Source organism: Ornithinibacillus gellani (genome assembly GCF_003730295.1).
Lineage (GTDB): Bacteria > Bacillota > Bacilli > Bacillales > Amphibacillaceae > Ornithinibacillus_A > Ornithinibacillus_A gellani.
In genome coordinates this window covers 1-57,671 of sequence record NZ_QTSZ01000029.1, presented here as the reverse complement: position 1 = coordinate 57,671, position 57,671 = coordinate 1, and the positions used below count along the sequence as shown (strand labels likewise).

The 57,671-nt window shown below is 39.6% G+C and carries 55 protein-coding genes, 1 other RNA gene, 2 pseudogenes and 1 riboswitch (1 of these 59 running past the window's edge); of the genes and pseudogenes, 52 read left to right on the top strand and 6 right to left on the bottom strand.

From position 1 onward, the window contains the following. The 6 genes from DX933_RS08475 to DX933_RS08450 form a co-directional block, all read left to right on the top strand. Positions 1-1,151: the 3' portion of a phosphoglycerate kinase gene (locus DX933_RS08475; RefSeq protein ID WP_123316013.1), read on the top strand. The gene continues 34 nt to the left of window position 1, outside the view; the window shows 1,151 of its 1,185 coding nt (coding positions 35-1,185); its start codon lies beyond the left edge, outside the window; the stop codon is at positions 1,149-1,151. A gap of 30 nt (positions 1,152-1,181) precedes the next feature. Then, complete coding sequence (gene tpiA / locus DX933_RS08470; protein ID WP_123316012.1) at positions 1,182-1,940, top strand: triose-phosphate isomerase; 759 nt, start codon at positions 1,182-1,184, stop codon at positions 1,938-1,940. Continuing rightward, a complete protein-coding gene (gene gpmI, locus DX933_RS08465; RefSeq protein ID WP_123316011.1) occupies positions 1,937-3,472 on the top strand; it encodes a 2,3-bisphosphoglycerate-independent phosphoglycerate mutase in 1,536 nt (511 codons plus the stop codon). The genes tpiA and gpmI overlap by 4 nt, the downstream gene beginning before the upstream one ends. Before the next feature lie 38 nt (positions 3,473-3,510). Further along, a complete protein-coding gene (gene eno / locus DX933_RS08460; protein ID WP_123316010.1) occupies positions 3,511-4,797 on the top strand; it encodes a phosphopyruvate hydratase in 1,287 nt (428 codons plus the stop codon). Positions 4,798-4,943: 146 nt separating this feature from the next. Next, positions 4,944-5,528, top strand: a complete 585-nt coding sequence (locus tag DX933_RS08455) for a hypothetical protein (RefSeq protein ID WP_123316009.1) — start codon at positions 4,944-4,946, stop codon at positions 5,526-5,528. 61 nt (positions 5,529-5,589) lie between these two features. Beyond that, complete coding sequence (locus DX933_RS08450) at positions 5,590-6,165, top strand: nitroreductase family protein (protein ID WP_123316008.1); 576 nt, start codon at positions 5,590-5,592, stop codon at positions 6,163-6,165. Positions 6,166-6,303: 138 nt separating this feature from the next. Here DX933_RS08450 and ptsP read toward each other — a convergent pair whose 3' ends face one another. After that, positions 6,304-8,013: a phosphoenolpyruvate--protein phosphotransferase gene (gene ptsP / locus DX933_RS08445; protein ID WP_123316007.1), complete on the bottom strand. Its 1,710-nt coding sequence runs from the start codon at positions 8,011-8,013 to the stop codon at positions 6,304-6,306. Positions 8,014-8,144: 131 nt separating this feature from the next. Beyond that, a complete protein-coding gene (locus DX933_RS08440; protein WP_123316006.1) occupies positions 8,145-9,056 on the bottom strand; it encodes an alpha/beta hydrolase in 912 nt (303 codons plus the stop codon). Positions 9,057-9,452: 396 nt separating this feature from the next. Here DX933_RS08440 and secG point away from each other — a divergent pair, with 396 nt between their 5' ends. From secG to DX933_RS08310, 26 genes and pseudogenes are all read left to right on the top strand, one after another. Then, positions 9,453-9,689, top strand: coding sequence for a preprotein translocase subunit SecG (gene secG / locus DX933_RS08435; RefSeq protein WP_123316005.1), 237 nt, complete (start codon positions 9,453-9,455; stop codon positions 9,687-9,689). A gap of 114 nt (positions 9,690-9,803) precedes the next feature. Continuing rightward, on the top strand, positions 9,804-10,550 hold the full coding sequence (locus DX933_RS08430; RefSeq protein ID WP_123316004.1) for an alpha/beta hydrolase: 747 nt from the start codon (positions 9,804-9,806) through the stop codon (positions 10,548-10,550). A 62-nt stretch (positions 10,551-10,612) separates the two neighbouring features. After that, complete coding sequence (gene rnr / locus DX933_RS08425) at positions 10,613-12,901, top strand: ribonuclease R (RefSeq protein WP_123316305.1); 2,289 nt, start codon at positions 10,613-10,615, stop codon at positions 12,899-12,901. A 391-nt stretch (positions 12,902-13,292) separates the two neighbouring features. Further along, positions 13,293-14,036, top strand: coding sequence for a metal ABC transporter ATP-binding protein (locus DX933_RS08420; protein WP_123316003.1), 744 nt, complete (start codon positions 13,293-13,295; stop codon positions 14,034-14,036). Then, positions 14,036-14,896: a metal ABC transporter permease gene (locus DX933_RS08415; protein ID WP_123316002.1), complete on the top strand. Its 861-nt coding sequence runs from the start codon at positions 14,036-14,038 to the stop codon at positions 14,894-14,896. The genes DX933_RS08420 and DX933_RS08415 overlap by 1 nt, the downstream gene beginning before the upstream one ends. Positions 14,897-14,930: 34 nt before the next feature. Then, positions 14,931-15,875: a metal ABC transporter solute-binding protein, Zn/Mn family gene (locus tag DX933_RS08410; RefSeq protein ID WP_190279464.1), complete on the top strand. Its 945-nt coding sequence runs from the start codon at positions 14,931-14,933 to the stop codon at positions 15,873-15,875. A 166-nt stretch (positions 15,876-16,041) separates the two neighbouring features. Continuing rightward, positions 16,042-16,509 (top strand): SsrA-binding protein SmpB, encoded by a 468-nt coding sequence (gene smpB, locus DX933_RS08405; protein WP_123316000.1) that lies wholly within the window; start codon positions 16,042-16,044, stop codon positions 16,507-16,509. A 135-nt stretch (positions 16,510-16,644) separates the two neighbouring features. Further along, positions 16,645-17,005: a transfer-messenger RNA gene (ssrA, locus tag DX933_RS08400) on the top strand. Between the two features lie 234 nt (positions 17,006-17,239). Further along, positions 17,240-17,704: pseudogene (locus DX933_RS08395) on the top strand (class I SAM-dependent methyltransferase); the annotation flags it as partial. 90 nt (positions 17,705-17,794) lie between these two features. Next, on the top strand, positions 17,795-18,106 hold the full coding sequence (locus tag DX933_RS18420) for a hypothetical protein (RefSeq protein ID WP_190279462.1): 312 nt from the start codon (positions 17,795-17,797) through the stop codon (positions 18,104-18,106). 423 nt (positions 18,107-18,529) lie between these two features. Further along, positions 18,530-19,057, top strand: a complete 528-nt coding sequence (locus DX933_RS08385; RefSeq protein WP_123315998.1) for a lipoprotein — start codon at positions 18,530-18,532, stop codon at positions 19,055-19,057. Between the two features lie 226 nt (positions 19,058-19,283). Continuing rightward, positions 19,284-21,044 carry an ABC transporter ATP-binding protein gene (locus DX933_RS08380; RefSeq protein ID WP_190279461.1) on the top strand — a complete coding sequence of 587 codons (1,761 nt, stop codon included), beginning with the start codon at positions 19,284-19,286 and terminating at the stop codon, positions 21,042-21,044. 37 nt (positions 21,045-21,081) lie between these two features. Next, positions 21,082-22,830: an ABC transporter ATP-binding protein gene (locus DX933_RS08375; RefSeq protein ID WP_123315996.1), complete on the top strand. Its 1,749-nt coding sequence runs from the start codon at positions 21,082-21,084 to the stop codon at positions 22,828-22,830. A gap of 44 nt (positions 22,831-22,874) precedes the next feature. Beyond that, entirely contained in the window at positions 22,875-23,216 is a 342-nt protein-coding gene (locus DX933_RS08370; RefSeq protein WP_123315995.1) for a thioredoxin family protein, read from the top strand. A gap of 277 nt (positions 23,217-23,493) precedes the next feature. Then, positions 23,494-23,689, top strand: a riboswitch (cobalamin riboswitch). Positions 23,690-23,844: 155 nt separating this feature from the next. Then, positions 23,845-24,840: an ABC transporter substrate-binding protein gene (locus tag DX933_RS08365; RefSeq protein ID WP_123315994.1), complete on the top strand. Its 996-nt coding sequence runs from the start codon at positions 23,845-23,847 to the stop codon at positions 24,838-24,840. Continuing rightward, entirely contained in the window at positions 24,803-25,864 is a 1,062-nt protein-coding gene (locus DX933_RS08360; protein ID WP_123315993.1) for a FecCD family ABC transporter permease, read from the top strand. The genes DX933_RS08365 and DX933_RS08360 overlap by 38 nt, the downstream gene beginning before the upstream one ends. A gap of 1 nt (position 25,865) precedes the next feature. Continuing rightward, positions 25,866-27,332 carry an adenosylcobinamide amidohydrolase gene (locus DX933_RS08355; RefSeq protein ID WP_123315992.1) on the top strand — a complete coding sequence of 489 codons (1,467 nt, stop codon included), beginning with the start codon at positions 25,866-25,868 and terminating at the stop codon, positions 27,330-27,332. After that, positions 27,329-28,309, top strand: a complete 981-nt coding sequence (gene cbiB, locus DX933_RS08350; protein WP_123315991.1) for an adenosylcobinamide-phosphate synthase CbiB — start codon at positions 27,329-27,331, stop codon at positions 28,307-28,309. Before DX933_RS08355 ends, cbiB begins: the two co-directional genes overlap by 4 nt. Then, complete coding sequence (gene cobD / locus DX933_RS08345) at positions 28,266-29,345, top strand: threonine-phosphate decarboxylase CobD (RefSeq protein ID WP_123315990.1); 1,080 nt, start codon at positions 28,266-28,268, stop codon at positions 29,343-29,345. Before cbiB ends, cobD begins: the two co-directional genes overlap by 44 nt. Continuing rightward, positions 29,327-29,902 carry a bifunctional adenosylcobinamide kinase/adenosylcobinamide-phosphate guanylyltransferase gene (locus DX933_RS08340; protein WP_123315989.1) on the top strand — a complete coding sequence of 192 codons (576 nt, stop codon included), beginning with the start codon at positions 29,327-29,329 and terminating at the stop codon, positions 29,900-29,902. The genes cobD and DX933_RS08340 overlap by 19 nt, the downstream gene beginning before the upstream one ends. Positions 29,903-29,907: 5 nt before the next feature. Continuing rightward, entirely contained in the window at positions 29,908-30,747 is an 840-nt protein-coding gene (locus tag DX933_RS08335) for a cobyric acid synthase (protein ID WP_123315988.1), read from the top strand. Next, positions 30,744-31,541: an adenosylcobinamide-GDP ribazoletransferase gene (gene cobS, locus DX933_RS08330; RefSeq protein WP_223805921.1), complete on the top strand. Its 798-nt coding sequence runs from the start codon at positions 30,744-30,746 to the stop codon at positions 31,539-31,541. Before DX933_RS08335 ends, cobS begins: the two co-directional genes overlap by 4 nt. Then, complete coding sequence (locus DX933_RS08325) at positions 31,499-32,143, top strand: histidine phosphatase family protein (RefSeq protein WP_123315986.1); 645 nt, start codon at positions 31,499-31,501, stop codon at positions 32,141-32,143. Before cobS ends, DX933_RS08325 begins: the two co-directional genes overlap by 43 nt. Further along, positions 32,095-32,526 (top strand): bifunctional adenosylcobinamide kinase/adenosylcobinamide-phosphate guanylyltransferase, encoded by a 432-nt coding sequence (locus tag DX933_RS08320; RefSeq protein WP_123315985.1) that lies wholly within the window; start codon positions 32,095-32,097, stop codon positions 32,524-32,526. Before DX933_RS08325 ends, DX933_RS08320 begins: the two co-directional genes overlap by 49 nt. 4 nt (positions 32,527-32,530) lie before the next feature. Then, complete coding sequence (locus DX933_RS08315) at positions 32,531-32,998, top strand: ECF transporter S component (protein ID WP_223805920.1); 468 nt, start codon at positions 32,531-32,533, stop codon at positions 32,996-32,998. A 71-nt stretch (positions 32,999-33,069) separates the two neighbouring features. Continuing rightward, positions 33,070-33,786 carry an ATP-binding protein gene (locus DX933_RS08310; protein WP_123315983.1) on the top strand — a complete coding sequence of 239 codons (717 nt, stop codon included), beginning with the start codon at positions 33,070-33,072 and terminating at the stop codon, positions 33,784-33,786. A 161-nt stretch (positions 33,787-33,947) separates the two neighbouring features. On the opposite strand, the gene DX933_RS08305 is transcribed toward DX933_RS08310, so the two are convergent. Further along, positions 33,948-34,691: a class I SAM-dependent methyltransferase gene (locus DX933_RS08305; protein WP_123315982.1), complete on the bottom strand. Its 744-nt coding sequence runs from the start codon at positions 34,689-34,691 to the stop codon at positions 33,948-33,950. Between the two features lie 169 nt (positions 34,692-34,860). Here DX933_RS08305 and DX933_RS08300 point away from each other — a divergent pair, with 169 nt between their 5' ends. The 4 genes from DX933_RS08300 to DX933_RS08290 all read left to right on the top strand — a co-directional run bounded on the left by DX933_RS08300 (position 34,861) and on the right by DX933_RS08290 (position 37,949). Then, positions 34,861-35,271 carry an RNA polymerase sigma factor gene (locus DX933_RS08300; RefSeq protein WP_317843090.1) on the top strand — a complete coding sequence of 137 codons (411 nt, stop codon included), beginning with the start codon at positions 34,861-34,863 and terminating at the stop codon, positions 35,269-35,271. Beyond that, positions 35,237-35,419 (top strand): sigma factor-like helix-turn-helix DNA-binding protein, encoded by a 183-nt coding sequence (locus tag DX933_RS18890; protein ID WP_397316198.1) that lies wholly within the window; start codon positions 35,237-35,239, stop codon positions 35,417-35,419. The genes DX933_RS08300 and DX933_RS18890 overlap by 35 nt, the downstream gene beginning before the upstream one ends. Continuing rightward, entirely contained in the window at positions 35,391-35,630 is a 240-nt protein-coding gene (locus DX933_RS08295) for a hypothetical protein (protein ID WP_123315981.1), read from the top strand. The genes DX933_RS18890 and DX933_RS08295 overlap by 29 nt, the downstream gene beginning before the upstream one ends. Before the next feature lie 75 nt (positions 35,631-35,705). Continuing rightward, on the top strand, positions 35,706-37,949 hold the full coding sequence (locus DX933_RS08290) for a carboxypeptidase-like regulatory domain-containing protein (protein ID WP_123315980.1): 2,244 nt from the start codon (positions 35,706-35,708) through the stop codon (positions 37,947-37,949). Between the two features lie 316 nt (positions 37,950-38,265). Here DX933_RS08290 and DX933_RS08285 read toward each other — a convergent pair whose 3' ends face one another. Further along, positions 38,266-39,918: a catalase gene (locus DX933_RS08285; protein ID WP_123315979.1), complete on the bottom strand. Its 1,653-nt coding sequence runs from the start codon at positions 39,916-39,918 to the stop codon at positions 38,266-38,268. Between the two features lie 142 nt (positions 39,919-40,060). Between DX933_RS08285 and DX933_RS08280 the strand changes: the two genes are divergently transcribed. Further along, complete coding sequence (locus DX933_RS08280; RefSeq protein WP_123315978.1) at positions 40,061-41,119, top strand: M42 family metallopeptidase; 1,059 nt, start codon at positions 40,061-40,063, stop codon at positions 41,117-41,119. A 75-nt stretch (positions 41,120-41,194) separates the two neighbouring features. On the opposite strand, the gene trhA is transcribed toward DX933_RS08280, so the two are convergent. Continuing rightward, on the bottom strand, positions 41,195-41,842 hold the full coding sequence (trhA, locus tag DX933_RS08275; RefSeq protein ID WP_123315977.1) for a PAQR family membrane homeostasis protein TrhA: 648 nt from the start codon (positions 41,840-41,842) through the stop codon (positions 41,195-41,197). Between the two features lie 133 nt (positions 41,843-41,975). On the opposite strand from trhA, the gene DX933_RS08270 reads away from it, so the two are divergent. The 15 genes from DX933_RS08270 to DX933_RS08200 all read left to right on the top strand — a co-directional run bounded on the left by DX933_RS08270 (position 41,976) and on the right by DX933_RS08200 (position 57,013). After that, on the top strand, positions 41,976-42,551 hold the full coding sequence (locus DX933_RS08270; RefSeq protein WP_123315976.1) for a DUF1836 domain-containing protein: 576 nt from the start codon (positions 41,976-41,978) through the stop codon (positions 42,549-42,551). 214 nt (positions 42,552-42,765) lie between these two features. After that, positions 42,766-43,593: an undecaprenyl-diphosphate phosphatase gene (locus DX933_RS08260; RefSeq protein ID WP_123316304.1), complete on the top strand. Its 828-nt coding sequence runs from the start codon at positions 42,766-42,768 to the stop codon at positions 43,591-43,593. 114 nt (positions 43,594-43,707) lie between these two features. Beyond that, on the top strand, positions 43,708-44,061 hold the full coding sequence (locus DX933_RS08255; RefSeq protein ID WP_123315974.1) for a lmo0954 family membrane protein: 354 nt from the start codon (positions 43,708-43,710) through the stop codon (positions 44,059-44,061). A gap of 20 nt (positions 44,062-44,081) precedes the next feature. Then, a complete protein-coding gene (locus DX933_RS08250) occupies positions 44,082-44,717 on the top strand; it encodes a PspA/IM30 family protein (RefSeq protein ID WP_123315973.1) in 636 nt (211 codons plus the stop codon). A gap of 103 nt (positions 44,718-44,820) precedes the next feature. Then, positions 44,821-45,552 carry a cell wall-active antibiotics response protein LiaF gene (gene liaF, locus DX933_RS08245; protein ID WP_123315972.1) on the top strand — a complete coding sequence of 244 codons (732 nt, stop codon included), beginning with the start codon at positions 44,821-44,823 and terminating at the stop codon, positions 45,550-45,552. Next, the gene (locus tag DX933_RS08240) at positions 45,549-46,589 is read left to right on the top strand and encodes a sensor histidine kinase (RefSeq protein ID WP_123315971.1); all 1,041 of its coding nucleotides are present in this window, start codon (positions 45,549-45,551) and stop codon (positions 46,587-46,589) included. The genes liaF and DX933_RS08240 overlap by 4 nt, the downstream gene beginning before the upstream one ends. Continuing rightward, entirely contained in the window at positions 46,586-47,218 is a 633-nt protein-coding gene (locus DX933_RS08235; protein ID WP_123315970.1) for a response regulator, read from the top strand. The genes DX933_RS08240 and DX933_RS08235 overlap by 4 nt, the downstream gene beginning before the upstream one ends. A 356-nt stretch (positions 47,219-47,574) precedes the next feature. Next, positions 47,575-48,849 carry a C40 family peptidase gene (locus tag DX933_RS08230; protein ID WP_123315969.1) on the top strand — a complete coding sequence of 425 codons (1,275 nt, stop codon included), beginning with the start codon at positions 47,575-47,577 and terminating at the stop codon, positions 48,847-48,849. A gap of 336 nt (positions 48,850-49,185) precedes the next feature. Beyond that, positions 49,186-49,764, top strand: a complete 579-nt coding sequence (locus DX933_RS08225; RefSeq protein WP_123315968.1) for a nitroreductase family protein — start codon at positions 49,186-49,188, stop codon at positions 49,762-49,764. Positions 49,765-49,858: 94 nt separating this feature from the next. Then, the gene (locus DX933_RS08220) at positions 49,859-50,914 is read left to right on the top strand and encodes an AAA family ATPase (RefSeq protein ID WP_123315967.1); all 1,056 of its coding nucleotides are present in this window, start codon (positions 49,859-49,861) and stop codon (positions 50,912-50,914) included. Then, positions 50,911-52,134, top strand: a complete 1,224-nt coding sequence (locus tag DX933_RS08215) for a DUF58 domain-containing protein (RefSeq protein WP_123315966.1) — start codon at positions 50,911-50,913, stop codon at positions 52,132-52,134. The genes DX933_RS08220 and DX933_RS08215 overlap by 4 nt, the downstream gene beginning before the upstream one ends. After that, positions 52,115-53,293, top strand: a complete 1,179-nt coding sequence (locus DX933_RS08210) for a DUF4129 domain-containing protein (RefSeq protein ID WP_123315965.1) — start codon at positions 52,115-52,117, stop codon at positions 53,291-53,293. Before DX933_RS08215 ends, DX933_RS08210 begins: the two co-directional genes overlap by 20 nt. A 179-nt stretch (positions 53,294-53,472) precedes the next feature. Continuing rightward, positions 53,473-55,416 (top strand): aconitate hydratase, encoded by a 1,944-nt coding sequence (locus DX933_RS08205; protein ID WP_123315964.1) that lies wholly within the window; start codon positions 53,473-53,475, stop codon positions 55,414-55,416. An 11-nt stretch (positions 55,417-55,427) separates the two neighbouring features. Next, positions 55,428-55,604, top strand: coding sequence for a hypothetical protein (locus DX933_RS18415; RefSeq protein ID WP_190279458.1), 177 nt, complete (start codon positions 55,428-55,430; stop codon positions 55,602-55,604). A gap of 101 nt (positions 55,605-55,705) precedes the next feature. Then, a complete protein-coding gene (locus tag DX933_RS08200; RefSeq protein WP_223805919.1) occupies positions 55,706-57,013 on the top strand; it encodes an alpha/beta hydrolase family protein in 1,308 nt (435 codons plus the stop codon). A gap of 206 nt (positions 57,014-57,219) precedes the next feature. Here DX933_RS08200 and DX933_RS08195 read toward each other — a convergent pair. Continuing rightward, positions 57,220-57,671 (bottom strand): annotated as a pseudogene (locus tag DX933_RS08195) (peptidase S8); the annotation flags it as partial.

Sequence of the window (57,671 nt, the reverse complement as noted above, 5' to 3'; positions counted from 1 at the left end):
AAGGAAAAAAAGTATTTTGCAGGGTTGATTTTAACGTTCCTATGAAGGACGGAAATGTGACGGATGATACACGAATTAAAGCTGCTCTACCAACCATTACGTATTTGATAGAACAAGGTGCAAAGGTAATCCTTGCTAGTCATCTTGGTCGACCGAAAGGACAAGTAGTAGATGAATTACGACTGGATCCTGTAGCGAAACGCCTGAGTGAATTACTTGGTGCTGAAGTGATTAAAACAGATGCTGTATACGGCCCAGAAGTGGATGAAGCAATTGCCGGCATGCAAGATGGTAATGTGTTATTGATTGAAAATGTTCGCTTCGAACCTGGTGAAACGAAGAATGATGCTGAGTTAGCCCAAGCATTTGCAGCAATGGCTGAGCTCTATGTCAATGATGCATTTGGAGCGGCTCACCGTGCGCATGCATCAACAACTGGGGTGGCAAAATTATTGCCAGCAGCTGCAGGTTTTCTCATGGAAAAAGAGTTGAAAGTATTGGGTAAAGCATTAGAAAATCCTGAGCGACCATTTACAGCAATTATTGGCGGTGCCAAAGTAAAAGACAAAATCGATGTCATTGATAACCTGTTGGATAAAGTAGATCACTTACTAATCGGTGGTGGACTTGCTTATACATTCATCAAGGCACTCGGTCATGAAATTGGAAAATCTTTATTGGAAGAAGATAAAATGGAATTGGCAAAAGAATTTATGCAAAAAGCGAAGGACAAAAATGTTAATTTGGTGTTGCCGGTTGACGCGGTTGTTGCGGATGATTTCTCGGAAACTGCCAATACAAAAATTGTATCAATAGACGAAATCCCTTCCGATTGGGAAGCGCTGGATATTGGTACGGAAACACGTGCTAAATTTGCTGATATTATCCAATCATCCAAGCTTGTCATTTGGAATGGCCCAATGGGTGTATTTGAAATGAATGCATTTGCTGGTGGAACGATGGCAGTTGCCGAAGCATTAGCCGAGACAGAAGGTTATACTGTAATCGGTGGTGGAGATTCTGCTGCAGCAGTAGAGCAATTTGGTTTTGCTGAAGCAATGGATCATGTATCTACTGGTGGAGGCGCATCCTTAGAATTTATGGAAGGAAAAGTTCTCCCTGGAGTCGATGCATTGGATGATAAGGAATAATCTTAATGGTAATGGAGAGGGGTTGTATTCATGCGTAAGAAAGTAATTGCAGGTAATTGGAAAATGAATAAAGTGGGTAGCGAAGCTGTACAATTTGTTCAGCAGACTGCCGAACAAGTGAAGCCAAGTGAACAGGTGGATGCAATTGTTTGTGCACCATTCCCGTATTTGGCTCAGCTGGTGGAAAAAGCAAAAGGCACTACGATTAAAATCAGTGCTCAAAATATGCATTACGAAGAAAATGGTGCATTTACAGGTGAGGTTAGCCCTGTCATGCTAGCAGATATTGGTGTTAGCCATGTCGTTATTGGCCATTCAGAGCGCCGTGAATATTATGGAGAAACAGATGAAACGGTTAATAAAAAGGTGCACGCAGCATTTGCTCATCAGCTAACTCCAATCGTTTGTGTTGGAGAAACGTTAGAACAGCGTGAGGCTGGAGAAACAAAATCTCATGTCCAACAACAGGTAGAAAAAGGTCTAGCTGGTCTATCTCATGACCAAGTCAGTAAAACCATTATTGCCTATGAACCGATTTGGGCAATTGGAACTGGTAAAACTGCTTCAAGCGAGGATGCAAATGAAGTGTGTGCACATATTCGTAAAGTAGTTGCCGATAGCTTCTCATCTGAAACTGCTGAACAGGTAATTATTCAATATGGTGGAAGTGTGAAGCCGGATAATGTAGATGAATTGCTGGCACAATCAGATATTGATGGTGCACTTGTAGGTGGCGCAAGCTTAGAGCCTGCATCATTCTTGAAGCTCGTGGAGGCGGGAGCAAAATGAGTAAGGACAAACTAGCAGCCTTAATCATCTTAGATGGCTTTGGAATCCGGGATGAAGTAAAAGGCAATGCAGTCAAACAGGCAAATAAACCAAATTTTGATCGTTATTTTTCGACCTACCCGCATAACCAGTTAACTGCAAGTGGTAATGCGGTCGGTCTACCAGAAGGTCAGATGGGTAATTCCGAGGTTGGTCATTTGAATATTGGCGCTGGTCGAATTGTCTATCAAAGCTTAACTCGAGTTAATTTATCCATTGAAAACGGTGAGTTCTTTGAAAAGGATGCATTCCTGCAAGCTATTCGCCGTGCCAAGGAAAATAAAAAAGCCTTGCATCTGATGGGCTTGCTATCAGATGGTGGTGTTCATAGTCATATTAATCATCTGTTTGCACTGTTAAAACTCGCTAAGGATGAAGGTTTAGATCAAGTGTTTGTGCACGCCTTTTTAGATGGACGTGATGTAGGTCCACAAACTGCTAAAAATTATATTGAGCAGACAGAAACGAAAATGAAAGAACTAGGTGTCGGCCAAATCGCAACAATTTCCGGTAGATATTATTCCATGGACCGTGACAAGCGCTGGGATCGTGTGAAAAAATCATACGATGCAATGGTGTATAGGGAAGGCCCTTCTTATCCAAATCCAACAGATGTGATTGAAGATTCGTATAAGAATGGTATTTACGATGAATTTGTAATTCCTTCTGTAATACTTGATGAACAAGGACAGCCAGTTGCAAAAGTATCTGATGGCGATTCCATGATATTTTATAATTTCCGACCAGACCGTGCGATTCAAATATCCCGTACCTTTACAAATGAAAATTTTGATGAGTTTGATCGAGGATCTGCTGTACCAAAGGATATCGACTTTGTCATGCTCACCCATTTTAGTGAAACGGTGAATGGCTATGTTGCCTATGAACCGGAGAACTTGGATAACACAATTGGCGAAGTACTTGCAGCCAATAATTTAAATCAATTGCGTATTGCTGAAACGGAAAAATACCCACATGTCACTTTCTTTATGAGTGGTGGCCGTGAGGAAAAGTTCCCTGGAGAGACAAGAATCTTAATTGATTCTCCCAAAGTTGCGACCTATGATTTACAACCAGAAATGAGTGCATATGAAGTGACTGATTCCTTGTTGGAAGAGTTGGATAAAGGAACGCAGCAAGCGATTATTCTTAACTTCGCTAACCCGGATATGGTAGGTCACTCAGGCAAGCTTCAACCAACGATTGATGCAATTGAAGCAGTTGACGAATGCCTGGGAAAGATAGTTGATAAGATTCTGGAGCTTGGTGGTACTGCGATTATTACAGCTGACCATGGTAATTCAGATGAAGTAATTACATTGGATGATGCACCAATGACAGCACATACTACCAATCCAGTTCCAGTTATCGTTACAAAAAATGATGTTGAGCTTCGAGATGGTGGTATTTTAGCAGATTTGGCACCAACCTTACTTGATTTGCTTGATGTGGAAAAACCAGCAGAAATGACAGGGGAATCCCTGATCAAATAATTTTAAATATCAAATTCGAAATTAAAGGAGAGATTTCCATGCCATACATTACAGATGTTTACGCACGTGAAGTTTTAGACTCAAGAGGTAACCCAACAATTGAGGTAGAAGTTTATACGGAATCAGGCGCATTTGGTTCATCCATCGTGCCAAGTGGTGCATCTACAGGAGAATATGAAGCTGTAGAACTCCGAGATGATGACAAAAGCCGTTATTTAGGTAAAGGTGTTTTGCAGGCTGTTAAAAATGTAAATGAAACCATCGCACCAGAATTAATTGGAATTGATGTTACGCGTCAAAATATTATTGACCACTTGATGATTGAATTAGATGGCACAGATAACAAAGGCAAGCTAGGTGCAAACGCAATTTTGGGTGTTTCCATGGCTGTTGCACATGCGGCTGCAAATTATCTTGAAATCCCATTGTATAATTACCTTGGAGGATTTAACGCAAAAGTATTGCCAACTCCAATGATGAACATTCTAAATGGTGGAGAGCATGCGGATAATAACGTGGATATCCAAGAATTTATGATTATGCCTGTTGCTGCTGAAACATTTGCAGAAGCATTGCGTACTGGAGCGGAAATTTTCCATGCATTGAAGAATGTATTGCATGAAAAAGGCCTAAACACTGCAGTTGGTGATGAAGGCGGATTTGCACCAAACCTTGGCTCAAACGAAGAAGCATTACAAACAATTGTAGAAGCAATTGAGGCAGCAGGTTACAAGCCTGGTGAAGAAATTATGCTTGCAATGGATGTTGCTTCCTCTGAAATTTATGAAGATGGCAAATACAACCTAAAAGGAGAAGGCGTTGTTCGTACTTCTGCAGAAATGGTTGACTGGTATGAGGAAATGGTTAATAAATACCCAATTATCTCCATTGAAGATGGACTAGATGAAAATGACTGGGATGGCCATAAGCTATTGACTGAGCGCATTGGTAACCGTGTCCAGCTTGTTGGTGATGACCTATTCGTTACGAACACAGAAAAGCTTGCAAAAGGTATTGAGCAAGGTGTTAGTAATTCCATCTTAGTAAAAGTAAACCAAATTGGTACTTTGACAGAAACATTTGAAGCAATTGAAATGGCAAAACGTGCTGGCTATACTGCAGTCATCTCTCACCGTTCAGGTGAAACAGAAGATGCAACCATTGCAGATATTGCTGTTGCAACAAATGCTGGTCAAATTAAGACAGGTGCACCTTCTCGTACAGACCGTGTTGCGAAATATAACCAGTTGCTTCGCATTGAAGATGAGCTGGCTGGTATGGGCGAATATGCAGGACGTACCGCTTTTTACAACCTCAATAAATAATGGGTACTTTTCAGCCTCCCGAGCAAGATATAATACTTGCTCGGGATTTTTTTGTAGCTAATGCTAGAATATTCTTATATATATACGTGGACATATGATATATTTGTATCAAGCATTCATTAATAGTTGATGTTGGAGGTGTACCGTTGAAAGCAGGTATAACTGGATTGGTTCGTGATATATTTATTATTTGTGTGTTTTTTTTATGCATGTTTTATGGGTTTATGGAAGTAGTTCATTTTAATTTTATAGCAAGTTGTTTTGTCCTTCTGTTCGTAAGTACGCTGGCAATAGTCATTAGTAGATACATAGATCATCAGCTGCAGGATTATCGATTTGCTATGCCAGCTCGTCTACTTACGATTGTGGCTATTCTCGTTTTCTTTAGCTATCAAATCTTCACACCCTATTTTTATTCAACAAGTAGTCTTGAAACAGAAGCGAAGGATCAAATAGAATATCTTTCACTTTTGCAGGATGACACTTTAGATCAGGCCGAACAGAATATAATTATGGAGCATACTTTCACAGCAGATATGGTACAAACATTTGCAATGATGAAACAGGTACCCCGGTTGGATTGGACAGAGCCAGTACTGGAACAGGTAAATCGAAAAATGAATCAATTTGATGTCACCATTCATGTGAATCATTCAGATGAAAAGTTCATTATTACGTTTAAAAGGGAAGCAGGAGTTTTTAAGGTGGATGGTTGGTTAACGATGCCTTAATGCCATTAACCTGCAATCCATTAAAACTGCTTCATTGAAAATACAAAATGGGGGAAATTTGATGGCAATACGAGAAACAATTAAGGCAAGACGATCCATCCATTCATTTAAAAAAGATGTGGTCGATACGGCTGTTCTAAAGGAAATCTTTACATATGGTTCGTATGCACCCTCCCATTATATGAAGGAGCCATGGCGGATTAAGCTGTATCAGGAGAAAGGAAAACAACACTTGGTCGATGCTATATTGACAAGCTATCAGCGACTCGGTATGATTCCCAAAAATCAGCATGCCAAAACGGTCCGGATGCTTGATTCGATGGGGCAGTTTTTACTGGATATCCCGCATCATGCCGTCATTTATTTACCAATTGAACCAGATCCTGTTCGCTATGAGGAGGAGTATGCGGCTGTTTGTGCTTTTATTCAAAATGCGCAATTAGCTGCATGGGAATTTGGGGTAGGTATGCTATGGACCATCACGCCTTATATGCATGATCCGGAGTTTGTAGCAGAGATAGGCTTGTCCAAGCAGGAAAAGATCGCAGCAGTATTACAAATTGGCTATCCAGCTAAGATTCCTCGTGATAAAGGTAGAACACCTATTGAAGAAAAGCTGGAACTGATCAATGAATAAGTAGGGAAGTTCTTGATACCTATCAAAATCTTACAGCCAGTTAATCTGTGATAAAATGAAGAAAGGAGTTCCAGTAGAAAAATTTACTGGAACTCCTTTTGCTGTGTTTCACTGGGTTTTGTCCCAGTCTTATCGATTTTATTCTGTTAATTCTTTCATAAATGCAACGACTTCCTCTGCGGTGGACATTGCCAATAGCTTGTCCTTGTTTGCGGCGATTTTTTCTTTAGATAAATCGCGAATTTGCGTTCTTGCAGGTAAAATGGAAGTTGCGCTCATGCTGAATTCATCTAAGCCAAGACCAAGTAAGATTGGAATGGCGATTGGATCTCCTGCCATTTCCCCACACATGCCAGCCCATTTACCTTCACTATGAGCTGCCTCAATAACATTGTTAACAAGGGTTAGAATTGCTGGGTGATATGGCTGATACAGGTAAGAAACCCGTTCATTCATGCGATCGGCTGCCATCGTATATTGAATTAAATCATTTGTTCCAATACTAAAGAAGTCTACTTCCTTCGCAAATTGCTTAGCCAATACAGCAGTTGATGGTATTTCCACCATAATTCCAACTTCAATTGAATCGGATATTGTATGGCCTTCGTTTTTTAGAGCTTCTTTTTCATCTAGAAGGATTGCTTTCGCTTGACGGAATTCCTCTAGTGTTGCAATCATTGGGAACATAATTTTTAAATTACCATGTGCACTTGCACGAAGTAACGCACGAAGCTGTGGTCGGAATACATTTTCATTCTCCAGACAGAATCGAATTGCCCGGAAGCCTAAAAATGGATTCATTTCCTTTGGTAAATCTAAATAGCTAAGCTCTTTATCGCCACCAACATCAAGCGTACGAACGACAACTGGCTTATCTCCCATTTGCTCCAGGACAGATTTATATGCTTCATATTGTTCTTCCTCAGTTGGAAGCTGGCTCTTGCCCATATATAGGAATTCCGTACGGTATAACCCAACTGCTTCTCCGCCGTTATTAATCACACCTTGAACATCTTCTGGTGTACCGATATTTCCACCAAGTTCTACATGCTGCCCGTCCTTGGAAGTGGTTGCTTCGTCTTTCAGCTTTGCCCATTCTTCTTTCTGTTTAGCAAAGTTCGTTTGTTTGTCACGATACGTGTTGATCTCTTCTTCAGATGGATTAATCAGTACTACACCATCTAAGCCATCCACAATAATCATGTCACCATTCTCAACCTTAGCTGTAATATCTTTGGTACCTACGATGGCAGGGATTTCAAGTGAACGTGCCATAATAGCGGAATGGGAAGTTCTGCCACCAATATCTGTAGCAAAACCTTTTACAAATTCACGATTTAATTGTGCTGTATCAGATGGTGTTAAATCATTTGCAATGATAATGACTTCTTCATTAATCAATGCAGGATTTGGAAAGACTGCACCAAGCAAATGAGCTAATACACGCTCTGTAACGTCTTTAATATCTGCTGCACGTTCACGCATATATGCATTGTCCATATTTTTAAACATGTCAATGAACATGGCTGCAATCTCCTGTAAGGATTCCTCAGCAGATTTTTTATCATATTCAATTTTTTCCTTGATTGGATTGATGAGCTCTGGATCATCTAAAACGAGCAGGTGAGCAGAGAAGATTTCGGCATGCTCTTCACCCATCTCTTTTTTTGCATGCTCACGAATTTTTTCAAGCTCTGACTTGGAAACTGTTAATGCATCCTCGAGTCGTTGAACTTCTTTTGCTGTATCTTCAATTGTTTTTTTATCGAAGGACAAGTCCGGTAGTTCCAATCGATATGCTTTTGCAATAGCAACTCCGGAAGAAGCTGCAATTCCTTGTAATGTCATATTACATAACCCTCCAGCCTTCATATTTTTACTATATATTCATTTTATACCGAGTGATTGCAAAGTATCAAGGAAACCAACAATATGTAAACGTTTTAATTTAAAAAACAGGAATAAAATAGTTTAAATTGCTATTTTACTTGAAAAAGCAACCAATTTTTGAGGATATGGTATACTTCATTCCGATTTTTTTCATTTAGCATTTCATGACGTCCATTTTCAAACAGCATCGTCGTGACATTCGTTAATCCTGCCTCTGTTAATTGATGTGCAGTTTTCCAAACACCTTTCCCATAGCTGCCAACAGGGTCTGCATTTCCACTGATTAGCAGTACTGGTAAATCATTGCGGATGGCGCGGTTGTTCTTGTTATCATGTACCTGATGTAACAAGCCCATTAAATCATAGAAAAAGCGGGCAGTTGGTACATAACCAGATAATGGATCATTAGCGAATTGTTGCACCATTCCCGCATCAGTTGTGAGCCAGTCAAATTTGCTGCGGCGATGTTTAATTCGTTTATTATTCATTCCCAAGGAGAGCCAGTTCATCAGAGCAGATGGTTCTGTCGGAGAGAGGATACTGGATAGTGCCTTGCCTAGTCTTGCTTCTGTTTTCGTATAATAGCCTGTGCCAGATAGAATCAATGCATCAATATTATCACTATAGGTTTGAATATAGTTTCTTGCAAAAAACGATCCCATACTATGCCCCAATAATACAACAGGTATATTTGGATGCTCTTTTTTAATGTAGCTGGTAAGCCGATGCAGGTCGCTGGTCGTTTTTTCAAAGCCCTGTTCTGCAGAAAAGTATCCAAGCCTCCCTTGTCTTAGCCCCGTTTGACCGTGTCCTCGATGATCATTCCCATAAACAGTGATGCCATAATCAGTCAAATAAGTGGCAAAAGCATCATACCTCCCAATATGCTCGACCATTCCATGAGACAATTGCAGGATTAATTTTGGAGGGGTTTTACTGTCCCAACGTTGTACATAGATTGCTTCTCCGTCTTTAGCTTCCATCCAAAATGCAGTTTGCATGCATTCTCCTCCTCGTGTCATAATATTTAAAACATGATTTATTTATTCACTTCTAATGATGCAGAGATAGCTATAAACAGCTTTTTCCATAGAACCATTGGATACAAGTTTTAGCGTTGTTTTATTTACGGTCTGCGTCCTGAACAAATTATCACAGAACTATCCTTAGATAAATTATAGAAAACTTAAAGCAAAATGGCGACTGATAACGTGTATGAACTTGGAAGGAATATGTATTTGTGACAAATTTCTTGATGATGAAAGGCAGGATTCTTTCCTTTTTTTCTGAAAATGCATTTATTTATCAAGTTGTTGATAAAAATAAGCTTGCCATCTAATTGCTAATTATGCTAAAGTAATACATAGATATTCGTCCGCAGGGGGTGCAGGGATTACATGGCTCTTACAATCGTTAATACGCTATTGGTAATTGATGCAATCATTATGATTGTCTTAGTAGTACTACAAAGTGGTAAAAGTGAAGGTCTATCAGGTGCAATTTCTGGTGGGGCCGAGCAATTATTTGGTAAGCAAAAGGCACGTGGGATTGACTTAGTGCTTCACCGCGGGACTGTAATTACCGGAACTTTATTGTTCGTTTTAGCATTTTTAAGTGCATATGTATTACAATAGAAGTAAACTCTTATCCCATGCTTTATGAGATAAGGGTTTTTTGTTTTGATTATTTATGAAATAATTTGGATATACCATGGGATGAACGAATGAAAGAAAGGAATCGAAAATAAGATGAAAATTATTCAACCAAAACCATTTACATTTGAAGCGGGACCGAAAGCAGTTTTGTTATTACATGGATTTACTGGCCATTCAGCAGATGTTAGGATGCTTGGTCGGTTTCTAGAGAAAAAGGGATATACTTCACATGCTCCTATTTATCGTGGGCATGGGCTTCCGCCAGAAGCGTTAATCAAAGCGAATCCTGAACAATGGTGGGCAGATGTACAAGCTGCTTATCAGCATTTACAGGATTTAGGGTATGAAGAGATTGCTGTTGCTGGTTTATCATTAGGTGGTGTGCTTGGACTGAAGCTGGCTTATTCAACCAAGGTGAAAGGTGTTATTCCAATGTGTGCTCCGATGTATTTTGATAATCAAACGCAGCTAACGGCTGGATTTAAGGAATTTTCAAAGGAATATAAACAGCTGGAACGAAAGTCCGAGGAAGAAATTACTGAAGAAATGGATAGCCTGATGGAGGCATCCACACCATTGTTTGAACAGCTGAAACAGTTTATTTTGGATGTGAAAGGGAATTTAGATACGATTTACACACCAACGCTTGTCATACAGGCAAGTAAGGATCAAATGATTAATCCAGAGAGTGCTAATTATATATATGAGCATGTAGAAGCGGTGGATAAGGATATTCACTGGTATGAAGAGTCTGGACATGTTATTACCCTTGATCAGGAAAAAGAAAAGCTACATGAGGACATATTCATGTTTCTAGAATCCCTTGATTGGGAAGCATGATAATAATGGTTAAAAGCGTAAAGACTATGAACGGAAAGAAGGTGTAAATGATGGAGAACCAGATGAAAGAAAGATTATTATCCTATATTCAAGCAAATAGTGCGGGCCCGCTTTCCGTAAATGAATTGGAAGCTGGACTTGAAATTGACAGCTCCGTTGCATTTAAAGAATTGGTGAAGGCATTGAATGCACTGGAGGATACAGGAGAGATTGTACGTACCCGTAAAAATCGATTTGGAATTCCGGAAAAAATGAATTTAATTCGTGGGAAAATCCAAATGCATAAAAAAGGGTTTGCCTTTTTAATTCCAGATGATGGTGACCAATCAGATGTATATATTCATCCAACTGATTTAGCCTCCGCGATGAATAATGATAAGGTGCTTGTTCGTCTTGAGAAACCTTTTGAGGAAGGGAATAGGCCTGAAGGGACCGTTATTCGTATTCTAGAGCGAAGTGTGTCACAGGTTGTCGGTACCTTTGAAAAAAACGGTGCTTTCGGGTTTGTCATTGCAGATGATAAACGAATCCCGAATGACATTTTTATCGCCAAGGAAAATATGAATGGTGCGGTGGATGGACATAAAGTCATCGCGCATATCACGAAATATCCAGAGGATCGTATGCTTGCGGAAGGGGAAATTACCCAAATCCTTGGTCATAAAAATGATCCAGGAATCGACATTATTTCGATTATTTATAAGCATGGGATTCCCATTGATTTTCCAGAGGCAGTGCTGGAACAAGCAGGGGCAGCGCCTGACGCAATTGCTGAATCCGATTTGGATGGCAGACGCGATTTACGTGAGGAAACCATCGTAACCATTGATGGTGCAGATGCAAAAGATTTAGATGATGCTGTTTCGGTGAAGAAATTGGAAAACGGCAATTATAAGCTTGGTGTATATATTGCAGATGTCAGTCACTATATTCCAGAGGATTCACCAATGGATAAGGAAGCGTATGAACGAGGAACAAGTGTTTACTTGGTTGACCGTGTTATCCCAATGATTCCGCACCGGTTATCAAATGGGATATGTTCTTTAAATCCACAAGTTGACCGGCTTACACTCGGTTGTGAGATGGAAATAGACACCAATGGACAAGTGGTGGCACATGAGATTTTCCCTAGTGTTATTCGAACAACGGAACGAATGACCTATGCTTCTGTAAATGCAATTTTAGTAGAGCAGGATGAAGAAGAGCGCAGTCAATATGAATCGCTTGTACCCATGTTTGAAAACATGGAGGCATTAGCGAGCATTCTAAGAAGAAAACGAATGAATCGTGGTGCAATTGATTTTGATTTTAAAGAGGCCCAGGTGCTTGTGGATGAGGATGGAAAAGCAGTTGACGTTGTTATTCGAGAGCGAAATGTTGCAGAAAAGCTAATCGAAGAATTTATGCTTGCAGCAAACGAGACGGTAGCAGAACATTTTCATTGGCTGGATGTACCGTTTATTCACCGAATTCACGAAGATCCTGATGAAGGAAAGCTGCAGCAGTTTTTCGAGTTTTTAGCTGGGGTTGGTCATGGGATCAAAGGTAGTATTAATCATATTCATCCTCAAATGCTGCAAAATGTGCTCCAGGAAATAGAAGGAGAACCTGAGGAAATGATTGTTTCCAAGCTGATGCTCAGATCGATGAAACAAGCAAAATATGATCCACATAGTATTGGACATTTTGGCTTGGCAACAGAATTTTACACGCATTTTACGTCTCCAATACGTCGGTATCCAGACCTCATTGTGCATCGTTTAATTCGTACGTATTTGTTTGACAAGCGCATGGACAAGCAAACCGTTCAGCATTGGAAAAGTTTGATGCCTGAAATAGCGAGACATACTTCTGAAATGGAACGAAGAGCGGTTGATGCGGAACGTGATACAGACGATTTGAAAAAAGCAGAATTTATGCAGGATAAAATTGGTGAGGAATTCACTGGTATTATTAGCTCTGTAACCAGTTTTGGTATGTTTGTCGAATTGGAAAATACGGTTGAAGGTTTAATTCATGTCAGCTTCCTCGTTGACGACTATTACCATTTTGATGAGCGGAACTATGCATTGATTGGTGAACGAACCGGTAAGATTTATCGTATTGGCCAAGAGGTGCAGGTGAAGGTTACCAACGTTAATATGGAAGAACATGCCGTTGACTTTGAGTTAGCAGATTCCGAATCAAATAACAGGCAGAAATCACCATATAAAAAACCCGCCAAGCAAGGAAAGCAAAATGGTCGTGGAAAGCAAGCTAAACAGGGAACAAAATCGAAAGCAAAGCAACCGGATAAAAATAGAAAGAAGAAAAAACATAATTTAAAAAGAAAGAAGAAAAATAGTCGATAAAGGAGGACTTCCATTCCTTTATCGGCTTTCTTTTTTATATTGATTGGATTAAGGAAGATACAATCGGGTACATAATGTATAAGTGATGATAGTTACGGATTAATTGGGCGTAAAAGATTGGAATCATTGTAGGAATCATGCATATGGTGTTATTATAAAAATAAATGTTTCGCATAGGCAAATTAATTGTTGACATCGAAATGTTTGTCTATTACACTAAACATTAGAGAGAGCCCATCAATTTAAATAATAGAAATATATTTATAATACAGCATGATTATTTCATCAGGAAGATTACTTTTTTTTAATTAAAAGTTGCATTAGGTAAACAAATGTTGCTATATCAAACAGTTGCGGTTTGTACTGGAGAGAGAAAAGGAAGGTGACGGGGATGAAGAAGGCAATAGAAGTAAGCGATTTACATGTTTCTTATCACGGAAAGCAAGTATTGGAACATGTGAGTTTTCAATTTGAGTGTGGAAATTTAATTGGCATAATTGGTCCAAATGGTGCTGGGAAATCTACGATGTTAAAGGGACTTCTTGGACTGATTCCAAAGGATGCCGGAAGTATTACGTTTGGAAATGAACATGTGGATGCAGTTCGTAAAAAAATTGCTTATGTGCCACAACGTTCCAATATTGATTGGGATTTTCCGATTGTAGTCAAGGATACGGTTTTACTCGGAACCTATCCAAGACTTGGACTATTTCGCAGGCCAAAGAAGGCAGACAAGGAATGGGCGTTAGCATGCTTGGAAAAGGTAGGAATGGAAGAGTATGCAAATAGCCAAATCGGCGAGTTATCCGGAGGTCAGCAGCAACGTGTTTTTCTGGCAAGAGCACTTGCACAAGAAGCTGCGTATTTTTTCCTCGATGAGCCCTTTGTTGGAATCGATGTATCCAGTGAAGAAGTGATTATCAAGATATTGAAGGATCTGCGTGATGAAGGAAAAACAATTTTTGTCGTTCATCATGATTTGACCAAGGTAGAGAAATATTTTGATGGTCTTGTGTTAATTAATAAAGAATTGATTGATGCTGGTCCAGTGAAGCAGGTGTTTCAACCGGAAAAACTGCAAAAAGCTTATCAATCACCATTTACAGGACTTGGCATGCTTGGGGTGGGTGTGTAATGGAATTTATTCAGGATTTAATGAATTATGGATTTCTGCAAAAAGCATTTGTAACCTCCATCATGGTTGGCATCATTTGCGGTGTAATTGGCAGCTTTATCGTACTTCGTGGAATGGCGCTAATGGGAGATGCTATTTCACATGCAGTACTTCCGGGTGTAGCCATCTCTTATATGCTTGGAATCAATTACTTTTATGGAGCAGTTGTGACAGGTGTGTTAACTGCACTTGGCATAGGTGTCATTAGCCAAAATAGTCGGGTGAAGAGTGATTCGTCCATTGGTCTTGTGTTCTCGGCATTTTTTGCATTAGGGATTATTTTGATTACCAGGGCCAAAAGTGCAACCGACTTAACACAAATCTTATTTGGAAATGTGCTGTCAGTACGAACATCCGATATGTGGTTAACATTAATTGTTGGCGCAGTGGTACTACTTGCAGTCATTATCTTTTATAAAGAATTACTCGTTTCTAGTTTTGATGAGACGATGGCTGCGGCATACGGTCTTCGTGTCCGGTTGATACATTATGGCATCATGGTACTGCTGACACTTGTAACGGTAGCGTCCTTGCAAACAGTTGGGGTAATTTTAGTAGTATCTATGCTTATTACACCAGCTTCAACAGCTTATCTGCTAACCAATCGCTTGTCGGTAATGATTGGTTTGGCATCATTTTTTGGCGCATTATCTGCAGTGCTTGGATTGTATATTAGTTTCTTATACAACATGCCCTCTGGTCCGGTAATCGCATTAGCTACTACAGCCATATTTATTATTGCATTTATTTTTTCACCAAAGCAAGGAGTTCTATGGCGCGCGGTTCGGGGAAATCGTCATCGTGCAGCTATTGGAAAATAAAGAAATATAAACATTAAGGGAGCGTATGAGAAACATGAAGAAATGGTGGTTGGGATTTATTTTGACAAGTATGACAGTGTTTTTGCTGTCAGCATGTGGCAGTGGAGGAGCGGATGATTCATCGGAAGATAAACCATTACAGGTGGTTACATCATTTACAATTATTGCCGATTTAGCGAAAGAGATAGGTGGGGATGATGTAGACATTCACAACCTGGTTCCAACAGGTACAGATCCGCATGAATATGAGCCACTTCCTGAGGATATTAAAAAAGCAACAGATGCAGATATTTTGTTTTATAATGGGTTAAATTTGGAAGGCGGAAAAAATGGTTGGTTCTTTAAAATGATTGATACCGTTGGACAGAAGGAAGAGCATATCTTTAGTTTGACCGATCAGGTAGAACCTATGTATATCGCTGGTGAAGACGGACAAGACGAAGAGATAAACCCACATGCATTTATTGATCCGGCTGTTGGGATTAAAATGGCTGAAGCAATGCGAGATGCGTTTATGAAAGTCGATCCAGATCGTAAAGCAGACTATGAAAAGCGAGCAACGGCCTACTTGGATCGCTTGAAAGAAATGGATCAAACCTACGAAGAGAAAATAAATGATCTTCCAGAAGCAGATCGGGTTTTAGTTACTAGTGAACGTGCTTTTCAATATATGGCCAATCATTATGGATTAAAAGAGGCTTTTATTTGGGAAATCGATACAGAGGAAAATGGTTCACCATCTCAAATTAAATCACTTGTATCGTTTATAAAAGAACATGAAGTACCCGTATTATTTGTTGAATCTAATGTGGATACCCGACCAATGGAGACTGTATCCAGTGAAACGGGAGTGCCTATTTTTGAAAAAACTATTTATTCCGATGAAATTGGTGAACCAGGTGAAGAAGTGGATACGTACATGAAGTATCTTGAATATAATATAAATATCATACATGATGGCTTAAAGGGAAGCGAATGAGTAAATAATTTGGCTGAGATTCCAATTAAAGTGATGCTTTGATTGGAATCTTTTTTCATGCAAAAAGACAAGGATAGGGGATGGTATTTCTTCTATACGCCTATATTTGTTGGCTTTCGCATAAATATTTGCTAAAATGACAACACGGAATGAGGGGGTAAAAAGAATGCCAAAGGGAAAAGGGAAGGTTCTTGCCCAAAATAAAAAAGCATCACATGATTACTTTATAGAAGAAACATATGAAGCAGGTATTGTTCTGCAAGGGACAGAAATAAAGTCCATACGTGCTGGCCGTGTGAATTTAAAGGATTCGCATGCCCGGATTAATCGAGGCGAAGTTGAATTAATCAACCTGCATATTGCACCATATGAGCAAGGGAATCGTTTTAATCATGATCCGACCAGAACAAGAAAATTATTATTGCATCGAAAAGAAATTGATAAGTTAATTGGTCTGACACAGCAACAAGGATATGCGCTTGTACCTCTACGCATTTATATTAAAAATGGCTTTGCCAAAGTATTAATTGGACTTGGTAAAGGGAAGAAAAAATATGATAAGCGTGAGGACTTAAAGCAAAAACAAATGAAACGTGATATCGACCGAGCATTACGTGACAAAGATCGCATGTAATAAACTAGCAAATGATGGCACCCACGTACGCTTTTCATTTCGCTTAAAGGATGTTATACTAAGTATAGAAGTTTTGATGAAGAAGACCTTTCCATCAAGGTATGCTCGACATTTCCCGAGCGCTTCTCGCATTGAGGGGACGTTACGGATTCGACAGGGGTAGATCGAGCTTAGGTGGCGCGTCGAGGTTACGACTCGTAAAACGTTACTCGCCTAAAATAACTGGCAAAGAAAACAATTTCTCTTTAGCAGCTGCATAAGCTGACTGAAGGATCCTTCCTGCTATCGCCTGTGTAGCAGATTGAAGGGTCTCAACTTATAGCAGGCTATACGGTTGTTCGCTGTTCGAGGATAATCGTTGAATATAATCGAACTAGCTTTTCGGAAGCCTGTCGATAGGCTGAAGAAATAGCGAATGATAATATATCGACTATGCGTGTAGAAGCCTAAGTGACGATATCTTTGGACGCGGGTTCGATTCCCGCCGTCTCCATAAAAGTTTTATCATTTCGTTTGTAGCTTTTATGGAAACAAGAACGAAATAAATAAAAATAAAGAAGCCGCTCTATTGCAGACGGCTTCTTTATTTTTGTCGATATTTCTTATATGCAATTGTGTCGTTCTTCTTTATCACAGATTACCTGGCTGTAAGCCCCACATCAAGAATTTTGTTGCTAACAAGAGTTATAAGTGTGGGACCAACAGCCAGTAAAGGCCTGGTACTGTCACCTGTGTTGATATCTTGGATACTGCACTCGATAAATTAAAAGAATACAGCAAAAAATACCAAGTAGAACAGGTTATTCAACCGATAAAATCAGATATTGCCACATTCTCAATTCGTCCCAATACCTATGAACTCATTGTGGTGGTGTCTGCATTAGAGCATGTGACATCTGCGGATGAAATGATGAACGTTCTTCGTCATATGGAAAAGGGTACAAAACTTGGTGGCATCAATTGTCTAATAGTTCATTCGGAAGTTAAAGAAATAGATATAGAAACGAATAAAAATTTGGATCCTTATATCGAAGTGAACTTACCAACGGATGATATGCTGAATCGGCTAAGACGTGTTTATCATGGCTGGAAGGAACGAAAAGTATTGGTTAAGCCATTGACCTACCATATTATGCGTAACGGCAAAACGATAGCGTTGAAAACCAATGCAATCACCTATGTTACACAAAAATAAGCTTCCAGGTAAAATACGTATGATACGAAACTATTTTATCTTCAAAACGTATAAATAAGTAGAGACAATCTAAACTAAAGGAGGATAAGGATGGAACAAATAGCATTTTGGATCGTTATGACTATATTATTTATTCCGTTATATGGAATATTCATTTGGTCATACGTTGCACCTGAACAAAGTATTCTATTCGGAAAAAGATGGATGTTTAAGCATGATCCAGAGCCTTCGGAAACAGCTATTCGTTATACAAAATTTATGTCTCTGATTGCAATGATAAGCTTTCCTTTATTTATTATTGGTTCTTTTATTCATAAGGGGATTTTCCCATTTCTATTACTCCTTTTTTTGATCGTATTGGTGGTTGGTATCGTGCAGGTGGTTTCCGGTGGTGATGATTAACAATATGTTTTAAAACAATTTACTCTACAGGCAGCTGTAGGGTATTTTTTATATTATTATTTCTTTTTTTGGTGGATTTATTTTTAAAATCTCATCGGGTTATCTTCAAAAGTTTGCAAGAAGTCTGACGAGATAATTGCGAAAGTGGATGAAATAGACATATAAAATACCATGTTAGTGAAATGATATTGTGTTAGATAATTCACACATTGTATAATTACATACATTCTTTTGATACTTCATACGAGAATAACGTTTTGTTGGAGGAGGGAGGAACCTGGAATTTTGTGTTTGAAAATAGAGACAAACGAACATACCGTCGTTCGTACCCGAGAAGAAGGCTCATGTAGCTGTATTATTTTTAATTAAAATTGTCAGAAAAGTGTATATTGTCAAAGTAGACATAATTAGGAGGAAATGTAAATGCGTAAACTATTTTCATTATGTGCTGTGATCATGTTAGCCTTCATCATTGGTGCTTGTGGTGATACAGGTAATGATGCTGGGGACAGCAAGGATAGTGCGGATAAAGAGAAGGATGCACAAAATGAAGCAAGCGAAAATGCTTCTAAAGAAGATGATCAAGCTGCGGAAAATGAGGATGCTGGTGATGTATTAGAAGGTTTTGAAGACTTCTTTATTTATTTAGAGGCAATGGAACTCGAGGTCGATACAGATGCTGCCAAGCTTCAGGATGCTGCTGTAACAGAATCGGTAGGTGCTGAAAAAGGTGTTCTTATTCCAATAGAAGGTATTGAAGCTCAATTTTATCTGTTTAATACAGAAGATAATGAGATGTATGATGAAGCTGCTGAAAAAGGTACAATTACCATTGATGTCGGTGGAGAAGAATTTCCAATTCCATATTTTGTACATGATGGTATTGGCTTCGCTAATCCAGACGACCATTATAAAGGTAAAGAAATCGTTGGGTATTTAGAACAATTTTAATACAGTGAAACTTCAATCAGTGGGAGTCTTCGTACTTCCCCACGGATTGTTAGTTGATCCAATCAGGCCTTTACTAGCTGTTGATCCCCCACTTACAATGCTTGTGATTAACAGAAGTTCTTGATGAGGGGGGCGTACAGCCAGTTAATCTGTGATAAAACGAGATGACAGACGTGTACCGTTGTATGGCGAAATATAGCTGATTTTAGTAGAAAGGAGGATGCGGATGAGCGAAAATACAACACAAAAACAATCAGAAAAACAACAAAACGAAGCTATTTGGAAACCTTTTATTAAACTATTATTTAGGGCAAAACTTCCTTGGTTTTGGATTATTTTACTTATTATTATTACCCTCGGTGAATCTCAATTGGCGCTTATGTTTCCTGATTTAACGAGTAAGATCGCAGGAGGGCATATTGAAAAGGCGATTGTTTTTGGAGCCATTGGTGTCATTGTTGCTCGTATTTTCATTTCGGGCATTTTACGATTTATTGGTAAATTAACGATGTATAAAATCGATAAAAGCTATCGAATATTAATCTGGTCCCAATTGATGCGTTCACCAATTCGTTTATTTGACAAAGTGAAAGCAAATGAAATGGTCAGTCGTACGTCTACAGATACTGCGAGTTTAAGTATCATCTTCTCATATGTCGTGCCAACGTTATTATCGATGATGTATTTAACAGTTGGAACGGTATCTAAACTGTTCGGGTATGATTGGAGATTGGGTCTTGCACAGGTAATCTTTTTACCGATATATTTCGGCTGTTATCTTTGGTATGGCCGTTGGAGCTTTCGTGTTAATAAACAAGTACAAAGCAGGTTAGCCAAGTTAACGCAGTTCTTATCAGAGCTACTCATCAATATTCCACTGATTAAAACCTTTGTTACGGAAAAGAAAGAAGAAAAGCGTGGAATTAACAATATTGATCAGTATTACAAGGCAGGAATCAAAAAAGGGATTGTCAGCTGGATTGAACACCCCATGACAGGAATTTTTGGTGTTGTTCAATCAGCACTCGTTATCGGACTAGGCGTACTTTTGATATCTAATGGATCGATAACGGTTGATACTTGGGTTGCCTACTTCCTTTATGTTGATTTATTGTATGGGGTCTTAGGAACGTTTGGCTATTTATTTATTGAGTTAAAACAGAGTCAAGGAGCATCAGCGAGAATTGCACAATTAGTGGAGTACCCAGAAGTCGTGTATGAAAGAACGTATCCTCTTGAAAAGTATGATGATGACTTGGTGTTGGATCACGTTTCTTTTAGTTATGGGAAAGAGAAAGTGCTATCTGATGTGAGCTTTACCGTTCCTTACGGGAAGGTAACAGCAATTGTCGGCCCAAGTGGGGGTGGGAAAACAACGATTTTATCCTTGATTGAGCGATTTTATGAAGCGGCACCTCATTCCATTCGATTGGGAGAAGTTCCAATCGAAGATTTCCATCTCCATGATTGGCACAAAGCATTTGGTTATGTTGCACAGGATATTCCTCTTTTAACTGGTACTGTAAGGGAAAATCTCGTGTATGGGGTTGATCGAGAAGTAAGTAATCAGGAATTACGTGAAGTGGCGTATCAAGCAAACGCCTTATCATTTATTGAACAGTTACCAGATGGTTTTGACACACATATTGGTGAAAGTGGTGGAAAGCTTTCCGGTGGACAAAGACAACGTTTAGCGATTGCACGAGTTATTTTAAGAGATCCTGACGTGCTTTTATTGGATGAAGCAACCTCTAATTTGGACAGTCGATCCGAGCAGGTTGTTTTAGAAGCGATGAATCGCTTAATGAAGAAAAATCGAACGACTATTGTAATTGCACATGATTTGACGACGATTCGAAATGCAGATCAAATTGTCGTCTTGGATCAAGGAACGGTTAATGGAATCGGCAAACATCATGAGCTTTTGGAAACCAATAAGCTATATCGTAAATATATCGACTTACATCTAGGGAAACCAATTTTGTAAAGCGATAATACGTCGGATAATAAAGGGAGGGAGAAGATTGTCTGAACCGAATAAAGTTGGCTGGAAACCATTTTTTAGTCTTATTTCCAAATCAAAATTACCTTGGGGATTGTATATACTGACATTTATTGTAATGATATCAACAGCTTCTGTTACATTGATGTCTCCACTGATTTTACAAAAAATAATGTCAGGTGAAATATTTGATGCAAAACTCGTATTTCAATACATTGGCCTAGCCATCGTAACGGCAATTACAGTTAGCTTATCGGGTTTTACTCGAATCTTTGCGAATGCCCGTACGACAAGAAATATTCAAAACACCCTGTGGTCTAAATATATTCGGGTCCCATTACCTTTTTTTAATAAAGAACCATCTTTGCTGTTAATAAGTCGTTTAACACATGACCCGACACATATAAATGGTGCGATCAATTATACGATGTCATTGTTGATGTCTACCTATTCTTTAGTAGGATCGATTATTATTATGTGGGGAATGAATGTTAAATTAACACTCGTGTTATTGCCTGTTATTCCCTATATTTTAATTGTTACATTGGTTGTGGGACATTTTACACAAAAGACCCAAGAACGGGTACAGTATCGATATTCAGGGATGACTGCATTTATTGCAGAACGGTTACCAAAAATTCGTTTAATTAGATCCTTTGGTAAAGAAGGGGAAGAAATTGAAAACGGAAAAAATGTAATCGAAAATCAGTATAAGGCAGATGTGTCTCGGGCCGTGGTTGACTTATACGGAGAACCATTATTACAAAGCGTTCAAGGAATTATTATGGGACTTGTGCTGATTTATGGGGGATATTTGACGTCGATTGGTGAATTGGATATTGGGTCTCTCATTGCATTTTATTTATATTCGGCAAATATTCATAATAATGTACAGCAATATGGATTATTCTATCAGGTATTAAAAGGTGCAAAAGGGGCAGCCCATAAAATATCTAAAATTGTTGACTCCGATAGTGAAAAATATGAAAGATCGAAAGCTTTTGATGAAGTGTTACAATCATCCAATGGTAATCTGGCACTTGAGCATGTTAGTTTCAGTTATGAGGAGCGCAATGTTCTTAAGAATGTAAGCTTTACGATTCCAAAAGGAAAAGTAACTGCGATTGTTGGTCCAAGTGGTGGGGGTAAAACAACCATTTTATCACTTATCGAACGGTTTTATGAACCGAATGTAGGCCGACTTACCTTTGGTAACATACCATCCGAGCAAATTCATTTAGATGATTGGCGCAATGCCTTTTCATACGTATCACAAGGCAGTCCAATTTTATCTGGGACAATAAGAGAGAATATAACGTACGGTACAGAACGCGAAGTAAGTGATGAAGAGGTTATACAAGCAGCCAAAAAAGCAAATGCTTATGGGTTTATTAAGGATTTCCCAGATGGATTTGAAACAGAAGTAGGAGAAATGGGTTCAAAACTGTCTGGTGGACAAAGACAACGGATTGCGATTGCCCGAGCAATTATCAAGAATCCCAAATATCTATTATTGGATGAAGCAACATCAAGTCTTGACATTCAGACGACGACCAAAATTCAGGCAGCCCTTGATGAACTGATGGTTGGCCGTACAACTATTGTTGTTGCCCATAATTTGTCAACTGTACAAGAGGCGAATCATATTGTCGTTGTGGAACATGGAATGATTAGTGGACAGGGTAAACATGATGAATTAATGGAAAGCAATAAGCTGTATCGTGAGTTAGTAGAGATTCAATTTGCCAAAGAACAGATGCTTGCTTGGTAGATTGTGATGCAGAATAATAATGCATAAATATTAGGAGTGAAATAATGAGTCAGATACAAGATGTGAACCAAGAAATATTTGATGAAGAAGTTTTTAAAAGTGATATACCAGTTTTAATTGATTTTTATACGGATGGATGTGGTCCATGTGAGGCACTTGTCCCAGTTCTTGATGAAATTGCTGCTGAGTATGTAGGAAAGCTGAAGATTGCAAAATTTTACGTGTCATTGGATGAAGTACTTGAAAACAGCAATGAAGTTGCTAAAAAATATGATGTAATGGGCTTTCCGACGATTATTTTAATGAAAGCTGGAGAGGTATTTACCACATTACTTGGTGGTCAGGGTAAAGATGACCTGCTTAAAGAAATTAACAAGATGATATAAACAAAGAAATGCAGATTTTGCCTGAAGGCTTGATCTGCATTTTTTTGTTTGAAATAAAGACATGTGCTTGTGTTTATGCAATTTTATGATATACAGGCCGTGCTGCGTATGGCATATTTCTAAAAAGCTTACACCAGGTTGCGATTTCTCTAACTCCAATATATACTCGTGATTTTGAATGTGGGTTGTGTCGAAAATCACATGCTGACAACAGTGTTATCAAGTTGCAACATCTTTCAACATCGCTTGTCTTAGTGTATAATTTACGGTGACAACTGAATAAGTAGAGGGTTTAGGTGTCTAACTATGCATACAAGCTTGGTGTAGTTGACGAAAAGGGAAGTTTGGTGTAAATCCAACGCGGTCCCGCCACTGTAATAGGATGCAGCTATCATAACCACTGTGCAATTCGCATGGGAAGGGATAGATGTGATATCCGAAGCCAGGAGACCTGCCTAAATCTGATATGCCATTTAACCTACGGGAAATAGGGAGGTGTATGTGAAACACACATGCTGTATTTTTGATGCGCTTGCATGGTGATAGACATCTCTAATTGTAGAGGTGTTTTTTATTGCAAGTCGTAATTGGCTTTCTTATTTATATTACATATTATTGGAGGATAAATATGAAAAAGTTATATTCTTTTTTACTCATTTTAATGACAGCGATTCTGCTTATGACAGGCTGTGCAAGTAATGATGATACGAATAAAGATCAAGCACAGGACAATAGTTCTGATCCACAGACAGAAGAAACAGAAGGGGAAGATGCAGCTTCTGATGAGGCGGCTTTTCCAGTTGAGATAGTTGATGGAACAGGAGAAAAAGTAACGATTAAAGCAAAGCCTGAAAAAATTGTTTCCATTATTCCAAGCGCAACAGAGATTGCATTTGCACTAGATTTAGGGGAGCAAATTATTGGCGTATCTGATAATGATAACTACCCTGAGGAAGTTGCCGATAAGGAAAAAGTGGGTGGAATGGAATTAAATATTGAAAAAATTATTTCCTTGGAACCAGAGCTCGTATTGGCGGACTTGATGAATGATCCGGATGGTTTGCAGCAAATTCGAGATGCTGGAATCCCCGTATTGGTTGCAGGAGAAGCGAATAATTTTGACGACGTGTATGAAGTAATTGAAATGATTGGTAAGGGAACGGGAACAACGGATAAGGCAACAGAAATGATTGATGGAATGAAATCAGATTTAGCAGCGTTGCAAGAGAAAGCGAAAAAAATTGAAAAAGATGATGAGAAAAATGTATTTGTAGAAGTATCACCAGAACCGGAAATTTACACAACTGGTAAGAATACTTTTATGGACGAATTACTGAATGTTATCCATGCGAAAAATGTTGCTGGAGAAGAAGAGGGTTGGATTAAGTTAAATGAAGAGGCCATTCTTTCTTACAATCCAGATGTCGTTATTGTAGCTTATAACTACATGGAAGATGCTGAAGATGCAGTATTAGCACGTGCAGGCTGGGAAGATGTACAAGCGATTAAGGACAAGCAAGTATTTGAAATAAATGAAGATATTGTTAGTCGACCAGGACCGCGTTTGGTTGAAGGAGCAGAGGAACTTGCAAAAGCTATTTACCCAGAAGTATTTGAAAACTAAGCAAGCAATAGCCTACGCAGCGATGAGCATGGCGCTCGTTGGAGCAGTATTACTTGGTGTTTCAATTGGAACCGTTCATATACCAATTTGGGACACCGCAAGAATGCTGTTTTACGGATTGATTCAGGCCCCTGTGCCTGAATCAATCGATCCAACGCTTGAAAATATTGTGATGCGTATTCGGTTGCCGCGTGTGGTGCTCTCCGGATTAGTAGGGGCATCGTTAGCGATTGCAGGGGCAGCATTTCAAGGACTGCTGCGAAATCCGCTAGCTGATCCATATACACTTGGTGTATCGTCAGGTGCCAGTGTTGGTGCTGTCATGACGATTTTTTTTCATATAACGATTCCAGGCATCGGCATTTTTACCTTGCCATTGGTGAGTATTGTATTTGCTATTCTTACTATTTTTATCGTCTTATTTTTTGCACGAAAAATTGATCGTACCATGCGAGTGGAGACGATTATATTAACTGGAATTATATTTAGTTCTTTTTTGGGTGCCACCATATCTTTAATGATTGCACTAACAGGTGAAGAACTGAGACAAATTATTGGCTGGTTGCTTGGCAGCGTGTCGATGCGCGGCTGGGAGTATGTTTGGATTATTTTACCGTTTTTAGTGATAGGATCTATCGTTTTATATATGCACGCCAATGAGTTAAACGCAATGGCATTTGGTGAGGAACAAGCAAAGCATTTAGGTGTTAATGTACAACGAAAAAAAATGAACATCATGCTTGCGGGTGCCATTTTAACAGGTGCTGCGGTCGCAGTTTCCGGTACGATTGGTTTTGTTGGACTTGTCATTCCGCATTTTATTCGCATATTAATCGGACCCGATCATCGCCATTTGCTCCCATTATCCGTTATTACTGGAGCAGCATTTTTAATTATTGCCGACCTTGTTTCAAGGACGATTATCGCGCCATCTGAATTACCAATAGGGGTTATTACTGCTTTAATTGGGGCACCGATTTTTGCAATTATTCTTATGCGCCAGCGGAAGAAGGGGAGGAGCTAGGATGATAGATATTGAACAGGTTTCCGGTGGTTATTCCCAAGAGCCAATTCTTCGTGATATTTCTCTTCACATTGATAGAGGCTCTTTTTTTGGTATTATTGGTCCAAATGGTAGTGGGAAAACAACGCTTGTCAAAATGATTAGTGGTATTTTACCCCTGCAAGCAGGAGAAATTCAGGTAGCTGGGAAATCAATAACTGCATATCAATCGAGAGAATTAGCGAGAAAATTAGCTGTTTTACCACAGCTGACTTCACATGCTTTTAGCTTTACTGTAAAAGAAACTGTTTCACTTGGCAGGTATGCATTTAAAAAAGGATTGTTTCAGACCTTATCTGATGAGGATGGTCATATTATTGCTGAGGTGATGGAGCAAACAGGGGTAACACAATATGCGGATAGTCCATTAGATGAGTTGTCTGGTGGAGAAAAGCAACGCGTTTTTCTAGCACAGGCACTTGCTCAAACGCCTGAAATTATGATTTTGGATGAGCCAACCAACCATCTGGATTTAGCTTATCAGAAAGAACTGCTGGATTTATTAAAGGACTGGACGGAGAAAAAACAATTAACGGTTATTTCTATTTTTCATGATTTGAATTTGGCTGGACTTTATTGTGATAAGCTTCTATTGCTAAATCAAGGCAAAATGAGTGGCTATGGACAACCTGACGAAGTGTTAAAGGCGGATAAAATTCAACAGGTATATCATACAGAAATTGAAAAATACCCGCATCCTCGGGTTCCAAAACCACAAATGATGCTCGTACCGGAACAAAGTAACATGAAAGCATGTAATATCGATGAATCCATGTTGAAGCAATCGAAAAAACATATTGTGATGCATGTACCTATACCTTTGAAGAGCTTTTCATCGGCGGTGACGGGTTCGGGGATGGGCTGGTTTGATACGTTTGTCAATCGTTATGTGGATAAAAACTATCAGGAAATAGATCATAAGGGAGACATGGAGCATTATTTACGGCAAAATGGATTCGACCCAAATGCTACCGTTGGGATGATGACTGCTGTTCCATTGGATACGGTTGCGTATCTTTCGCGGCAAGGAGAAGGATTTTCATTGTTTGTTGTCGTGACTGCCGGCGTTGGAAATGCTGTCGATGCAGCATATGGTTCTAAACATGTCGAAAATATGAAGCCAGGTACCATTAATACTTGGATTTTTATAAATGGTAATGTGACTGATGAAGCGTATATTCAAGGAATGGTTACTGCAACAGAAGCAAAGACAAAGGCATTAAGGGAATTACATGTGATGGATAAGCTGACTGGAACCTTCGCAACTGGCACTTCCACAGACAGTATTTTAATTGCAGCTTCACAACAAGGGGAAAAGCTTACATATGGTGGACCAATTGCTCCGTTGGGACAGCTAATCGGGAATACTGTTTACGAATGCACCAAACAAGCGCTTAAGTCCAATTTCGAAAGGCGGAATCGGGAATGATCCATCATGTAATTGCGATCGCTTTTGCTTATGTGCTGGACCGAATCATAGGTGATCCATTGAATTGGCCACATCCGGTTCGCTGGATGGGCTCGCTCATATCCAGGCTTGATAAATGGCTGAATCGTGGTAAATATAAGCGGCTAAATGGTGTATTCATGGTATTGATTTTGCTTATCATTGTAGGCCTAATAGTCGGGTTACTCGTGTGGGGATGCTATCAGATCCATCCTATTGTTGGTATTGCAGTGGAAGGCATCATCATTGCTACAACGATTGCTCAGAAGAGCTTGAAGGATGCAGCACTTGTCGTGGATGCCGCTTTGGAAAAGCATGATATGATAGATGCTAGAGAAAAGCTGCAGTATATAGTTGGTAGGGATACAGCCGCATTAGATGAATCTGAAATTGTACGTGCAACCGTTGAAACAGTAGCGGAAAATACAACAGATGGAATTACAGCGCCATTGTTTTGGGCATGGATAGGCGGAGCTCCATTAGCAATGATGTACAGAGCAATCAATACTTGTGATTCCATGGTTGGTTATCGAAATGAAAAATACGAAGCATTCGGCTGGGCATCCGCGCGTTTGGATGATGTAGTAAATTGGATTCCCGCTCGTTTGACTGGATTTGTAAGTATGTTTGCCGGGCGGCCAAAGTATGGTAACCGGAAAACAGCATGGGCGGTATTACGTCGTGACGCTAAAAAGCATAACAGTCCAAATAGTGGTTGGGGAGAGGCTGCCGCAGCTGCGATGCTTGGCATTCAATTGGGTGGTATTAACTATTATCAAGGGAAGCAGTCTATTGCACCAACGATGGGTGACCAACATCAGGTTTTAACTCGATTACATATTGGACAAGTCATCATATGGATGAAAAAAACAATCTATTTATTCATATTGTTGCTTATGATTGGGGGACTACTTTATGAAGCTGCCACAACATGGTGCCAATCCGGATTATGTTTATAAGGCCATGGCTATCAAACAGCCGGAAGACCTGCTTGATTTTAGCATGAATGTAAATCCAGCGGGGCCACCCGCCTCAATATTGGAGTGCTGGACAGACTGGCTGCCAGCAGTAAATGATTATCCAGATCCAGAAGGTCGTGAGCTAATAGAAGATATTTCCCTTCAAGAAGGGCTGTCAACATCACAGATAATGCTAGGTAATGGAGCGGCTGAATTGATTCAATTGCTTGCCAGTAGCTTGCAAGGAAAACGGGTACTGCTCATACAGCCGACTTTTTCTGAATATGAACGGATGTGTCGAGCCTTTGATTGCGAAATTACCCATTTTGTATTGGAAGGTGTAAATGAATGGCAGCTTGAACTATCAGATTTAGAACCTTTGTTAGCTACCCATGATGCGATATTTTTCTGCCATCCGAATAATCCAACAGGCGTCATAAGCAGCGAACAAAGCTTGGTAGCATTATTGTCCGCCTGTTCACAGCATAACTGCTTACTTATAGTTGATGAGGCTTTTTATGATTTTATGGACAGACCGTTTACAATGGCTTCTCAGCTTCCGGGGCAAGATCATCTTGTTGTATTGCGTTCGTTAACCAAGATGTATGCCATTGCTGGATTACGGCTTGGTTATTTACTCGCATCACCGAGGATGATCCAGCATTTGAAAAAACGTCAGTCACATTGGAGTGTAAATGCCATTGCACTACTTAGTGGTCTGCAATGTTTGCGGGCAACAGATTTTGCCGCACAGACGAGAATGGAATGTACCATTGAAAGAAATCGTATGCTGGAAAAACTAACATCGTATGGCTATCGAATATCGAAAAGTCATGTAAATTATTATTTATTACAGGACACACAGCTGGATGATCAGTATCCGCTCTACGTCCACTTGCTTAAACAAGGAATTGTACCGAGACATACATACAATTATAAAGGGCTTGCTGGTCGATGGCTGCGATTTGCTATTCGAGACACAGCAGATAATGATGTTCTACTGGAGGCGCTGCAACGATGGAAACAGGAAAATTAATTTTTATTACTGGTGGTGCTAGAAGTGGTAAAAGCAGCTTTGCCGAGGCGCACTCAATCGAGCTTGCCAAAAGTCATGAGGCAGCGCTTTTTTATATTGCCACAGCGCGTGGGTCGGATGAAGAAATGGAATCGCGCATAAAGTGGCATAAAACAGATCGTCTACAAAGTGGTTATCAGTGGGCGACACTAGAATGTCCAACTCACATTCAAACATGTGTAGAAAAAATCGAGCCAGGTAGTGTCGTACTATTGGACTGTGTCACCATTTTATTATCGAATACTCTATTTCAATCCGGATTTGCCAGTGGGAAATGGGCTGACCCAGCATTTCATGTAGAAGTACAGGCGACTATTATCGAGGGGATTACGCGGCTCCGAGAAAAAGCGAGTGCTGTTATCGTTGTTTCGAATGAGGTGCTGCATGGTGCAATGAGGGCTGAGGCACCAACAGCCATATATGAACGACTGATTGGCTATATCCATCAGCAAATTGTTCAACAATCCAATCAAGCATATTTAGTTGAAGCAGGTATTCCAATTGAGATGAAGGGGTGAAGTTCATGCGAGGAATTATGGTACAAGGAACGTCTTCCGATGCAGGAAAAAGTTTAATCGTTACCGCATTATGCCGTTTGCTTTCAGATAAAGGCTATTTGGTTGCCCCATTTAAATCCCAAAATATGTCCTCGTATACCTATACATTACCGAATGGTAGTAAAATTTCCAATGCACAAGCCATCCAAGCGGAAGCAGCTCGCATATTACCAGCTGCCTGGATGAATCCTATTATGTTAAAGCCAACTTCTGATACAGCTTCTGAAATCATACTTTTTGGTCAATCCGTTGATGCAGTATCTGGTTCTGCTTATCGGGAAAGGTATTATGAAATCGGATTATCGGCTGTGAAGCAGGCGTTGGAAACAGCTGAAAAGCAGGCGGAAGTATTGATTCTTGAAGGGGCAGGCAGTCCAGTAGAAATCAATTTAAAGGATCGAGAGCTTGTCAATATGAAGGTTGCTGAAATGGCAGATGTTCCGGTGCTGCTTGTTGCTGATATTGATCGTGGTGGTGTGTTTGCTAGCATTATTGGCACATTGGAATTGTTGACCCCAGATGAACTTGCACGTGTCCAAGGTATTATCATTAATAAGTTCCGCGGGGAGGCATGTCTTTTTGCTGATGGGGTGGCATGGATAGAGCAAAGAACAGGTATTCCAGTTATCGGAGTGGTGCCTCATATCAACCATACAATACCTCCGGAGGATAGTTTATCTGACGATAAGGGGTGTCAGTCAAATTCCGAAGAGCAGGATAGGTATGATGATTTGGCTTATCAAATTTCCAAACATATGGATGTCGAACAAATAGAACGGATGATGGAGCGGTGGTGTGAATCGTGAAAGGCTTTTGGAATGGGCTACTGATTAATTTACAGTTCTTTACAACAATTCCAATCAAGAAAGAAATTCCGATGTCAGCGGGGCATTTCCGCTGGGCGATTCGCTCCTTTCCATTATTAGGTCTGATGCTTGGAACGATGATCGCTTCAGCAGTACTTTTATTACAGCTTACTCCTGTTTCTCCACTTGCGGTCGCATTCATCATCGTTATTTTGACCATCTTTTTGACAGGTGGTATTCATTTGGATGGTTGGTTAGATTGCTGTGATGGTTTCTTCTCCTATCGTGACCGGGAAAAACGATTAGCCATTATGTCAGATCCACGTGCAGGTGCATTTGGTGTCATTGGTGTCATTCTTCTATTAGCCTGTAAATGGCTGGTTATCTATGAAATTTTATTGCACCGTGGTGTAGATATTTATTTTATTGCAGCTATCGTGCTCATACCGTTTTATACACGCATGCTCATGGGATTGATGCTCACTGGAATGGTGACTGCTAAGCAGGAAGGGCTTGCCAGTATGTTTAAACAAGCCACTGGAAAACATGTTATTTATTTTTATTGCTTATATTTGCTTATTTTAATTAGCATCTTATGGATGTGGAAACCTGAACTTATGTGGCTTGCATCAGGTATGTTACTTTTACTAGCAATATTGTATCTATTTCTAAAGCAAAAGACAGAAACTTGGTTCGGTGGAATTACGGGAGATGTACTTGGAGCAGCTACAGAGGGAATGGAGGTAATATATTGGGTGATATTATGGGGATTACATTATATCGTCATGGTTTGACAGCAGAAAATGAGCGCAAAGCCTATATTGGCTGGTCCAACCCTCCATTAAGTGATACAGGTAGAGAAGCAACAAGTAAATGGAGGAAATCGTTACGGTTGGAAGCATATTTTTCTCAAACGGAGCTGGTATACACCAGTGATTTAACACGCTGTATGGAGACGGCTGCAATTCTATTTCCACAGCTACCGTTAACCTCTATGCAGGGGCTTCGTGAACTGCATTTTGGAGCATGGGATGGCAAGACCTACCTGGATTTACAGCATGACCCTGCCTATCAAGCATGGTTAAACGATCCTTTTACCGGTGGGCCACCTTTAGGAGAAAAGTGGGAGCAATTTGCCGGACGGATATCCACAGCATTTAACAGTATATGTCGCAAGATGGAACAGCATGACGTAAAAGAAGTAGGAATTATAACCCATGGTGGGGTAATTCGTTATTTATTAAGTGAAATGGTAGCTTCTCATCACAGCTTTTACGATTGGGATGTGTCCATGCATAAAGGACATCGGTTGGTGTGGAACACAGCCGATTGGAGGAGGAGAAGAACATGCACTTCATATCAGGAGGTTCCCATCAGGGAAAAGGAGCTTGGGTAAAAGCAACCTATCAGATTGAACGAGAACAACCATCCAATTGGATCTCCGTCTATCAAGGTGAGAAACCCCCAAGTAACATAGCGATTGGTGATATCATGGTGCTGGATCATGTGGAGGAATGGGTATATACTGCAGTGAAGAATATGGAAGCAGATGTATTTAGAAATTATGCTAAAGAAGTCATTCAGTCCTGGTTGGCATGGGAGAAAACAAATCAATGTCGTTTAATCATTATAGGCTCAGATATTTCAAAAGGAATTGTACCGATGGATCCTTTGGAACGAAAGTGGCGGGATGCGACGGGATGGTTCTATCAGGATCTTGCAAAAGCTGCCGAGCGAGTAGAAATAATCTGGTATGGTATTGCAAGGAAAATCAAATAGGAGGATGGCTGTGAATACCAAAAAATTAACGATTATTGCATTATTCATCGCGTTATCAGCAGTCGGTGGTTTCATAAAACTACCATCTGCAGTAGGTAGTATCGCATTGGATATTTTTCCAGCATTAATCGCAGTCACTGTTATTGGAAACAAGTCAGGCGCACTTGTAGGTGGTCTTGGTCACGTGATTTCCGCACAATTAGGTGGGCTTCCTCTTGGACCATTACATCTAATGATTGCTGTAGAAATGGCGCTGCTTGTGCTGCTGTTTGGTCTTCTATACCAATCAGGACGTCAGATATTGGCTTCTATTCTTTTCGTGCTTGGCAACGGATTGCTTGCTGCTTTACCATTTGCATTTATCATCAGCTTTTCATTTTATATCGCCATTGCACCGATGTTGTTACTTGCTGCATTAATAAATACCATCTTGGCGCTACTTATAATATCTAAGTTAAAACCTTTTTTTTAAGCAATAAATATATATTCAGAAGGCTGTCACTATTATGGTGAAGCCAATGATTTTAATCCGGGGGATGCAACATGAAGATATTTCCAAAGCATGACATACAATCCATCACAATGGAGCAAGGAGTAGAATTAATCATTGCTGCTGATAACAGTGGTGCAATTGGTATGAAATCAGAAGATGAAATACATATATCATATGAACGTGTTGCTTATTACGCTTTCCGTGTTGCTTATATGGAATGTGTGGCAGCAGGTGGACAGCCATTCGCAGTTGTCATACAGAATTTTAATGGAGATGCTGCTTGGGATTCATTGATTGCAGGAATTGAATACGGAAGGAAGGAATTGGAGATGGAGTCCCTTCAAATAACAGGAAGTTCAGAAACCAATTTCAATTTAAAGCAATCTGCAACAGGTATTAGCGTGCTTGGCAAACGGGAAAAAACGAAAGAAGCAGAACGAAGCTTGAACAACTATCGGGCAGCCGTAATTGGGAAACCACTCGTTGGTCAGGCTGTCGTTGAACAGAATGTTGATGTTGCGCCTCTGCCATTATTTCGGTGGTTTTCACAACAACCGGAAGTTATCGCTCTAAAGCCGGTTGGCTCCAAAGGAATCGCAGACGCATGGAAGAAAATAATGCCGGAATATACCAACCCATTTGCCAACCAAGCTTCGCTACATGATTCAGCGGGACCTGCCACTTGTATTATTGTGATTTATAAAGCATCATTTCATCATTCCATCGTTAAGCAGGCTGGGAAATGGTTATATGATTGGAATGAATAAGTATGACATCTATTTCGACTGTTTATTAGGAAAAAATATCGTCAAGAATTTTTGTTGAGAACAAGTATTGTAAGTGGGGGGCAACAGCCAGTAAAGGCCTGATTGGTTCAACTAACAATCGGTGGGGGAAGTGCAAAACCCCCACTGATTGAAGTTTCACTTTATTGGGCGTGATGAGTCTTTCGTTTTTCAGCATGGAAAATAAACGATTTGGTTTCCGCAGTTGGTTCTTGAAACTCCCAATCCCCATATACATGTATTTGTGAGAATCCTGCTTTACGTAATGATGAATGTATTTCCTCATACGTACGGAATTTTAATTGTATTTTTTCTTTCATGATTACTTTACCTGATTGTGCCAGCTTTACAGTTTCATAAAAAGTATAGATTTGATTTTGAAAGCCTTCATAGGATGTCCATATTTCTAACGGATCGCCATTCTCTTGATTGACCGCTTCGTCTGGTGTGACATCCTTTTCCCATTGTTCCCAGATTTTTGCCTGCGGATTTCTTGTGTCGAAAATAAAATGCCCGCCCGGTTTTAAAGCGTGATAAACATCTGCAATAACCTGTTGCCAACTATCGTTTGTTAAAAACACTTGGGCAACATTTGCCGTCATGATAACTGCATCATAGGAATTGGCATGTAGCTTGGAACTATCCCCTATAATCCATGTGATCTTACCACAGTTGGAAATCTTTTTCCTTTTAGCAGTTGCAATCGCTGCTTCATGTGGATCAATCGCAGTAATATGAAGTCCTTCTTTAGCAAAATGAGTTGTTAATCTTCCCGTTCCACATCCTAAATCCGCAATGTTTTTTACACCGGTTTTTTTCAACAATGCAATAAAAAATGCGTCATCTTTTCCCCAGCGATTTACCTGATCATATACCAATGGAATCATCTTATTTCCTACCCTTCTTTGCCTTTACATACTCTATCGAAAACGTATGATGAATCTATTATATACTGATAAAATGTATGAAATATAATTCATTTTTATTTTTGCAACTTTTTAGTGGGCACTGACGTCTACATAAGTACAAGGGGGAGGCGAGTCAGCGTTGCAGTTAGTGAATCGCTTAATACGAAAAGAAGAGCAAGCACTTCAACAGCTTATGGATGTATATGGGAATTATTTAATGCGCACTGCTTTTTTGCTTGTTAAAGATCACCAGCTTGCGGAGGAGCTGGTACAGGATACGTTTATCATTGCTTGCGATAAAATATCACAGCTCCACGATGAAACGAAGTTAAAGAGCTGGCTCACATCGATTGTACTGAATCAATGCCGTTCGAAAATGCGAAAATGGAGCTGGAAACACATCTTTCTAAGACACCAGACCGATGATTGGAAGCAGGAAATCGATAAGATGGGAAATCCTGAAGAACAGCTATTACAAGAATTTGGAAATCAGCAATTAAGTCAGGCAATACAGCAATTGGAGTATGTTTATCGCGAGGCTATTATTCTATACTTATAACGAATTGAAAATAACGGAAATTGCCAGACATGTGAACGAGAATGAAAATACGATCAAATCAAGATTAGTGAGAGGCCGTCGTCAATTACGCATTATGTTGGAAAGGGAGGAGCGAATCGATGGTGAACAGCAGACAAAATATTCGTGATCAATTAGATCAGGAACTTCAAAATATAACTTTCACAAGTGCTGATAAGGTACATGCGCGTATTCATCCAACGACGTGGAGGCAAAGAATATACGCACTATGGAATAAGGAAGTGGAAATTAGCGGAAGTACTGCGGGTGTCATTCTACTGGCGTTTACTCTTTTCTTGGAATTGGTGGTATCCGAAGTTTGCAAACAGATCTTGTTATGAACGATAATCGCCAACAGATTAAAATAGGAGGAAGCACGTATTGGAAGGGCGAATTAGAAAAGGTGGTTAAGTTAGATGACGATTAAATTTAAAGTAAAACATCTGGTTTATATTGTCTTCACCCTTGCATGTCTCCTTCCACTTTTTCATTATCTAGTTGTTCCTCAATACGAATTATCTCAGGTGAAGAAATTAGCCGCTAAAGGTGGAGAAGCTGGTAAACAAGCAATTTTGAGCAAGCTGGATGATCCCATCCTACCATCTCAAAAATGGGATCTCATCCGCAGTTATATGATTTCTAATTCTATGGTAGAAGGCTACGATGTATACGTCAGCCCATCGTTTAGTCAAACAAAGAAAGAATTATTCGTCCGGTTTAACAACGCGGAGAGGAAACCTTATTTGGAGGACTATGTGGAAAATGGTCCAGCTGATCCTACATTGAATACTGCAGCAATGGCGCTGTATGAGATTTATCTTGCTGAAAATAATGTCAGCAAGGGAAATCGCATGTTAGACCAAGTGGTGCAACGAATGGATAAAGATGGATATGTGGTGAATGAAATATTTTCCGAACGCTTGCAACTGCTCCTCCAAGCAGGTTACTTGGAGGAAGCAGATCGATATGCCGATGAAATCATAGATAAACAGGGTCCTGAGTGGGGATATATGATAGTAGAGGCTCAATACGTGAAGGCAAAAATTTGTTTACAACAGGGAGATAAACAACAGGCAAGCCAGATTGCAGAACAGGCTTTGGCAGATTATCGTGAGCTACTTGAACATGAAAAAAAAGCAGCACCTGATCTTGCATTCGATGAACAGGAAATTTCATTTATAGGGGAAGAATTAGAATACTTCCTTGCGCATATGGATAAAGCAAAGCAGAATCAATCCCCATCCAGCTTATCTGGAAAAGTAATTCGAAGCAATGGGGAGCCAGTTCGTCACGCTGGGATATTTTTGCGGGATGAGAATCATATTCAGCAAAGTGTTTCTTTTATGGAGCCCTATTATACGACGACAGATGAAAATGGAAATTATGAAATTAAAAATGTCAGACCTGGTAATTACCAAATAATGGCTGGATTTACGTATGACCAGATTGATGGATATATGTGGCCGGTTGATATGAATGATTGGATTGATATGGAAGCAGGTGAATCTGAAGAATATGATATTACTTTACATGAACTCATCCAAATTGAAAAACCGGCAAATAAACAAAAAATAACAGCAAACAAAATTGAATTTGAGTGGGAACCAGTTGATGAAGCGGATTATTATCAACTAAGTATTAGATTAGAAGGAGAAAAAGGGGGATATTTGACTACTATACTGCAAAAATCATTTCCAACGAATCATGTTCAATTAAAAGTAGAGGATCTCTATAATCACCGGGTCGGTGTCATGTTTACAGATGATCCGCCGAACCAGGTAGATCCATTGACGATTTTAGCATTATCAAATCCGGAAAATCAGATTTCTTGGTCAGTTGCGGCCTATACAGCAGAAGGGGAGTTAATTACGAGTAGCGCCGGTTATCGGCTTCATGAATCGACCATAGGTAATGTACCACTATTTTACTTGCAGGAAAGAACTTTGACAGCAGCTGATCGATTATTACTGGATCATAAAGTAGATCAGGCGATTACAGCATACAAAGAAAGCTATGCAGCTGATGAAAATGATGTTCATAGTTTACGAATGTTGGATCGATTAATTGGACTTGAACCAAGACAATCCGGCAAAGCAGAGGATGAAAGGGTACTACCTTATGTATTGGAGCTCGCAGAAAAGTCGCCTGCACCGGAGTATATGTTCCGACTAGCAGTATATTATAGTGAAAAACGAAATTGGCGGGAAAGTGAAAAATGGTTTGGAGAATTTTGGCAAGCATCTGATTCATTCTCGACTGATGGCTATGAGCTTGGGGTGCATGGCATGATGAAGATGCGTCAGGGAAGGTTAGATGACGCGACAGAGATATTGAAGCAATCTGTCCAACGCGATAAAAGTGGTCGGTTTATTGGTGCTTTGTTAGCGGTCAGATTACACGAACAGGATGATTTTGAAACGTTGAATCGACTTGCCAATGCATATCCAGAACGACCTTATGGTGAGGATAAGCATGATTGGCCTAAACTGATCAAGGATATGGAGCAGTCTATGAAGGATGACGAGAACCAGAAAAATGAATTGATTCAGGTGCTTGATTGGTTTTTCCAAGATCAATCTGAACGGTTGGAAGAATGGCTTCAGAAAACGAAAAGTACAGCCATCAAATCCTTCATTCAAGCATTGCAGCAAGTGGATTAATCAAACAAGTCTGGGATAAAACTAGTCTCTGATCTTGAAACAATGGTCATGTTTACCACGAACAGGTAAACATGACCAAAAATGTATCTAAATTAAATAAAGCGGAATAAATCTACGGAGACTCCTGCGGGACTAGCCGTGTCCGAAAACGACAAAGAAAGTGGATTTCTTTGTTGATTGAGGTCGGCTTGTGGAACGCAGAGTAGATTTATGGAGCGACGAAGCTAATCAAATTAAATGAAAAGGAATAGGTGTAATATACTTGTAAAGTCTCACATGGTTCTACTTAACCTCTGTGCAGATTTATGCGTCGCTTTTAATAAGGGTCTGCTTCTTGACTCTTATCGACAGCATCTTTTGCAGCCTCATTGGCAGCAATCGAACCTTGACCATATTTTGTTTTTCCAGATTCCCGACCTGGAAGGGGTTGTGTCGAAGTATCCTTTTCCAATTCTTTTATTTTCTCTTGCATCGCTTCCTGAACCCGTTTACCATAATCTTCATCTGCTTTTGTAAAATGCGCAATCATAACTTGCTGAATACGCGGATCACAAACAGCGAGTGCATCGGCAAGATTATCGATTAATTCATCACGTTCCCAATCCTCAAAGCTACGATACGTATGTCCAGCTTGCCCATAGTTATTTGGCCGATCAATCGGTGCACTCATAACCACGTCATCATAACTGGGCTCATGTGGAGTTTGTCCATGTTTTTCTGCCTCTTCGTATCCTCCGATTAAGGACGGTTCATAATTGATATGGGGGTCGATACCTGTTTTATTTAGATCTCGTGTATCCATTTGTCCCCGTTGCTGATTGGTATGAACGGGAACAACGGGCGCATTCATTGGCAGATTCAGATAGTTGGCACCAATACGATAGCGCTGTGTATCGGAATATGAAAAAGTACGCCCCTGCAGCATTTTATCATCTGAAAAGTCCATTCCATCGACCAGCACTCCAGTACCGAAAGCAGCTTGTTCTATTTCTGCATGGAAATCAACGGGATTACGATCAAGTACCATTCGCCCAACCGGCAACCACGGAAATTTCTCCTCTGGCCATAACTTGGTATCATCGAGCGGGTCAAAATCAAGCTCTGAATGATAATCATCCTCCATGATTTGTACAAATAATTCCCACTCTGGAAAATCTCCACGCTCAATCGCTTCATATAAATCCTGGGTCGCATGGCTTACGTTTTTTGCTTGAATGGCATTTGCTTCTTCCTGGGTAAGGTTACGAATGCCTTCCTTTGGTTCCCAATGATACTTCACAAGTACAGCTTCCCCTTTATCATTGACCCATTTGTACGTGTTCACACCAGACCCTTGCATATGGCGATATGTAGCCGGGATCCCCCAAGGTGAGAATAAAAATGTAATCATATGGATTGCTTCCGGTGTGCGAGAGACAAAATCAAACATACGCTGTGGGTGTGGGATATTTGATACGGGATCGGGCTTAAACGCATGAATCATATCGGGAAATTTCATGGCATCACGGATAAAAAATATTTTAAGGTTATTTCCAACCAAATCCCAATTACCATCTTCTGTATACATTTTCACTGCGAAACCGCGTGGATCACGCGCTGTTTCAGGAGAGTCCTTGGAACCAGCGACGGTAGAAAAACGTACCATAAGCGGTGTTCTTTTCCCGGCACCAGAAAAAACCTTTGCGCGGGTATATTTTTCGGCCGGTTCATCACCGACCTTTCCATACGTTTCAAAATAACCGAATGCACCTGCACCACGTGCATGCACGACACGCTCTGGTACTTCCTCACGATCAAAATGCGTAATTTTTTCAATGAAATGGTAATTCTCAAGTGTAGCTGGACCACGATTGCCTATGGTACGGATATTTTGATTGTCTTTGACGGGATGACCTTGTCTTGTTGTTAATGTCTCACGTTCTACCTCATTTGTTTCATTGGTAGTGTAAGTATCTTTTTCCTTTGACAAGCTAATACCTCCTTCAACTGATGTATTCTATATCTTGCATCGTCTAACTGAATTTATACCGTTCAGATTATTTGGTTTTATCGTTTGCTAGGATAGGGGTATAAACGGTAAACTATGTATATCAAAGAGAGGGGTAATACATATGACGGCTTATCCAAATACAGTGGAAACAATGAAGCTAATTGAACAGTTGGTGTCGATTCCAAGTCCATCTGGTTTTACAAATCAGGTAATTGGTTTCGTTGAAAAAGAATTTCAGCATTTGGGAGTGGATACATTCCGTAATCGTAAAGGTGGCCTGATTGCTACCATCGAAGGGGAGAATCGCGACGAGCATCGCATGCTTACAGCTCATGTTGATACACTTGGGGCAATGGTTAAAGAGGTAAAGGATAATGGTAGATTAAGAATCGATTTAATTGGCGGTTTTCCCTACACGGCAGTAGAAGGGGAATACTGTATCATTCATACATCGTCCGGAAAACAAATGACTGGTACAATCCTCATGCATCAGACTTCTGTACATGTATATAAGGATGCTGGTACTGCAGAAAGAAATCAGCAAAATATGGAGGTTCGCATTGATGCAAAGGTCAGCAATGCAAAAGAAATTCGGGAATTGGGAATTGAAGTCGGTGATTTCATTTCTTTTGATCCGCGCGTAGAGCAAACGGAGAATGGTTTTATTAAATCAAGGCATTTAGACGATAAGGCAAGTGTTGCCATATTATTGCAGCTGGTGAAACGCTTAAAAGCGGAAGGAAAGCAACTGCCGTATACCACTCATTTTCTCATATCCAATAATGAGGAAATTGGTTATGGCGGAAACTCAAATATACCAGCAGAAACAGTTGAATATCTTGCTGTTGATATGGGAGCAATGGGCGATGGCCAATCGACAGATGAATATACAGTTTCGATCTGTGTGAAGGATGCGAGTGGTCCGTATCATTATGGACTTCGTAAACATCTTGTAGGCTTAGCAGAGAAGCATGCTATTGGCTATCAATTAGATATCTATCCATATTATGGTTCTGATGCATCAGCAGCAATTCGCGCGGGTCACGATATTATTCATGGGCTTGTAGGACCGGGTATCGATTCATCTCATGCTTTTGAGCGAACCCATGAATCTTCTTTAGAAAATACCGAACAGCTACTTTATCATTATGTATTATCCAATATGCAGTCATATGGATAAGGAAATAAGCATTACAAAGATCAAAAAAGAATGCTCTACCGCAATTGCAGTGGGCATTCTTTCGTTTACATTTTATTAAAGGACGTATAGGTAAATACATAAGAAATGAAACAGGCTACCAATCAAAATAAATATATGGAAAATCTCATGATAACCCATATGTTTAAATTCCATAAATTTTGGCTTTAGCCAATAGATAAATCCACCAATTGTATAGGCAACTCCACCGATAACGAGTAAGAGCATGCCCTCTCCGCCAATAATAGACATCAGGGAAGAGCTAAAGAAAATGACAATCCAGCCCATACCAATATACAATGCCGTAGACAACCAACGTGGGGCATGGAACCAAATGAGCTTGTACATTACACCTGCAATTGCTAGTCCTTGCACAACGAAGAACAAGACCCATCCCGTTGTGTTGTTCAGACTAATTAAACATAATGGCGTGTAGGTACCAGCGATCAAGACGAATATCATGGAATGATCAATTCGTCGTAAAAAGGCAATGACGTGATCCCGTGCAACTACCATATGATAAGTAGCGGATGCGGAATAAAGCAGTATCATGCTTACCCCAAAAATGATTACTGCCAAAATAGCCAATGCCGAACCAGTACTTGACGAGGCCTTGATAACCATGGCCAGCAGTCCGACAAATGCCATCACAGCGCCGAATAAATGGGTAAATCCATTAATCGGTTCACGAATATAAGTTTTCATGCAATCCACACCTTTACGTAAGTAGTTTTCGATACTACATCATATGATACGCGCATTTCATCATGTAGTCAACATTTACTTTCAGATTTATTATCAGTATAATGGAAAAAACAGCTAGAATCGAGGGGTTCCGTTGAAAAACATAAAAAAAGTAATAGAAGATATGCATTTGGAGACCCATCTATCCTTGGAGGATATACCTGACATTGATCTGTATATGGATCAGGTCATCCAATTATTTGAAACCAAATTTGCAGATGCAAAACGCAATGATGAAGAAAAAATATTGACCAAAACAATGATCAATAACTATGCCAAGGGAAAATTATTTTTCCCTATTCAAAATAAAAAATACTCACGTGATCACTTAATTATGATCAGTCTTATCTATCAAATGAAAGGCACTTTATCTATTAATGATATTAAAGAAAGCTTGCAAGCGTTAAATGTAAAAGCTGGAGCAGGCGCAATTGATCTTAGTGTGTTATATGAAAGCTTTTTACAAATTTCCGAGAAAAATGCGGAACAGTTTTCTGTAAACTCCAATAAATGTGCAGATATTGCTGCTGCTGAAATGGAAAAATTTCCGGATGCAGATAAAGCATATCTAGGTAATTTATTATTACTTGCTTCATTTGTAAACCTCAGTAATTTTTATCGACGTGCTGCTGAGAAAATAGTTGATGAAATGAATAAACCAGAAGCATAACATATACAGTGAAAATCCTACAAAACGGATGAAAACAACTTTTAAAGGTTGCTTTCATCCGTTTTTTTGCATGTTGTTGACTATACATATATAGATGCTTCCGCCCGATATGTTCACATATCATCATGGTGCAGCTAATACACTGTATTACATGTGGACAAACGCTGGTATACATTCAAGCTAAAAAATGTTAAATGCGGAGGCGAATAAAATGTTGGAATGGCTCATTTTATTAAAGGCAATTATTTTAGGATTAGTAGAAGGGTTAACTGAGTTTGCCCCAGTCTCATCTACTGGACATATGATTATCGTAGATGATGTGTGGCTCAAATCAAAGCAGCTGATGCCAGATGAAGCAGCGAACACATTCAAAGTCGTCATTCAACTTGGCTCCATTCTGGCAGTAGTGATCGTATTTAAGGAACGGTTAGTGGAATTAAGCGGGTTGAGTCGCAGAAGTAAGCAGGGGAAGGGACAACGATTAGGACTCGGAAAGGTATTTGTAGGACTACTGCCCGCAGGAATTCTCGGTATCTTATTGAAAGATTTGATAGATGATTATCTATTTTCTGTTGAGACTGTATTAATTGGACTCGTGCTTGGCTCGATTACAATGCTTCTAGCCGACCGTTATGCACCAAAAAAAGAAGCAGCCATATCGATGGATGAGATGACATATAAGCAGGCATGGCTTGTTGGCTGTATTCAATGTTTTTCACTATGGCCGGGTTTCTCACGATCTGGTGCCACAATATCAGGTGGTGTCATGTTTGGAATGAGCCATCGTTCTGCCGCAGATTTTACGTTTATTATGGCTATACCAATTATGGCCGGTGCTAGTTTTATTTCGCTGCTCGACCATTGGCATGTATTTACGCTGGAGATGATGCCATTTTTTGTAGTTGGTTTTCTCAGCGCTTTTGGATTTGCATTATTGTCGATACGTTTTTTCCTGAAGCTGATCAATCGGTTGAAATTAAAACCTTTTGCCATATATCGACTTATTCTTGCCCTTGCTATTTACTTGGTTCTGTTTTCATGAACGGTGGACGGAGGGATGGATACGCCTTAGGTCCTAGTCTAAAATATGGCTCCAGAACGTTACGATGACGCGGTTTATGAGATAACATGGAATTAAGAAAGGAGGCAAGGCAAAATGAAAAAATTTATGCTGTTTGTTGGGGGTCTTGTCGCACTGCTCCTATTGTTAGTAAATATTGGTCCAATGATATTTCTAGGGCTTGGTATTTGGCTACTGTATGTTGTATTTAAAAAATTTGTTCGCAGTGATTCCACAGCTGGAAAAATCGGCTGGGTACTTGTTGGTTTGTTTGTACTTTCGATTGTGTTGTCCAATATGTACGCTGTAATTGGTATTGCAGCTGCTTATGTACTGTATCTTATCTATCAGAGCTGGAAAAAGGATAAGGACATGCCTTCTGATACGGTAGTTACTTCCAATGACCCATTTACAAACTTTGAAAGAGAATGGGCAGAATTAAATCATTAATCATAAAGGAGAAGATATACATGGCAAATTTATTTACAAGAATTAAGGATAGTATTTCTGCAGACTTGCATCATATGCTAGATCAAAAGGAGCATAAAAATCCAATTGCTTCACTTAATCAATATTTACGTCAAAGCGAACAGGAGAAAGAAAAGGTAAGAAAACTTGTTGATCGTCAATATCGCTTAAAAGATGAATTTACCACTGAATATATCCGTGCACAGGAATTAGCTGACAAACGGAAGAAACAAGCGGAAATTGCGGAAAAAGCAGGTGAAACGGAATTACATGCATTTGCAGTAAAGGAATATGAAGAGTATCAAGCAAGAGCAGATCGAATGAAAGCTTCTCGTGAAGAAGCAGGTGAACAATTGGATCGCCTAGAGCAAAAATATGAAGAAATGAAACGTAAACTAAAAGACATGCATTTGAAGCGAATGGAATTGATGGGAAGAGAAAACATTGCACGTGCAAGTCATCAAATTAATCGCGTGGTAGACGAAATTTCCGAACAGCCTTTCTCACGATTCGCGGAAATGGAACGTTATATTGAAGGATTAGAATATCGTGTCAATAATGCATATTACCGAAGTACATTTGATAGCAAAATTGCTAAGCTGGAAAAAGAGATGGAAGCGAGCCGTCAAGCAGAATAACGTAGATGTGTTCTCTATATTCAGCTTCATGAACAAACATGATATACTAAACAGGCGCATGTAACAGCGCCTGTTTTACTACATAAAAGAGGAGGGTTGCTCCATGCTGAATAGGCTTCGTACTGACACATTGAACTGGATACTAATCATTGGAGTAGTCCTCTTCATTGTTGAAATCGTATTTTTTCATGGTGGAATGATTGTATCTGCACTTATATTTGGTGTATTAATCTATATTGGTTGGAAGAATTTTAAGGAATTATGGGGTAAAATTTGTTTTTGGATTGGAATAGCTGGAGTTTTTTTTGCTGTCTTAAATATGCTGGCAGTTCGTTTTTTTGTTATTGCCGTAGTAGTTCTTTTTATCATAGATTATCACCGCTCTAAAAAGGACCCTACCTTTTCCGCACCAATCTTGAAATCAGAACCAGTTGTGGATTCAGAGTCTGTTCAACGTATCAAGCCATTGTTTCATCATGGCTTATTTGAGGATCAGCAAACAAAGGATGGAGCCTTTGCTTGGCGTGATATCAATATTCATGGTGCATTTGGAGATCGCATTATTGATTTAAGTAATACTGTTTTACCGGATGATACGGCGGTCATATCTATTCGCCATATCATCGGCAATATAATCATTTATATTCCGTATGAAGTAGAAGTTAGTATTCATCATAGCTCATTGTTTGGACGCGCCAATATACTAGGAGAAACCCAGCAAAGCTTATTGAATGAAACAATGATTTATCATACGGCTCATTATCAGGATAACTACCCAAGAGTGAAAATCATAACAACCTTGATTTCTGGAGATATCGAGGTGAGGCGGATATGAGGATTATATTGCGGCATGTATGGACAGCAATCTTCTTCAGTTTTCTCATTACTCTCAGCATCGTGGGCGTCACGTTACTTGCTTTTCCGCCAGCGGATTGGTCTGTATTATGGAAAGAAACGCTTGGTGATGTACCATATTGGGCAATTATATTATTCATTCCTTTTATAGGAGGAAGTATTAGCGGCATATTAACTGGAGTTTACTTTCGACAACGAATATACCGCGTTGAAGGATTATTACATGACTTAATCAAACAGAAAAAATTACCACCAGGTGATGAACCCTTTAGTGAGCTTCAACGTATACGTGAACAATTGACAGAAATAGAGGAGAAGTTTAGACAACAGACGGAGCATGTTCAGCGCATTGCTACAGAACGTGCTAATGAACGGGAAAAAAGCTTGCAGGAAATTGTCGTGCAGGAAAGAAACCGACTGGCAAGAGAACTGCATGATTCTGTTAGCCAGCAGTTATTTGCTGCATCAATGCTTATGTCTGCATTGACGGAGTCGGAGCAAGTAACGGACGAGCATGTTAATCAACAATTGAAGCTCGTAGAAAAAATGATACATCAGTCACAGCTGGAAATGCGTGCACTTTTATTACATCTGCGCCCAGTTGCTTTAAAAGGGAAAACGTTACAAGCAGGGGCTGAAGAGTTATTAAAGGAATTAACCCAGAAAGTACCAATGGAAATTGAGTGGAAAATTGAGGACTTTGAAGCGGATAAAGGAATTGAGGACCAGTTATTTCGAATTTTGCAAGAATCGGTATCCAATACGTTGCGACACGCAAAGGCAAATAGCTTACATGTATTATTAATTGAACGAGATCAAATGGTTATCATGCGTGTCATCGATGATGGGATTGGCTTTGATATGTCCGCTGTTCGAGCGAGCTCCTATGGATTAAATAATATGCGAGAACGGGCATTTGAAGTAGGTGGAAGCTTTAAAATAATTAGCTTGCCTCATGAAGGAACCCAACTGGAAGTAAAGGTACCACTTGTTAAGAAGGAAGGTGACAAACCATGATACGGATTCTTTTCGCAGACGATCATGAGATGGTGAGAATAGGAGTTTCCGCTTATTTATCTGCACAGCCAGATATGGAAGTAATTGCGGAAGCTGATGATGGGGATGAAGCGGTACAATTGGCAATTGAGCTAAAGCCAGATATCATTTTGATGGATTTGGTCATGAAGCGAATGGATGGAATTGAGGCTACACGTCACATTATGGACCAATGGCCAGAAGCGAAGATTATTATTGTGACAAGCTTTATCGATGATGAAAAAGTATACCCAGCATTAGAAGCTGGAGCAACGAGCTATTTATTGAAAACCTCCAAAGCGAGTGAAATTGCCAAAGCCATACGCGCAACCTACGATGGTCAAATTGTGCTTGAACCAGAAGTTACAGGGAAAATTATGAATAAAATGCGCCAAGGTCAGGATGAAGATTTACACGAACAATTAACCGAGCGGGAAATGGAAATATTACTGCTCGTTGCAGAGGGGAAATCCAATCAGGAAATTGCAGATCAATTATTTATCGCATTAAAGACGGTTAAGGTCCATGTTAGTAATATTTTGGGGAAATTACAAGTAACAGATCGAACCCAAGCAGTCATTTATGCGTTTAAACATCAATTAGTAAAATAGTCGGACAGTTTTCTATCAGACAAAAACAGCAAAACAAGCTAAAGTTTTGCTGTTTTTGTCTTTTTTAAAAAGTTTTTTAGAAAAAAATGACTAGATGTTATACCCGATATGTATAGGTCTTAAACCTTATTGTTATCGTATTTCGTCAAAAATTGCTCGGGAAAAAGCGTGAAAAAAGCAGAGGAAAGTCTTTATTGAAACATAATTGTAACATTACTATAATATGACTGAAATTTATTCGTGCTATACTTCGAATTGTTGAATAGATTATAGTTCTAATCTATCAGATGAACATGTAAATAAAGAGAGAAAATACATAGAAAAAGAAGTACAGTAATTATTCAGGGAAGCGAGGAATGAAATTGAAAAAAACGATTGTTGCAATTGCAACAGTAACTGTTGTAGGTTTTGGGGGCGCATTTTTAGCGGATACCGTACATGCAGAGACCTTGAATGACTTACATAATAAACAATCAGAAATTAAGAATGAACGTTCCGACATTAAAGCAAACTTGTCAAAGGCAGAGTCCAAAATCGCTGACGTCTTGCTAGACTTGGAAGAGTTGAATAGTGAGATTAAAGAGATTAATGACGCATTGCAAGCAAATAAAAATGCTTTAAAAGATACGCAAACAGATATTAATTCCACAACTGCAGATATTGAAGAATTGCAGGCGGAAATTGATAAACTAGAGAAAGCCATTGAAAAACGTTATGAAATTTTAAAAAAACGTGTTGTTTCTTTCCAAAAAAATGGTGGTAAAGTCGGTTACATGGACGTAATCTTTGGTTCAAAAACTTTCAGTGAGTTCATCAGCCGTGTATCAGCTGTTTCCAAGATTACAGATTCTGACCAAGAATTGATGAAAAAGCAAGAAGAAGATAAAGCACTTGTCGAAAAGCAACAAGGTAAGCTGGAAGGTAAGCTTGCTGAATTAACAGATATGAAAACTGAGCTGGAAGGAATGCGTTCCTTAATCGCAGATCAAAAGCAAGAAAACCAAAAGAAACAAAAAACTCTTAAGAAGAAGCAATCTGAACTTGTTGCATTGAAAGATGAACTTAAAGTGAAAGATAGCAAGCTTGCTAGCCTGGAAGCACAGGTTAAATCAAGTATTGCAGCGAAGAAGAATCCAGTAGTAGTTAGAAGTAATCCATCTGATGGTGGAAACCTAAATACATTGGCAGATAAGAAGAGCAGCAAAAAAGGTAACAATAGCAATAACAACAGTAATAATAATGTAGCAAGTGCGCCACCACAAAGTGGAAACCTAAGTGCAGCGATTAATGCGGGATATAAATATCTTGGTGTTCCATATGTTTGGGGCGGAAAATCTCCATCTGGATTTGACTGTTCCGGATTTGTATCTTGGGCATTTGCACAAGCTGGTTATTCTCTACCATCTAGTACAGCAGGAATGCAGTCTGTTGGTACGAAAATTTCTTACAGTCAAGCACAGCCTGGTGACCTTGTTTTCTTCAACACATACAAAACAAATGGTCACGTTGGAATCTACTTGGGCGGCGGTAAGTTTATCGGCTCCCAGAATTCAACCGGGTTAGCAGTAGCAAACATGACGAGCGGATACTGGAAGAGTAAGTTTGCAGGTCATGTAAGACGCGTAAGATAATAACGATATATGTGATATGGCTCTGGCAAATCTGCCGGGGCCATTTTTATTACAGATTAACTTGCTGTAAGCCCCCCACTCCAAAAATTTTTGTTGCAAACAAGAATAGTAAATGGGGGATCAACAGCCAGTAAAGGCCTGATTGGTTTAACTAACAATCAGTGGGGGAGGTAGAAAATCCCTACTTATTAAAATTTCACTTGATCGGGTGTTTGTACACATGATTAGATTGAAACTATATCCATTATTACTATTTGTAAAACAGTTGTGAAAAGTAACTTGCGATTGTATACTAAATAGTGGATAATTTTGCAATCAGTTTTAGGAGGAATACGAATGAAAGATATAAAAGAACTTAGACAAGCCATGCATGAAATTGATCCGATTCATGTTGCACGCTGGTCACCAAGAGCATTTTCTAATCAAGAGGTTCCTGAATCGGTACTATATAGTGTTTTTGAAGCAGCAAGATGGGCACCGTCAGCAGCGAATATTCAACCATGGCATTTCATTTATGCAAGGACAGAGGCGGATCGTGATACATTTTTACAGTTTATTAATCCAAATAATGCGCGCTGGTGTAAGGAAGCGCCAGTGCTCGTAGCTGTTATGTCTAAAATCGATGCAGAGCGATTTGGAGGCTATAATATTGCCCATGCATTTGATACCGGTACAGCTTGGGGTTTTTTGGCATTGGAGGCAGCACGAAAGGGGCTTGTAACCCATGCGATGGGTGGCTTTGATCGTGAACAAGCGAAACAATTACTGGATATTCCGGAGAACTACGAGCTTCACGCAATCGTCGCTGTTGGTTATCATGGTGAAACAGCATCACTTCCTGAAGATTTACGTGAACGGGAGATACCATCCGGCCGAAAAGCAATTGATGAATTTACATCTGAAGGACGTTTTTAAATAAGGGAATGATAGAGAGTCGTTATCTACCAGTAGATAACGACTTTTATATTTTTTATCGACAAAGCATATCATTTGGAGTTTATTTTACACGATGTACATCGTCTCGATTACATATGCTTTATTATCAGATTTTATAAAATGTGTTACAATTAAGAAAAATATTTATAGCGTGAATAGGATAGGGGGAGTAAGCTTGTCAAACATTGAAAAAATAGAGCAAGCAAAACAAGCATTAAAGGAAGTAATAATTGGTAAAGATGAGGCAATTGACCTGTTATTCGTGGCATTGCTTGCACAAGGACATGTCCTATTGGAAAGTGTTCCTGGTACTGGTAAAACGAAGCTAGCCAAGAGCTTTGCAAAGGTGATGGATAGTACCTTCAGCCGTGTTCAATTTACACCAGATGTGTTACCAAGTGATGTGACAGGGATTCGTTATTTTAATCTAAAAACACAGGAATTTGAATTGCGGATTGGTCCCGTTTTAGCGAATGTATTGCTAGCCGATGAGATCAATCGTGCGACTCCGAAAACACAATCAAGTTTGCTTGAAGTAATGGAAGAACATCAAGCTACAATAGATGGAGAAACAGTAGCGATTGATTCCCCATTTATGGTAATTGCAACTCAAAATCCAGTCGAAAATAATTATGGTACCTTTCCACTTCCAGAGGCGCAGCTGGATCGTTTTTTATTTAAAATTGATTTAGGTTATCCTGCCCTAACAGAAGAAAAGAAAATCTTACGTACATATCAATCAAATGATCCATATCAAGAAATGCAGCCTTGTTTACAACGGGATACCATTACGGATTTACAGGACGAAGTAAGGCAAGTTCGATTAAGTGACGTTGTAACGGATTATATGTTGCAGCTTGTGCATGCCACACGGGAGCATGAAAGTGTAGAGTTGGGTATTAGTCCACGTGGGATGCTTGCATTGATGCGGGCGTGCCAAGCGAAAGCCTTTTTATTAGGTAGGGATTATGTTACGCCAGAGGATGTGAAGCAGCTTGCCCCATATGTGTTCGAACATCGCCTCATTTTATCCATGGAAGCATCGATGCAAAAGACAGCTGCTGCAATGGTCAAAGAAATTTTAGCTATTATCCCAGTACCTGTTGAAGAAGGGGCTACAGCACGATGATTTGGCAACGAGACTTTGAACTGGAAACAGTAAAAGTAGTTGATAGTCTCCTCATCGCAATTATTTTATTTTTTGCAATTGGTCTTTTTGCAAAGCTAAGCATTGCATTTCTTGGTGTTGGGTTGTTTATCATCTATCTGTTGATTTTTAAATGGTATGATAAACGACTTGTTCATCAAATTGGTCTAAAAAATGAGCGGGAAATCATTCGATTATTTCCGGGGGAGACAAGCTCACTGTGCATAGAGTTTGAAAATCAATCTATGTTTCCAATTATTAATGGAGAGCTATTTTTAAAAATTGGAAACGCGGTAGATACAGATGAAAGGATACGGGTACGTGAAAAACAGTGGATGGAGATACATTTTCCATTGACGATGATGCGTCGTAAAAAGACCATGATCAACATTCCAATTACCGCTAAAACAAGAGGCATTTCACGGATTAAAAATTTGCAGATTCGATTTCCGCATTTGTTTCATTTTCATACAACAACACTGCGATTGGATCGTACGTATAAAAAAGAAGTAATTGTTTACCCGAAGTTGTTACCTGTAACAGGTTTGGACGCGGTAGCTCAAATGATGCCAGGCGACGGTCGTACCCGCCATTCGCCATTTGAAGATGTGCAAAGTTTAATGGGAATTAGAGATTATCAGCCTACTGATCCATTCCATCGTGTAAATTGGAAGGCCTCTGCAAAGTCGCAGCATTTACAAACGAATGAATACGAAAAGGTAATGGATCGATCCTTTGTGTTTATCTTAAATGTAAGATCCACGAATGCTGAATCTTTTAGAAAACTGGGACAAGAAGTGGAGGATCTCATTTCTTACACGGCATATTTATGTAAGGAAGCTGCTAAACAGGAAATTCCTTTTGAGTTATTTATTAATGTAAGACGCCCTGGGAATGTTCCATTTATTCATATGCCGGAAGGAGCGGGGCGGTCTCATTATGCACACGTACTTGAAATGCTCGCCCGAATTCCAAATATAGCAATCACACTTTCGTTTTCTGAAATGCTGCATCGCATTGGTACCCGTTTTGATAGACAAAAAACGATCATTTTTATTGGTGACATACCAGCAAATACAGCTGCTATTTTGCGACGTTGGCGTGTACCTCAATCTTCACTGTTTTATGTAACTTCTGGTACAAAGGGTGCGTTGTTACAAGCATGGAAAGGTGGGCAAGAACATGTTAATCGCTCATCCTAGTATATCCTATGCATATCATTTTTTAAGTGAAGCAATCCTTATTTTCCTTATCGTATTGCCATTTAGTACGTATTTTTTTGAAAGCATCCCGTATTGGAGTTATTTGGTTATTGCGGTATTCGCTTGTTTTTTATTGGATCAGCTTACACGGAGAACAAATCAATATATTTATTATTTATTGATCATTCCTATACTGGGATTGGTGTTTTATTTATTTGCTTATCCAGTGGAGCTCATTGTTTTATTTTCAGTGGTGCTTCCATTACGATACATTCGCATTCGTAAAACAGAAATTGTGAACAGACAAAATATTTATTTGATGCTTACCTTATGCTTGACAGTATTCGCCTTAATCATGGTACAACAAACTTGGATAATGATATTTCCGTTCTTGCAATTTTTATTAATCATCATCGGCAACTTTTTGAGTCATTTGTTCATGGTGAATAAACAGGATCGTAAGCAGTTCAAATGGCGACAGCTTATTGCATTATGTGGTATACCTGCGTTTGGTGCAGTTGTTTTTTATTTATTATTTGACACCATTCGGCATACTTTGATGACGGTTTGGTATGGCATCATTTATTTATTTTCCAATGTCATGACTTTTCTCGGAAAGCATTTAAGTTTTATTAAAATAAAGCCGTTGGAACTTCCAGACGTACCTATTTCAGATTTTGGCGATGAAGAAATAGATAAAGAGGAAACCTTTGAGATGATGGATGGAAATGAAAATCAGTTCCTCTATATTTTATTAATTATTGCTGTTATTACAATCATTGCAGTGGTCATCTATCGTTTGCGAAAAAATGCTTTTTCACAAATAGATTCCAAAGCTGATCCCCTGGATGTCGTTCATTTTGAAGACATCGAAAAGCGAAAAAAAGGTAATCATTTTTTTAGCAATCAATGGAATAAATTATACCGTCCCATGCATCCGGCACGAAGGCTTGTTCAGCAATTTGAACGAACCTTTGCCAAGCATCAGCTTGGAAGAAAGCACTCAGAAACCATTGAGGAATGGTTTGAACGAGTTGGGATTCATGCGAATATGGATTTATATGAGCGCGTTCGATACGGGGAACAGGACATTACTGATGAAGAACTGCAAATATTAAAGGAAGAATTAAAGCGTGCCAAACAGGTCTGTCTAAATTAAATCAGGTTAAAATACAACACTTCTAAATGATTAGGGGTGTTTTATTTTCTTTTACGGGAAAAGATACAAAAAGTGCATGAAACAATCATTAGGGAGGAAGAATCGCTTTCTAATAATAATTGGGAATCGTTCATATACTAGCTTTAATGGATGGAAAAGTTTCGAGGAGGGAAACATACATGGCTTTAAACGTCACCCAGAAATTAATAAAGAATCATTTGGTATCAGGTGAAATGATACCCGGGGAAGAAATTGCATTGACCATTGATCAAACCTTAACCCAGGATGCAACAGGTACATTGGTCATGCTGGAGCTGGAAGCAATGGGATTGGATATTGCAAAAACAGAGGCATCCGCACAATATGTGGATCATAATTTGATCCAACAGGATAGCAAGAATCCGGACGATCATTTATTTTTAGAAAGTGCCGCGAAACGATTTGGTCTCTATTATAGTCGTCCGGGTAATGGGGTTAGTCATCCTGTGCATATGCAGCGCCTTGCAAAACCTGGAAAAACGTTGCTTGGTTCAGATAGTCACACCTGTGCCAATGGCTGTATGGGCATGCTTGCAATGGGAGCGGGTGGAATTGATGTAGCACTAGCCATTGCTGGAGAACCTTTTCATGTGAAAATGCCACAGGTCTGGGGTGTGAAGTTAACTGGGGAATTACCAGATTGGGTTAGCGCAAAGGATGTTATATTGGAATTGCTTCGTCGTCATGATGTAAAAGGAGGCGTTGGGAAGGTCATTGAGTACTATGGGCCAGGTGTTGCCAATCTTCGTGCAATGGATCGTCATGTAATTGCAAATATGGGGGCAGAGCTCGGGGCAACTGGTACTGTTTTTCCATCAGATGGGGAGATAAAGCGCTTTTTAACGGAACAAAATCGTGCATCTGATTGGCTTGAATTATTGGCAGATGATGGAGCAACGTATGATATAAATGAAGAATTGAATTTATCGGAATTGGAACCGCTTATTGCGAAACCATCTAGTCCTGGGAATGTTGTGTCTGTTAAGGATTTAGTTGGAACACCAATTTATCAGGCATATATTGGTTCTTCAGCAAATCCAGGATTTCGAGATTTTGCAATTGTTGCGGAAATGATGAAAGATAAAAAAGTGGCTGATGGGGTATCGCTTGATGTCAATCCGACTTCGCGCCAGATGCTTACAGATTTAGTGAAGGAAGGACACATTGCAAATTTACTACAAGCGGGAGCACGTTTGCATCAAGCAGGTTGTAATGGCTGTATCGGAATGGGTCAAGCACCTGCAACCGGAAGAAATAGTTTGCGAACAACCCCTAGAAATTTTCCAGGTCGATCAGGAACCAGGGAGGATAGTGTATTCCTTTGTAGTCCAGAAACTGCTGCTGTTTCCGCATTAATGGGTGAAATAACCGACCCAAGTACACTAACTATGACATATCCAGAAATCAAGGATCCAGTAAAGCCGACCGTTGACGAACAATTGTTGGAATCTCCACTTCCATTGCAAGAAGCGAAGCAGGTGAAGCTTGAAAAGGGTCCAAATATCGCATCCATCCCAGATATGGATCACATGCATGACACGATGGAAATTCCTATTTTATTAAAAATGGGGGATAATATTTCAACGGATGAAATTCTAGCCGGCGGTGCAAGGGTATTGCCGTTTCGCAGTAATTTACCGGAAATCAGTAAATTTTCCTTTGAAATCATTGATGAAACCTACTATGACCGGGCACAAGCTATCGTAGAAAACGGTGGTCATGCAATCGTTGCAGGTTATAATTATGGACAGGGATCCAGCCGAGAGCATGCAGCATTAGCACCGCGGTTTCTTGGTCTTCGCGTAGCGCTTGTAAAAGATTTTGCGAGAATTCATTGGCAAAACTTGGTGAACTTCGGTATATTACCAATTACTTTTGTAAATGAAACAGATTATGACCTGTTGGAACAGGGTGATATTTTGGTCCTGACCAATTTACAGCATCACATTCGTAAGAACGAGCCATTTCGTATAACGATTAAAAATAAAGGGCTTGAAATCGAGGTTGAACATGCATTATCAGCACGTCAACAAGATATTATGAAATATGGTGGAATCATTAATTGGGCCAAGTCACGTGTATAGGAGGTAACATAATGACCGTGAGAAAAATTGCTTGTAGAGCATGTCATGGTACAGGTATGCTGTCGGACGATGAAGGATGGCAGTACACCTGTAGTGTATGTCATGGTAATGGGATTGAAAATAGGGTAGCATCCAATCGGAATGTACGAATTATGGAAGTAGATGAAAACAATCGATTGTTAGATTAATACAAGCAAGATGCCAATGCGGCGTCTTGCTTATTTATATTGAAACTTTTTATCATGTGTATCGTATGGGATAGGTGAATGGTATAGAGAGGAGCATCAAGTTGCGACGAAAAACATTTTGGTTAGCAATGATATTATTATTAGCTACGATTATGATTGTTGGATGTAAGGATGACCATAAAGGGGAAGATGAAAAGATGGGTGAAGAAGCTCAATTGACCGGCAAATGGTCAGGTAAGATAGAAATACCGAATATGCCGCTTCCGATTATGATTACCTTTGAAGCAGGGGAATCCATTTCGGCCACGATAGATATACCTGCACAAGGCATAGAGTCTTATCCTTTTGAAAAAGTAACACAAGAAGAGGAAAAGTTGTTTTTAAAGCTATCCATTCAAGGGCAGGAGATGACATTTGACGGTACGACCGCTGCAAATGAAATTTCAGGCAGCTTTCATCAAAATGGACAAACCTTTCCGTTTCAATTAAAGAAAGATGATGAAACAGTTGGTGATGAGAAAGAAGGCGAGTTTCTAACTATCCAGACAAATCATGGGGAAATAACCGGTGAATTGGCACTTCCAAAAGGAGAGGGGCCTTTCCCTGTGCTGCTCATTATACCAGGTTCCGGTCCAACAGATCGTAATGGAAATAGTCAAGGGATGACAAATGATAGTCTGAAAATGGTTGCGGAAGAGCTTGCAGAAAATGGAGTCGCAAGTCTGCGCTATGACAAACGTGGTGCAGGTAAAAACATGAAAGCTGTGATTGATGAGGAGGATCTTACACTAGATGATTTTGTACAGGATGCTATTAATTGGATAGATGAATTGAAAACAGATGATAGATTTAGTCGGTTTGGTGTGATTGGACATAGTCAAGGTTCGCTTGTTGGAATTTTAGCCGCACAGCAATCAAAAGTGGATGTTTTTATTTCTGTTGCAGGAGCGGGAAAAACATTAGATGCTGTGCTGGAAGGACAATTGGAAGAACAGCTCTCAGATAAACTGCTTGAAGAAAGCAAAACAATTTTAGCTCAAATGAAACAGGGAAAACAGGTGGAGCAAATAAGTAAAGAGTTACAAGCGTTATTTCGTCCATCAGTCCAACCGTTTTTGATGTCTTGGATGGAGTATGATCCAGTCGTGGAGATTGCTAAGCTGCAAGTACCAATATTACTGATAAATGGAACGAATGATTTGCAAGTCCCAGTTGAGGATGCCAAACTTCTACAAAAGGCGAATGAACATACACAGCTTCAAATCGTCGATGATATGAATCATATTTTGAAAATTGCTCCCACAGATCGGCAAGGTAATTTAGCTACGTATACCAATCCTTCGTTACCATTGGCGCCTGAATTTGTGAAAGCACTAAACGCATTCTTAGCTGAACAATTAGAACTTTAAAATATATACAGTAAAATTCTTTCTTTCTATATTGGTTGAGGCCGCCCGTAGAACGCGGAGTAGATTGATGGAGAGACGGTGTAGATCCAATAAAATGAAAAAGAGTACCAGTAAAATTCATTCACTGGTACTCTTTTTGTTGTGTTTCACTGGCTTTTGTCTTAGACTATTCATCTATATTACTACAAAAGCTCTAGATTCATTTCTTATTCATCCATATTGATGAATAGTTTTCCAGCTGCACGTGCGCGGGTTTCATTACCATAAACATCCTTGGCAATTACTTCGATTACCGCACCTTCTGCTTTTACATTGGAGGTAGCAGTCCAGTAGCCAACATAATGGCCAGGTGATACCTCAAGTAATGGCAATTCTGTAGCATTAGTCAACTGGTTGGTTAATGGCATGTGGATAACATATGTTGCTGTTAATCCAGGCTCACTATCAAATTCAATCGCTACTGTTTCACCTTTTTTGAGCTGTAAATCTTCAGCAGGTGTTAGATTTTCAATCTCTGGTGCATCAAATTGTACATCCAATGTGACGCTCTGGGTTGTAGAATTACCTGCGAGATCATAGGCTGTTACTTCAATCACATTCTCTCCATTATCCAATAGAATACGCTTGGAATAGGAACCGTCCTCTGCCAAATCTGCAC

Bases quoted from the DNA above. Each gene is read 5' to 3' on its own strand.
- tpiA (WP_123316012.1), top strand. From the start codon at position 1,182: ATGCGTAAGAAAGTAATTGCAGGTAATTGGAAAATGAATAAAGTGGGT.
- gpmI (WP_123316011.1), top strand. From the start codon at position 1,937: ATGAGTAAGGACAAACTAGCAGCCTTAATCATCTTAGATGGCTTTGGA.
- eno (WP_123316010.1), top strand. From the start codon at position 3,511: ATGCCATACATTACAGATGTTTACGCACGTGAAGTTTTAGACTCAAGA.
- DX933_RS08450 (WP_123316008.1), top strand. From the start codon at position 5,590: ATGGCAATACGAGAAACAATTAAGGCAAGACGATCCATCCATTCATTT.
- ptsP (WP_123316007.1), bottom strand. From the start codon at position 8,013: ATGACATTACAAGGAATTGCAGCTTCTTCCGGAGTTGCTATTGCAAAA.
- DX933_RS08440 (WP_123316006.1), bottom strand. From the start codon at position 9,056: ATGCAAACTGCATTTTGGATGGAAGCTAAAGACGGAGAAGCAATCTAT.
- secG (WP_123316005.1), top strand. From the start codon at position 9,453: ATGGCTCTTACAATCGTTAATACGCTATTGGTAATTGATGCAATCATT.
- DX933_RS08430 (WP_123316004.1), top strand. From the start codon at position 9,804: ATGAAAATTATTCAACCAAAACCATTTACATTTGAAGCGGGACCGAAA.
- rnr (WP_123316305.1), top strand. From the start codon at position 10,613: ATGAAAGAAAGATTATTATCCTATATTCAAGCAAATAGTGCGGGCCCG.
- DX933_RS08420 (WP_123316003.1), top strand. From the start codon at position 13,293: ATGAAGAAGGCAATAGAAGTAAGCGATTTACATGTTTCTTATCACGGA.
- DX933_RS08415 (WP_123316002.1), top strand. From the start codon at position 14,036: ATGGAATTTATTCAGGATTTAATGAATTATGGATTTCTGCAAAAAGCA.
- DX933_RS08410 (WP_190279464.1), top strand. From the start codon at position 14,931: ATGAAGAAATGGTGGTTGGGATTTATTTTGACAAGTATGACAGTGTTT.
- smpB (WP_123316000.1), top strand. From the start codon at position 16,042: ATGCCAAAGGGAAAAGGGAAGGTTCTTGCCCAAAATAAAAAAGCATCA.
- DX933_RS18420 (WP_190279462.1), top strand. From the start codon at position 17,795: ATGGAACAAATAGCATTTTGGATCGTTATGACTATATTATTTATTCCG.
- DX933_RS08385 (WP_123315998.1), top strand. From the start codon at position 18,530: ATGCGTAAACTATTTTCATTATGTGCTGTGATCATGTTAGCCTTCATC.
- DX933_RS08380 (WP_190279461.1), top strand. From the start codon at position 19,284: ATGAGCGAAAATACAACACAAAAACAATCAGAAAAACAACAAAACGAA.
- DX933_RS08370 (WP_123315995.1), top strand. From the start codon at position 22,875: ATGAGTCAGATACAAGATGTGAACCAAGAAATATTTGATGAAGAAGTT.
- DX933_RS08365 (WP_123315994.1), top strand. From the start codon at position 23,845: ATGAAAAAGTTATATTCTTTTTTACTCATTTTAATGACAGCGATTCTG.
- DX933_RS08355 (WP_123315992.1), top strand. From the start codon at position 25,866: ATGATAGATATTGAACAGGTTTCCGGTGGTTATTCCCAAGAGCCAATT.
- cbiB (WP_123315991.1), top strand. From the start codon at position 27,329: ATGATCCATCATGTAATTGCGATCGCTTTTGCTTATGTGCTGGACCGA.
- cobD (WP_123315990.1), top strand. From the start codon at position 28,266: ATGAAGCTGCCACAACATGGTGCCAATCCGGATTATGTTTATAAGGCC.
- DX933_RS08340 (WP_123315989.1), top strand. From the start codon at position 29,327: ATGGAAACAGGAAAATTAATTTTTATTACTGGTGGTGCTAGAAGTGGT.
- DX933_RS08335 (WP_123315988.1), top strand. From the start codon at position 29,908: ATGCGAGGAATTATGGTACAAGGAACGTCTTCCGATGCAGGAAAAAGT.
- DX933_RS08320 (WP_123315985.1), top strand. From the start codon at position 32,095: ATGCACTTCATATCAGGAGGTTCCCATCAGGGAAAAGGAGCTTGGGTA.
- DX933_RS08315 (WP_223805920.1), top strand. From the start codon at position 32,531: ATGGCTGTGAATACCAAAAAATTAACGATTATTGCATTATTCATCGCG.
- DX933_RS08310 (WP_123315983.1), top strand. From the start codon at position 33,070: ATGAAGATATTTCCAAAGCATGACATACAATCCATCACAATGGAGCAA.
- DX933_RS08305 (WP_123315982.1), bottom strand. From the start codon at position 34,691: ATGATTCCATTGGTATATGATCAGGTAAATCGCTGGGGAAAAGATGAC.
- DX933_RS18890 (WP_397316198.1), top strand. From the start codon at position 35,237: ATGTTTATCGCGAGGCTATTATTCTATACTTATAACGAATTGAAAATA.
- DX933_RS08295 (WP_123315981.1), top strand. From the start codon at position 35,391: ATGGTGAACAGCAGACAAAATATTCGTGATCAATTAGATCAGGAACTT.
- DX933_RS08290 (WP_123315980.1), top strand. From the start codon at position 35,706: ATGACGATTAAATTTAAAGTAAAACATCTGGTTTATATTGTCTTCACC.
- DX933_RS08280 (WP_123315978.1), top strand. From the start codon at position 40,061: ATGACGGCTTATCCAAATACAGTGGAAACAATGAAGCTAATTGAACAG.
- trhA (WP_123315977.1), bottom strand. From the start codon at position 41,842: ATGAAAACTTATATTCGTGAACCGATTAATGGATTTACCCATTTATTC.
- DX933_RS08255 (WP_123315974.1), top strand. From the start codon at position 43,708: ATGAAAAAATTTATGCTGTTTGTTGGGGGTCTTGTCGCACTGCTCCTA.
- DX933_RS08250 (WP_123315973.1), top strand. From the start codon at position 44,082: ATGGCAAATTTATTTACAAGAATTAAGGATAGTATTTCTGCAGACTTG.
- liaF (WP_123315972.1), top strand. From the start codon at position 44,821: ATGCTGAATAGGCTTCGTACTGACACATTGAACTGGATACTAATCATT.
- DX933_RS08240 (WP_123315971.1), top strand. From the start codon at position 45,549: ATGAGGATTATATTGCGGCATGTATGGACAGCAATCTTCTTCAGTTTT.
- DX933_RS08235 (WP_123315970.1), top strand. From the start codon at position 46,586: ATGATACGGATTCTTTTCGCAGACGATCATGAGATGGTGAGAATAGGA.
- DX933_RS08230 (WP_123315969.1), top strand. From the start codon at position 47,575: ATGAAATTGAAAAAAACGATTGTTGCAATTGCAACAGTAACTGTTGTA.
- DX933_RS08225 (WP_123315968.1), top strand. From the start codon at position 49,186: ATGAAAGATATAAAAGAACTTAGACAAGCCATGCATGAAATTGATCCG.
- DX933_RS08220 (WP_123315967.1), top strand. From the start codon at position 49,859: ATGTACATCGTCTCGATTACATATGCTTTATTATCAGATTTTATAAAA.
- DX933_RS08215 (WP_123315966.1), top strand. From the start codon at position 50,911: ATGATTTGGCAACGAGACTTTGAACTGGAAACAGTAAAAGTAGTTGAT.
- DX933_RS08210 (WP_123315965.1), top strand. From the start codon at position 52,115: ATGTTAATCGCTCATCCTAGTATATCCTATGCATATCATTTTTTAAGT.
- DX933_RS08205 (WP_123315964.1), top strand. From the start codon at position 53,473: ATGGCTTTAAACGTCACCCAGAAATTAATAAAGAATCATTTGGTATCA.
- DX933_RS18415 (WP_190279458.1), top strand. From the start codon at position 55,428: ATGACCGTGAGAAAAATTGCTTGTAGAGCATGTCATGGTACAGGTATG.